Source organism: Cohnella lubricantis, assembly GCF_014212015.1.
GTDB lineage: Bacteria > Bacillota > Bacilli > Paenibacillales > Paenibacillaceae > Cohnella > Cohnella lubricantis.
Map to the genome: position 1 here is coordinate 1 of NZ_JACJVN010000019.1, position 57671 is coordinate 57671.

Below are 57671 nucleotides of genomic sequence, written 5' to 3' on the forward strand. Positions count from 1 at the left end.
AACCGTCCGCAAGGCCAAGGTCAAGGCGGCTACGGCGGCAACCGTCCGCAGGGCCAAGGCGGGGGCCGTCCGCAGGGCCAAGGCGGGGGCCGTCCGCAGGGCCAAGGCGGCTACGGCGGCGCGCCTCGCATTCCGGCTCCGCCGGTCACGGCAGGGGCGGCTCCGGCCAACCGCGGCGGCGCTCGTCCTGGCGGTCGCCCGGACGGCAAGCGCGACGACTTCAACCGGAACGGCAATGCAGCCGGGAAGGGACGCAAGGACGACTTCGGCAAGCGGTTCGAGGAAGGCCGCTTCGGCACCCGTCCCAAAGTGAGAGGCGGCAAGAACGCCAAAGGCAGAGGCAACCAGCCTCCGCGCGAGAAGATCGACAACACGCCGAAGAAGGTTATTGTCCGCGGCGAGATGACGGTCGGCGAATTGGCGAAGCTGCTTCATAAGGATGCTTCCGAAGTTATCAAGAAGCTGCTCATGATGGGCGTCATGGCCACGATTAACCAAGATCTCGACTTGGATACAGTTCTGCTCGTTGCCGGCGAATTCGGCGTCGAGACCGAAGTGAAGATCGTCGTGGAGGACACCAACTTCGAGACGGTCGAAGAGAACGACGATCCGGACGATCTGGTAACGCGTCCCGCAGTCGTTACGATCATGGGCCACGTTGACCACGGCAAGACGACGCTGCTGGACGCCATTCGCGAGACGCACGTCGCGAGCGGTGAGGCTGGCGGCATTACCCAGCACATCGGCGCTTACCAAGTGGAAGTCAACGGCAAGAAGATCACATTCCTGGACACCCCGGGCCACGAAGCGTTCACGACGATGCGCGCCCGCGGCGCCCAGGTGACCGATATTACGATTCTGGTCGTTGCGGCCGACGACGGCGTCATGCCTCAGACGGTCGAGGCGATCAACCACGCCAAAGCGGCGAACGTGCCGATTATCGTCGCGGTGAACAAGATCGACAAGCCAGGCGCGAATCCGGACAAAGTCAAGCAAGAGCTGACCGAATACGGCCTCGTTCAGGAGTCCTGGGGCGGCGATACGATCTTCGTCGAGCTATCGGCGAAGCAGCGCACCAACCTTGACGGCTTGCTTGAGATGATTCTGCTCGTTGCCGAAGTGAACGACTACAAGGCGAACCCGGACAAACGCGCTCGCGGTACGGTGATCGAAGCCGAACTCGACAAGGGCAAAGGCCCGATTGCCCGTGTACTCGTTCAGAACGGTACGCTCAAAGTGGGCGACGCCTTCGTCGCAGGCGACTGCTTCGGCCGCGTGCGCGCCATGACGAACGATCGCGGACGCCGCGTCAAGGAAGCCGGACCTTCAACGCCGGTTGAGATTACCGGTCTGACCGAAGTGCCGCAAGCCGGCGATCCGTTCATGGTGTTCGAGGACGAGCGCAAGGCTCGCGAGATTGCCGACAAGCGCTCGATCAAGTCGCGCCAAGACGCGATGAAGTCGAACCAGAAGGTCACGCTGGACGATCTGTTCAGCAAGATCAAGGAAGGCGAGATCAAGGATCTCAACGTCATCCTCAAAGCGGACGTTCAAGGTTCGCTCGAAGCGCTCAAAGGGTCGCTTGAGAAGATTGAGGTTGAAGGCGTTCGAGTCAAGACGATTCACAGCGGCGTCGGCGCCATTACCGAATCCGACATCTCGCTGGCGGTCGCATCCGGCGCCATCGTCATCGGCTTTAACGTTCGTCCGGAAGCGCGCGCGGCGGCGACGGCCGAACAGGAGAAGGTCGACGTTCGCCTGCACCGCATCATTTACAAGGTGATCGAAGAGATTGAACAGGCGATGAAGGGCATGCTGGATCCGGTATTCGCGGAGAAAGTGACCGGCCACGCCGAGGTACGCGAGACGTTCAAGGTCAGCAAGGTCGGCACGATCGCCGGCTGTATGGTGACGGACGGCAAAGTGACCCGCAACGCCGAAGCCCGCGTCATCCGCGCCGGAGTCGTCGTGTTCGAAGGCAAGATCGATTCGCTCAAGCGATTCAAGGATGATGCGAAGGAAGTATCGGAAGGCTATGAGTGCGGCATTACGCTCGAGAAGTTTAACGATCTTCAGATCGGCGACATCATCGAAGCATACGTGATGGAGTCCGTCGAGCGCTGATCCGCAATAGACAATGAGGTGAATACATGGCGAAATTTCGCGTCGGACGGGTTGGCGAACAGATCAAGAAAGAGATCAGTACGCTAATTCAGACGGAGCTCAAAGATCCCCGGATCGGATTCATTACGGTAACCGGCGTCGACGTAACCGGCGATCTGTCGGAAGCTCGCATCTACTTGAGCATTCTCGGCAACGAGGAGCAGAAGGAAGCGACACTGCATGCGCTCGGCCGAGCCAAGGGGTTCCTTCGCACCGAGCTCGGACGCCGGATGCGTCTGCGGCATACGCCGGAGATCGAATTCCGCTTTGACAGTTCGATTCAATACGGCAGCCACATCGAAGCGCTGCTGCAGGAGATCAATCGGGAGAGTCGGAACGTATGAGCTTAGAACGGCAGCTCGAGGAAGCGGCGAACTTCATCCGGGGACGAGACGAGTTCCTCATCGTCTCCCACGTGCAGCCGGACGGCGACGCCATCAGTTCGACGGCGGCCGTCGGCTGGCTGCTAGGTAAGTTGGGCAAGCAATACGCCATGTACAATGACGGGCCTGTGCCCTCCAGGCTGAGTTACCTATGGAACAGTGAAGAGATCGCAACGGCTGCGAGGCCGCCGCAGAAGAAATACCGGAATATTATTCTGGTCGACTGCGCTGACTTCGCTCGCTCCGGCGCGGCTAAGGAGCTGTTCGCGGATGAAGCGGAGCTGCTGAACATCGACCACCATCCGACCAACGATGCCTTTGGCCTCGTGAATCTGCTTCAATTCGATGCGGCGGCGACGGCGGAGATCTTGTTCGACCTGATCCAGGCGTTCAACCTTCCGCTGGACGCCGACGTCGCGACCGCCCTATATACCGGCCTTATGACCGATACCGGCGGGTTCCGTTACGCGAATACGAGCTCGCATGTCATGAACATCGCCTCCCGGCTGCTCGATGCCGGAGCTGACGGACCCGCACTGGCGGAGAAGTTGCTGGAGCGCATGACGATGGGACAGATGAGGATGATTCAGCGGGCGCTCGCCCGCTTGTCATTCAGCGAAGACGGCCGTATCGGCTGGCTATGGGTATCGAAGGATGATTTAAGCGAGACTGGTGCCAGCAACGAAGATTTGGAAGGGCTGGTTAACTATCCGCGCAACGTGGAGGGTGTGGAGGTCGGCCTCTTGTTCAAGCAGACAGAACCAAGCTCGGTTAAGATCAGCTTGCGTTCCGCCGGCCTCGTGAACGTAGCGGCAGTCGCGCAGCAATTCGGCGGCGGCGGCCACGTCCGAGCCGCGGGCTGCCGAGTGGCGGTTCCGCTGGACGAGGCGGTCGAGCAGGTGGTAGGCGCCATTCGGACGGCGCTGGAGGATGCGGGATGAGCCCGCAAGCTGCAGCGGCGATAGAAGGCGTTCTTGCAATCTGGAAGCCGGCTGGCTGGACGTCGCACGACGTGGTGGCCAAGGCGAGGCGGATCTTGCGAATCAAGCGCATTGGACACACCGGCACGCTCGATCCGGCTGTTACCGGGGTGCTTCCGATCTGCATCGGACGCGCGACGCGGATGGTGGAATACTTGCAGGAGATGCCGAAGACTTACGAAGCGCTGCTCCGCTTCGGCATCGCGACCGATACGGAGGATACCGGCGGCGAAGTGATTGAGAGGATGGATGCTTCCCATCTGACGGAAGAGCAGATTCGGGAAGCGGCGCTGTCGTTCATTGGGGATATCCTCCAGGTTCCGCCGATGGTATCAGCGGTGAAGGTCGACGGCAAGCGGTTGTATGAGCTCGCCCGCCAAGGCGTTACCGTCGAGCGCAAGGCGCGGCCGGTCACCATTCACCGTATCGATGTGGAACGGATCGACGCGTCCAGACCGCATCCGGAGCTTCGGTTCTCCGTGACGTGCTCCAAAGGAACGTATATCCGTACGCTGTGCGTGGACATCGGACGCAAGCTGGGCGTTCCCGCCGTCATGGCGGAGCTCATTCGGACGTCAAGCGCTGGGCTCACCCGGGAAGATTCCGTCACGCTCGAGGAGCTTGAAGAGCTGCAGAAGCGGGGCGAGACGACGGACAAGCTGCTGGCGGCCGACGAACTGCTGGATTACCTCCCGCGCACGTCGGCGGAAGCCCGGGAAGCCGAGCACGCGCTGCAAGGCAAAGCGATCCCGCGCAGCGCGCTCAAGCCGGCGCCGGGGGAGAGCGGCCTATGGCGGCTGTACCGGGAAGAAGACGGCGCCTTCCTTGGCTTGTTCGAGCCGGCGGCCGGGGAAGATACAGTTCGGCCGGTCAAAGTATTTCATCCTTCCGAGCAGCCGGAAGGATAGAAGAACCGGCAGAACGAAGTGCAGGAGGATTCAGGTGGAACGTTTCGAGATTACGTATTCGCAGGCGGAGCAATCGTTCGTTATTCCTCCCGGCGCCGTTCGGCCCGAAGGGATGGCGCTCGCTATCGGTTTCTTTGACGGGGTTCATCTCGGACATGCGGAAGTGATTCGCAAGGCGGTCGCAGCCGCCCGCGAGCGCAGCCAGATTCCCGCGGTGCTCACATTCGACCCGCATCCGCGCGTTGTGCTCGGCCAGGATCAGTACCATACGGTGCTGACTCCGCTGGCGGATAAGCTGGACTTATTCGCGAGTCTTGGCGTGGAAGCGGCGTTCGTCATGAAGTTCAACAAGGAGTTCTCGCAAGTCCCGGCCGACAAGTTCGTGAAGGAGTTGCTGCTGACGATGGGCGCGAAGACGGCGGTTGTCGGCTTCGACTTCCGCTTCGGCCATCGCGGTCAAGGCGATGCGTCTCTGCTTCGCATAGCGGCCGGAGGCGCCATCGACGTACAGGTCGTCGACCCGGTCTACCGGGAAGGCGTCAAAGTGAGCAGCACACGCATTCGCGAGCTGCTGGCCGAAGGCGATTGCGAGCAAGCGGCTGCGCTGATGAACCGCCCGTATGAAGTGACCGGCACGGTTGTTCACGGGAAGGCGCTTGGAAGACAGCTGGGATTTCCGACGGCGAACTTGGATGCAGCGGGCGCATACGTTCTTCCGCGTCACGGCGTCTACGCCGTGAAGGTGAGAGGGGCGGCCGGCGATTCAAGCGAGGCGTTAAACGGCGTCATCAACGTCGGCGTCCGTCCGACGGTCGACGAAGACGGTACGGTGCCGAAGCTGGAAGTGCACCTGCTGAACTTCTCGGGAGATCTCTACGGCCGAAGCTTGAAGGTGCAATTCAGGCATTACTTGCGGCCCGAGATGAAGTTCGGTTCGCTGGACGATCTCGTCGCCCAGATCAGAGAAGACGCGATAGCGGCGGAGGAATGGCTGAACGCCGCGAAATAAAGCACTTTTTCCAACCTTCTGATTGTGTTCGGCATCCTTCATATGTTATACTACTATTCGTTGCGTAGAACGGCGATAGCCTATACTCGCGGCATAACCTTAGCTTGGCTGTCCGCGCTCACCGGCGGCTGCGAGGCTAACGGCGATTATAAGATTAAGGAGGTGAATTAGGATGGCATTGACTCAAGAACGCAAGCAGGAACTGATCGAGCAATTCAAGACGCACCCGACGGACACGGGATCCCCGGAAGTCCAAGTCGCTATCCTGACGGAGAACGTCAATAACTTGACGACTCACTTGCGGGAACACAAGAAGGACCACCACTCCCGCCGCGGCCTGCTCAAGATGGTCGGCCAACGCCGCAAGCTGTTGGCATACCTGAAGAACAAGGACGTTCGTCGTTACAGCGCTCTGATCGAGAGACTCGGCTTGCGCCGTTAATTTCGTTATCGAGAGAAGCAACCTGGTCGTGTCGCACGGGAACGAACCCGCGGGCGCCGGGTTGCTTTTTACATGATTGCAGAGTTATTTGCGCCTTGGCGCGCTTGGCCTATTGCCTAAGATGCGCTTGGCAGGAAATAATAAAGACAGTGTCGAAAGTACATAAGTCTACATAGAGGAGGGATTCCCATGGAACAACGCGTTGAAATGCTGCTTGGCGGACGTCCGTTCGCACTGGAAACGGGACGTCTGGCTAAGCAGGCCAACGGCGCCGTCGTCGTCCGTTACGGGGACACCGTCGTATTGTCCACCGTCACGGCATCGCCAGGGCCGAAGGATCTCGATTTTTTCCCGCTTACCGTTAACTATGAAGAGAAGCTGTATGCCGTAGGCAAAATTCCCGGTGGATTCATCAAGCGGGAAGGACGTCCGAGCGAGAAGGCGATTCTCGCCAGCCGCCTGACGGACCGCCCGATTCGCCCGCTGTTCCCGGAAGGGTTCCGGAACGACGTGCAGATCGTCAACATGGTCATGAGCGTCGATCAAGATTGCTCGCCGGAGATTGCGGCCATGATCGGCACCTCCGCGGCCTTGTCGATCTCGAACGTGCCGTTTAACGGTCCGATCGGCGGCGTTATCGTCGGCCGTGTCGACGGCAAGTTCGTCATTAACCCGACGGTCGCCGAAGAAGAGAAGAGCGACATGTACGTCGTCGTCGCAGGCACGCGCGACGCCATCATGATGGTGGAAGCCGAAGCCGACGAAGTGCCGGAAGCGGACATGCTCGAAGCGATCATGTTCGGTCACGACGAGATCAAGAAGATCGTCGATACGATTGACAAGCTTGTCGCAGTCGCTGGACAGCCGAAGATGGAAGTGAAGCTGCATGCCGTTGATTCGGCCGTCGAAGCCGACGTCAACGCTTATGCGAAGGACCGTCTAGTTGAAGCGGTTCGCATCGCCGAGAAGCATGCCCGCCAAGAAGCGATCGACGCGATCAACGACGAGACGGTAGAGCACTTCGCCGCTGTCTATGCCGATACGCCAGAGAAGCTGGCTGACGTCAAGGAAGTGCTCTACGACATCGTTAAGAATGAAGTCCGCCGCCTGATTACGCATGACAAAGTGCGCCCGGACGGCCGGAAGCTAGAGGAGATCCGTCCGATCTCCGCCGATGTCTCGCTGCTGCCGCGTACGCACGGCTCCGGCTTGTTCACTCGCGGCCAGACGCAGGCACTTAGCATCTGTACGCTGGGTGCGCTCGGCGACGTGCAAATTCTCGACGGCATCGGCCTCGAAGAGTCGAAGCGCTTCATGCACCATTACAACTTCCCGCCGTTCTCCGTCGGCGAAGCCCGTCCGCTGCGCGCGCCAGGCCGCCGCGAGATCGGACACGGCGCATTGGGCGAACGCGCGCTGCTGAAAGTTATCCCTTCCGAGGAAGAGTTCCCGTACACGATTCGTCTCGTATCCGAAGTGCTGGAGTCGAACGGTTCGACTTCGCAGGCCAGCATCTGCGCGAGCACGCTCGCTCTGATGGACGCAGGCGTGCCGATCAAAGCTCCGGTTGCCGGCGTGGCGATGGGCCTGATCAAGGACGGCGAACACTTCTCGATCCTGACCGATATTCAAGGAATGGAAGACCATCTCGGGGATATGGACTTCAAGGTAGCCGGTACATCGGTCGGCGTAACGGCCATCCAGATGGACATCAAGATCGACGGCATCGACCGCGCGATTCTGAATCAGGCGCTTGATCAAGCCCGCGAAGGCCGCATGTTCATCCTCGGCAAGATGCTCGAGGTAATGAAGCAGCCGCGCGGCGAGCTCAGCAAATACGCGCCGAAGATCGTCACGATGCGCATTCATCCGGACAAGATCCGCGATGTCATCGGTTCCGGCGGCAAGGTTATCAACAAGATCATCGAAGAGACCGGCGTCAAGATTGACATCGAGCAGGACGGCATGGTGTATATCGCTTCTTCGGACGCTGCGGCGAACGAGAAGGCGCGTTCCATCATTGAAGGCATCGTGCGCGAAGTCGTCGTCGGCGAGATCTATCTCGGCACTGTGAAGAGGATCGAGAAGTTCGGCTGCTTCGTTGAGATTCTGCCGGGCAAGGACGGCCTCGTACACATCTCGCAGCTGGCGAACGAGCGGGTGGCGAAGGTGGAGGACGTCGTGAACATCGGAGACAAGATCCAGGTGAAGGTGACCGAGATCGATTCGATGGGACGGATCAATCTCTCCCGCAAAGTGCTGTTGAGCCCGGAAGAGTCCGTCAAGTAAGCCGCTCCATACCTAAATAGCAAGGGACAAAAGAGACCGATTTCGTCAGTCTCTTTTTTTATTTGCCTTCGGAGGAGGCTCTCTTCCCTTATGGGGGCTGCTGCGTTACTTTGGGGGGATAAGTTATGCCGCTTTGGCATAAGATGGAGACAAGGCAAATGACGGACATGCCGGATGATCGGCGATGCGATTGGCGAGATGTGACCGGAGGTGAGTGGAGCGATGAGAAAGGCGTCGCCTGCCCGGCTGGCGGCGATTGTAATAGTATTCGCAGCCCTGCTGGCGGCTGGCCGCTATGGCCCGCTGGAGGCGTACATACACACCGTCAAACAGCACGTGACCGCGTCGGCGAACGCGTTCCGGACAGGCTCCGGGCCCGAATTGCTGGAATGGATTCAATCCGAGGCGCCGAAGCGCCGGATTGAGCCGAAGAACGCGGTTATCGACCGAGTCTGGAAGGCGATCCCCGGCTATAACGGGCGCGAAGTCGACATCGAAGCCACCTATGCGCAAGCTCGCGCCATCGGCGCCAAGCCGGGGGCGGGGGACTCTTTTCCATGGGTATACAAGGAAGTGTCTCCGCGCATCGGGCTGGACGACCTGCCGGCGTCTCCAATTTACAGGGGCAACCCGGACAAGCCGATGGTGGGCCTCATGATCAATGTCGCGTGGGGCAACGAGCACTTGAAGCCGATCTTGGACACGCTCCGGGAAGAGAAGGTGTCGGCCACCTTCTTCTTCGACGGAAGCTGGTTGAACAAGAACGCCGATCTCGCGCAGGAGATCGTGCGGCAGGGTCATGAAGCGTCCAACCATGCGTACACGCATCCGAATATGAGCAGTCTTGGCGTTGCGCGGCAACGGCAAGAGATTGAACGGACGGAAGCGCTGCTTAAGACGAAGCTGGGCGTGACGAACCGGTGGTTCGCGCCGCCGTCGGGAGATTATAACGAGCAGACGATCCGCGCTGCTTCCGATTACGGGCTGAAGACCGTCATGTGGACGCTGGATACGGTTGATTGGAAGAACCCTCCCGCATCCTCTGTCATCACTAAAGTGAGAGCCCGAGTGCAAGCCGGAACGCTTATTCTGATGCATCCGACCCAAACGACGGAGGAATCGCTGGGAGAGATCATCCGCTTGATCCGTTCCAAGGGACTCGTCCCGGGAACCGTCTCGGAGACCCTGTCGGCCAAGCGTCTTGATTTGCCCGAGAAGCGCTAATGGACGCCCGCCGGCCTTCGTTCGCTGGTTGTTGCTTCCAGCTGCGCAGGTTGAGGCGGGTGTCGATATTTGGTATAGTGTTACTATTGATCTTTTAGGGGGAAATCGGGTGAATAAATATTATTTGAAGAACGGTCTTCGAGTGGTCATCGAGTCGATTCCGACCAGCCGGTCGGTGTCGTTCGGCATTTGGGTTAAGACCGGTTCCCGCTATGAGACGCCTGCTAACAACGGGATCTCCCATTTCATCGAACATATGCTGTTCAAGGGCACGAACCGCCATACGGCGAAGGACATTGCCGACAAATTCGATGGCATCGGCGGCAACGTCAATGCGTTCACATCGAAGGAATATACGTGCTATTTCGCCAAGGTGCTGGACCAGCATCTGCCGATAGCTGTCGATATTCTCTCCGACATGTTCTTCGAATCGCAGCTTGCGCAAGAAGAGCTTGCGAAGGAGAAGAACGTCATTCTCGAGGAGATCTCGATGTACGAAGATACGCCGGACGATACGGTTCACGATCTGGCGTCCCGCGCCTCGATGGGCGACCATCCGCTTGCTTATTCCATTCTCGGAACGGCCGAACGACTGAACGCGATGGGACCGGCGGACCTTAGGCAATATATGTCGGAGCGGTATTCGATCTCGAACACCGTCATTAGCCTCGCCGGCAACGTCGGCGAAGAAGCGCTCGAGCTGCTGGAGCGTCACTTCGGCCGGTTCGACGTCACGGGAAGCGAGATGAAGCTGTCGGCTCCTGCCTTCCGTTCCGACGCGCTGTTCCATCAGAAGAAGACGGAGCAGAATCACCTGTGCTTGACGTTCCCGGGCTGCTCGATCGAAGATCCGAAAATGTACGCGATGGTCCTCCTCAACAATACGATCGGAGGCGGCATGAGCTCTCGCTTGTTCCAAGAGATTCGAGAGAAGCGCGGTCTGGCTTACTCCGTCTATTCCTATCATACGTCCTATGCGGATAGCGGCTTGTTCACGGTATACGCCGGCACGGCGCCGAAGCAGACGAAGGACGTGTACGATCTGACGATGGAGATGCTGGGCGAGATCAAAGCGAATGGCTTGACTGAAGCCGAGATCGTTCGGGGCAAGGAACAGCTGAAGGGCAATTTGATCTTGAGCCTGGAGAGCACAAGCAGCCGGATGAATCGTCTAGGCAAGAACGAGCTGATGCTTGGACGCCACTATACATTGGATGAGATGCTGGATCGTATCGATTCGGTAACGGTGGAAGACGTGAACGGGATGATTGATCGGATCATGGCGGAGCCGTGCTCGATCGCCCTCGTAGGCTCGCAAGAGAAAGTGTTGTCCGGAATAGGGAGGGAGTTCGTTGTATCCAGTTCAACTGAAGCGTCTTCCGGGGAATGAAGACATCGCCCTGCCGAAGCGGATGTCCGAATGGGCAGCCGGCTTCGACCTTCATGCGGCGATCGAAGAACCGCTGACGCTCGCGCCGGGCGAGCGCGCGCTCGTGCCGACGGGCTTCGCGATGGCGATGCCTCGCGAGCTGGAGGCGCAAATCCGGCCGCGCAGCGGCTTGGCGTTGAAGCACGGCATTACGTGCTTGAACTCGCCGGGCACGATCGACGCCGACTACCGCGGTGAAGTGAAGGTGCTGCTGATCAACCTGGGGCAGCAGCCGTTCGTCATCGAGCGGGGAGAGCGCATCGCGCAGATGGTATTCCAAACCGTTCCGCAAGTAGAGCTGTCCGAAGTGTCCGAGCTATCCGAGACCGTCCGCGGCGAAGGCGGCTTCGGGCACACAGGCAAATAAGCTAATCGCAATAAGGATAAGACGCAGCAACTTATATCGCTTCTTCGACATCACGGGAGATCGCTTTCCAAAGTCGAGGAGGCGATTTTTGTGTTATCGAGCGGAATGGCGACAACGGCGGCTATCCCTTGCATTTTCCACTTATACTCTTATAGGCTTATCCCCTCAGCTCAGTGCTATTTTCGAAAAGGATATATGCACTTCAGCAACCAGCAGCCTACTATTAACGTTTCATATAAAAAACAGAAAAGAAAGGTGAATCGTCCATGGGTCCTGATTCGATGTTTGAAATGGGGAAAGTAATGTTCACGATTGTTCCGATCTTCTTCGTAATCGTTATCGGCCTGATCGTATTCAGCGTCGTTCGCAGCATCGGGCAATGGAGCCGCAACAACGGGCAGCCGGTGTTAAACGTTCACGCGCGCATCGTCAGCAAGCGGACTAATGTGTCCCATTATCACCATGACAACGATTCGATTCATGACAGCTCGCATACGACCTACTATGTGACGTTCGAGGTGGAGAGCGGCGATCGGATGGAGCTGAAGGTGAGCGGGACGGAATTCGGGATGCTGGCGGAAGAGGATATCGGTTCGCTGCAGTTTCAGGGGACGCGTTATCTTGGGTTCCAGCGGGAGCCGAACAGGATGAGGGCGTTCTGAAGTGATGGGATAAGGGGAAAATTAAAAAGAAGGCTTGCGGAGTTCATCCGCAGGCCTTCTTGGCGCTGAACGACAAATCATTAACCGCGCACGAGCTTCAGGCGATAAGCGTATTCGAACAGGAATTCGAACGCCTCGAGATGTTTTCTCGCTTCGAAGGCGTCGCGTCCCCAAGCATAGATGCCGTGCTTGCGAAGCAGGATGCCGGGGATGCGCGGGTTCAGCCGATCGGTCACCTCGGGCACGATGCGCGGGATGTCGGCGAAGTTGGAGACGATCGGCACGTCGATGACCGCTTCCTCGTCCCAGATGTTGAACGCTTTGATCAGCTCGACGCCTTCGATCGGAACGGCGCGGCGGTCCCAGTACAGCTCGGATACGAGACTATTGAAGACGGAATGGATGTGGAAGATCGCGCCGCAGCCCGTCAGCCGGTAAATCTCGCAGTGGATGAGCGTCTCCGCCGAAGGCTTGAGCGCGGTCGGCTCGCACGCTTTGCCGGTCTCGTCGACGAGCAGGAAGTCTTCCGGCGTGGAAGCCGCTTTGTCCTTGCCGCTGGCCGTCACCGCGAAGGTGAAGCTCTCGGGCGAGTAATCGCCGACGCGCATCGACAGGTTGCCGCTCGTGCCCGGGAACCAGCCTCGGGAGGCGAAGTCGGCTTTGACGGCGCTTAGCTCGCGGTAGATCCGCTGCTTCTCCTCTAGCAGAATCAGCTTACGTTGTAGTTCGCTCATGAGTTCCAGTCTCCTTGCTCCAGATGATGAACGACGTCGTGGAACGTCTCGAACGGAATGTGCGGCAGGCCAAGCTCGACGCATCTCTCGGTCAAGTGGGAGCGGGAGAAGACGAGGTCAACCAGCTTGGCGCCGGCGAAGTCGGTGACGCTGTCCCCGATGAGAATCCGCGTGTAGCGGTCCTGCGGGAACCGACGGATGACAGCCGTCTTGCACATGCCGCAGTCGTTGTCGCAATGCTCGTCGCACGAATGCGGCCAAGTGATGCGGATGCGCTCGCCGCTGAAGTCGCTGCCGTTGCAGTAGATGTGGTCCTTCGGAATGCCGAAGGGGGCGAGCAATGGATAGACGAAGAAATCAATGCCGCCGCTCGTCACGAAGAATTCGACGCCATTGGTCTTGCACCAGTCGAGCAGCTGCTGGAAGCCGGGGCGAATGCCAGCCGTCTTCAGAATGTAGGAGGTGATCTCCTCCTTCATGGACGACGGCAGCAGCTCGAACATCTCCCCGACGCCTTGGCGTACGGACTTGCGAAGCGCAATTATGTCTTCGACAATCGGCACCCAGCCCTCCGGATTGAAGTGCTTCATGACGGCGACGATGTTGTCGCTCAGCGTGATCGTTCCGTCGAAGTCGCAGAACAGGACGGGCGGTTTGCCGCTGCGAAGGATCGGATTAACGCTGGCGGTAAGCTTCGAATGGCTCGCTTTGCTATTGCCGCTCATGCTGCTCTTGTTGTCTATTGAAGTCATGCGTTGCGAACCCCCCAGCGTTCAATAGCCAGTCTCAGCTCTTCATGATCGGCTGCATAATCAGCCAGCTCCCGGCCGGCCATGACGGCGTCGATCGCTTGGCGGAACGCTCGCCCGCCGGCGGCAGCGCCTTGCGGATGGCCGTGCACGCCGCCGCCGGCGTTCACGACGACCTGCTCGCCGAAGTCGCGCAGAATAAGCGGTACCAGGCCGGGATGTATGCCGGCGGAAGGTACGGGGAACGTCTCGCGCAGCGGCAGGGACTTGTCCATCAGAGCGGCTTGAATGGCCAGGTTCTCTTCCTTCGGCATGACGACGGAGCCGTAGGGAGAAGGGAACAAGGACAGATCGGCGCCGGCGACACGGACGAGCTTGCCCAGCAGAAGGGACGCTGCGATGCCGTGATAGGGAGACGGATAATAGGCGCCTGCGAGCGCCGGGTGAGCGGCGATCGGCACGTTGATCGCCGAATCGTTCGCCAGCTCGGCGAGCGCGTCGAAGCCGTAGGAGAGCACGTTGAAGAGCAAGCCGTTCGCGCCCGCGTCGATCGCCCGTCTCGCGTTCTCGCGCAGCTTCGAAGTTGGGCCGGTCAGGTTGGTGTAGTAGATCAGCTTCTGGCCGGTCTCGCGCTCGGCTTGCCGGGCAGCATCGATACAAGCCTCGACTCGCTTCTCGAGAGGCGTCAACGGATTCTCGAACAGAATCTCGTCGTCCTTGATCAGATCGACGCCGCCGAGCGCTTGCTGCAGGAATTGCTCGCGCAGATTCGGCAGGTCGTAGCCGATGACGGATTTGAAGATGCTCATGAGCAGCGGCCGGTCATGAACGCCCAACCGGTCGCGGATACCCTTGATGCCGAAGCGGGGACCGCTGAATGCGCTCAAGAACTCGGCGGAAGGGCTCAGGTCGAGCAGTTTGATGCGTCCGTCCATGGACAGCTTGCCGAACGTCGTGACGAGCAGCGCGGGCAGATCGCGGCTGAAGTTCGCATCCGGATAGGCGACCGTAATGTCGGCGTACCGCTCGCCCGGCGAAGCGCCTTCAGGTTCGTGGACGTCGACGGAGACGACTTGCCCGAGATGCTTCTCCATCTTCTGCTTCGCAACCTCGGGAAGCTCGGTCCAGCTGCCGACCGTGAGACCGACAGCGATGCCTTCGGCCTTCTTGGCAAAGTCGGCTTTGTCGTCGAACAGCCGGTATGTCGCGGTGCTGTAAGTATTAGGGTTGAATAGGTTCTGATTACTCATCGCAGCAAGCCTTCTTTCGTCTTCTGTTCGTTAAGCGAGCCGTCAGCGGTCGAGCGCCTGCTCGGCGATCGCTTGTCCCATCTCTCTCGCTCTATCGGCGCAGCGAGCCATCGCTTGATGGACCGCCTCCGTGAACTGCTGCCGCTCAAGCGTCTCGATCGCCGCTTGCGTCGAGCCGTTCGGCGACGTCACCTTGCGGCGCAGGTCGGCCGGCTCCTCGCCGGTCTGCCGCACCATCTCGGCCGCGCCGAGCACCGTCTGCACGGTCAGCTCGCGCGCCGCTTCCTGCGTGAGGCCTTGGGCCACGCCGGCGGAGATCATCGCTTCCATCATGTAATAGATGTAAGCGGGACCGCTGCCGGAGACCGCAGTGACGGTCTCGAGCAACGGCTCTTCGACGACGGTCGTTAAGCCGACGGCGCCGAACATGGCGAGCGAGAGTTCGCGGCCTTGCGGCGAGACCGCTTCGGAGAAGCTGATGCCCGTCGCCCCGAGCCCGATCGTGCTCGAGGTGTTGGGCATCGTGCGCACGATCGGCTGCTTGCGGCCGATCAGCGTCTCCATCGTCTCGATCGACAATCCGGCGATCAGCGAGACGAGCATTTGGTCTTCGCGCAGCAGCGGCTTCAGCGAGAGCAGCGCTTCGGCTGCGTCCTTCGGCTTCATGCCGAGGACGATGATGTCTGCGCTGGACAGCGCGTCAATGCGCGATTCCGGGGTGATGGCCGGAACGACGCCGTAGCGGCCGTTCAGCTCGCGGAGCCGATCCGCATTTTGCCGATTCAGGACGGTGATCTTGCTTGGGGCAGCGACTTGCGTCTCTGTCAGCCCGCGGAGGATGGCTTCCGCCATGGAGCCCGCTCCGAAGAAGCAAATCTGCAGCTGCTGCAAAGGCGAGACGACGCTTTGAACTGCTTGGTTAGCCATAACGTATATCGCGCTCCGATCTGATAGTATCATGTAATCTCATTAGTTTGATTGTACAGGATCAGCCGCGAATTTGCCCGCTGCCGGTCACGACGTACTTCGTCGACGTCAGGGCGGGGAGGCCCATCGGGCCGCGCGCATGCAGCTTCTGCGTACTGATGCCGATCTCGGCGCCGAAGCCGAATTCGAAGCCGTCGGTGAAGCGGGTGGAGGCGTTGTGATAGACGGTCGCCGCGTCTACGTCCTGCAGGAACCGCTGCGCGTTCTCGCCGGATTCGGTGACGATGCATTCCGAATGCATCGTGCCGAAGCGTCGAATGTGCTGCAGAGCATCGGCAAGGCTGGCGACGACTTTGACGTTCAGAATATAATCGTTATATTCGGTCGCATAGTCCTCATCCGTCGCTTCCTTCGCCCATGGCACGAGCTCGCGCGTCCGCGCGCAGCCGCGCAGCTCCACGTTGGCGGAGCGGAAGCGGCCCGCGAGCGCCGCGAGATGGCGCTCCGCGAAGCTCTCGTGGACGAGCAGCGTCTCCATCGAGTTGCAGACGGAAGGGCGCTGGACCTTCGCGTTCAGCGAGATTGCCTCCGCCATGGCCGGATCGGCCGACGCGTCAAGGAATGTGTGGCAGATGCCCGCGCCGGTCTCGATAACGGGAACGGTCGCGTTCTCGACGACGTTGCGGATCAGCGAAGCGCCGCCGCGAGGGATGACGACGTCAAGCAAGCCGTTCAGCTTCAGCATCTCGTCGACGGAAGCGCGATTCGGATCCTCGATCATCTGCAGCGCATCGGCGGGAATGGCCGTCGTCGCCAGGGCGTCGCGCAGAATGCCGACGATTGTCCGGTTCGATTCGATCGCAGCCGAGCCGCCGCGCAACACGACCGCATTGCCGGTCTTGAGACACAAGCTGGCCGCATCGACCGTCACGTTAGGGCGCGCCTCGTAGATCATGCCGACGACGCCGAGCGGCACGCTGATCTTCTCGACGCGCAGCCCGTTCGGACGGTCGAACGCTTCGAGCAGCACGCCAACCGGATCGGGCAGCTCCACAATCTCGCGCACCCCTTGGGCGATATCTTCGATACGCGCCGTCGTCAGCTTGATCCGGTCCAGCAGGGAAGAGGACGTTCCGTTCTCCCGTCCGCGCGCGAGATCGCGCTCATTGCCTGCCAGAATCTCGTCCTGCCGGGCGAGCAGCGCATCGGCCATCGCCAGCAGCGCTTCATTCTTCTGCTCCGTCATCAGCCGGTTCAGCGTCGCTGCGGCTTCCCTGGCCAATGCGGCCTTCGTTCTCACTTCACTCATGAATCTCCGCCTCCTTCAATACATGGGTCGTGACCCATTCGTCACGGTGTATCACTTCGACTCGGTGAACATCGACGCGCCGGATCGCTTCTTCACTTGGCAATCCGGCAGCGGCAATGAGCTGCCACGAAGCATAATTGGTGACGCCTCTGCCAAGCGTGCTGCCGTCTGCGCCGACGACCTCTACCACGTCGCCGGGATGGAAGTCGCCTTCGGCTCCTGCGACGCCGGCCGGGAGCAAGCTCTTGCCGCCGTGCAGCAGCGCTCGCTCCGCGCCTTCATCGACGATGATGCGCCCTTGCGGGATGGAGAGGAAGCCGATCCATTGCTTCTTGGACGAGAGCGTATGGAGGGAGGTCGTGAAGTAAGTGCCTCGTCCGGATCCGCCGGCTGCCTGCGCCAGATCGCCGGGCTCGGTGACGCGGCCGATGAACGTCGCGACGCCCCCGCCCATGGCGATGCGGGCTGCTTCAATCTTGGAGCGCATGCCGCCGGTGCCGACGGCTGAGCCCGCGCCGCCAGCGATGCGATACAGATCCTCGGAGATAAAGTCGATCTGTCCGATCCGCTTGGCGTCCGGATCCTTGCGCGGGTCGGCGGTGTAGAGCCCTTCGATGTCGGTCAGGATGTATAGGCCGTCCGCCTTGACCAGATTGGCGACGAGAGCCGACAGCGTATCGTTCTCGCTGAACTTCAGCTCATCCGTCGCGACGGTGTCGTTCTCGTTGATGATCGGGACGACGCCATGCTTCAGCAGCTCCTCGATCGTTCGCATCGCATGCTGCGCTCGTACGCGATTGCTGAAGTCCGGGCGGGTCAGCAAGATCTGCGCGGCAGCAAGGCCATGCGCGGCGAACGCTTCTTGGTAAGCCTGCATGAGAAGCGCTTGCCCGACGGCCGCGGCGGCCTGCTTCTCGTGCACAAGCTTGGGCCGCGACGGGTAGCCGATCGGGCGGAAGCCCGCCGCGATGGCGCCGGAGGTGACGAGCAGCACCTGACGGCCCGAACGCTTCAGTTCGGCGAGTTCGCCCGCATAGAACCGGACTTTGTCGCGGCTGAGCCCGCCTTCTTCGGAGGTGAGGGAGCTGCTGCCTATCTTGACGACGATGCGTCCGTACATAACCGGTCACAACCTCTCCTAGTATGTATGCCAAATAAAAAGACTTCCGCCCTTCTGATCAAAGGACGAAAGTCACCTTCCGCGGTACCACCTTCATTGACGCCGCGCGCAGTCGCGCGGGCATCCGCTTGAGATCCTGGTAACAGCAGGAACTGTCCGGCTCGTCGCCGGCCGCTCGGGGGTGGGGGAAGCGGGAGCGAAGGCGAGCTCTCCCAGCCAAGGAGCTCGCTCTCTGATCTTGCCCGATCCGCTTCGTGGCCCGTCAAGGCGTTTGAACGTGTGAAGCCGTCCGTCTCAGACGGCATCGATTAATCCTTAGAATACCATGCGCATCAAGCGTTGTAAAGGAATTGAAGGGCATCCGATGACTCCCGAAGCGGCGATCGCGCGAACTCTGATCCTAGCGGAAAAGGTTCAGCTTGCCGATGCGCTGGATCGCTTCCCGCAGCCGTTCCTCCGGCGCGAGAAGGCCGAGCCGCACGTAGCCTTCGCCGTGCTCGCCGAAGCCGTTCCCCGGCGCGACGACGACATCCGCCTGCTCCAGCAGCAGATCGGCGAATGCCATCGACGTGAAGCCCTGCGGCACCGGCAGCCAGCAGAAGAAGGAGCCTTCCGGCTTCTTCGCCTGCCAGCCGATCTCATCCAGCGCCTCGAACAGCGTGTTGCGCCGCCGCTCATATGTGCCGACGAGCGAGGCGACCGAATCCTGCGGACCGGTCAGCGCTTCGGCGGCGGCTTCCTGGATGCCGCCGAACAGGCTGCAATAATAGTGATCCTGAATGAGGTTGATCATCTCGACGATCTGCGCGTTGCCGAGCGCGAAGCCGACGCGCCAGCCCGCCATGTTGTACGTCTTGGACAGCGTGTAGAACTCGACGCCGACCTCCTTCGAGCCGGGCGTCTCCAGGAAGCTGACCGGACGCTTACCGCCATAGCCGATCGCGCCGTAAGCGAAGTCGCTCGCCACGACGATGCTGTTCTCCTTCGCGAACCGAACCGTCTCCTCATAGAATTCGCGGGATGCGGTCGCTGCCGTCGGATTGTTCGGGTAGTTCAGGAACATCAGCTTGGCGCGCTTCACTGCGTCTTCGCCGAGCGCCGAGTAGTCGGGCAGGAAGCCGTTCCGCTCCAGCAGCGGCATGAACGCCATCTCCGCTTCGGCGAGGGCGACGCCGGACCAATAGTCCGGATAGCCGGGATCGGGCACAAGGCAGACGTCGCCCGGATTGAGCAGGCATTGGCTGATCTCGATGAGGCCGGTCTTGCCGCCGAACAGGATGGCGACTTCGGTCGCGGGGTCCAGCTCGACGCCGTAATCTTCTTTATATCGCTGCGCGACGGCTTCCTTCAGGAACGGATAGCCGCGGAACGGAGGGTACTTGTGGTACAGCGGGTTGTCCGCCGCGTTCTTCAGCTTCTCGACGATGGCGGGCGGCGTCGGCAGATCGGGATTGCCTTGGCCGAGGTTGATGATGTCGGCACCGGTCGCCGCGCGGGCGTTCGCCTTGCCGACGAGCTTCGCGAAAAATTGCTCGGGGAGCGTCTTCAGACGGTCCGCCGGTTGAATGTTGATAGCCATAAGTATCGTTCACACTCCAGCAAATAAGGCATTATCCAAACAAAGATAGGATGAATGTAGCATAACCGCACCTCATAGGCAATCGGAAAAGGCGGAATGCCCTCGCTTGCCGGCGCGGCGGGGAATGAAGTACGATAGCTTCAATAGACAGGTTCGAAGGAGAGAGGCGAGATGGCAGGCAAGTTGCGCTTGGCGCTGGTGCAGATGGATGTTCACGCAGGGGATCCTGAGGATAACTTCGCGCGATTGGAGCAGTTATTGGAGGAAGCAGTCGCGGCCGAGCCGAAGCCCGACGTCATCGTCGTGCCCGAGATGTGGAATACCGGCTACGCGCTGGACCGCATTCAGGAGCTCGCCGATCCGGCAGGAGTGCGGACGAAGGCGTTCGTGTCGGACTTCTGCCGCCGCCACAGGGTGAACGTGATGGCGGGCTCGATTGCCGAGAAGCGGGAGAGCGGGGATGTGACCAACACGGCGTACGGGTTCGACCGGGAAGGTCATGAGATCGCGGCCTATTCGAAAATCCACCTGTTCAAGCTGATGGACGAGCATCTTCACTTGGAAGCCGGCGGGCAGCTCGGACGGTTCGAGCTGGAAGGGGTGCAGGCCGGCGTCATGATCTGTTATGACATCCGGTTCCCCGAGCTTGCGCGCCGCCTCGCGCTTGACGGCGCGAAGGTGCTGTTCGTGCCGGCGGAGTGGCCGCATCCGCGGCTGCACCATTGGCGGACGCTGCTGCAGGCGCGCGCGATCGAGAACCAAATGTTCGTCGTCGCGTGCAACCGCTCCGGCGTGAGCGGCGATACGCATTTCTTCGGGCATTCGATGGTTGTCGACCCGTGGGGCGAGATCGTTGCCGAGGCAGGCGAAGAGGAGACCATCGTGCGGGCGGAGATCGACCTCGCGCTGACGGACGAGGTGCGCGGGCGCATCCCGGTGTTCGCGGACCGGCGGCCGCAGCTGTACGAGCAGCATTCGGTGGATTGAGGTGAACGTTCATGCCATAACGGAACGGCGTTCCGTTATCTCGCCGCCAATACTTGCTCGTAGACGCAATAGCGGAACACCGTTCCGTTATCCGCCGCATTCATTCGAGTAACCCTCTAAGAACGCGGAAATAACGGAACGCAGTTCCGTAACTTCGCGTACATCGTGCTTTGGCTCGCCAATAGCGGAACGCCATTCCGTTATTGGCGAGAATACCGTACGTCTTGGTACGAGACGTACGGTATTCTCGATAATCTAACCGCCTCTAGAGGTGCGGTTTGCTTGTGCGCCCGCTGTCAGTTATCCGCCGTCGCTTGCGTAGAGCTTGTTCATTGTCTCGCGGAACGTGTCGATGAACGCTTCGGCGGCGCGGGAGAGATAGCGTCCCTTGCGGTAGGCGATGACGAGCGTTCGGGCCGGCGCGCCTTCGAGCCGGACGTAGACCGGGGTGAGCCCGTTCGTCGGCTTGCGCGCCATCATCCGCGGCACGAAGGCGATGCCCATGCCCGCGGCGACGAGCGACTGCACCGTCTCGATGTTGTTACTCTCGAATGCGACGCGCGGGCTGAAGCCCGCCTCCGCGCACAGGTTATGCGCGATCGCGCGGAAGCCTTGACCTTTCTTCAGAAGGACGAAGGGCTCGTCCTTCAGATCGGCGACGGGAACCGCGCGTTTGCCTGCGGCGCTTGCCAGCCGGTGGTCCGGAGGCACCGTGAGGTAGATCTCTTCTTCGATGATCGACTCGTATGCTAGAGACGGCTCGATCATCGGCAGCGAGAGCAGGCAGACGTCGATGCCGCCGCTGGCCGTCAGCTGCTCGAGCTGCGACGTCGTCTCTTCGACGAGCGCGAGCTCGATGTCCGGGTAGGAGGCGCGGAACGCCGTCAGCACGTGGGGGAGCAAGTGCGACCCGGTCATCGGCAGGCTGCCGATGATGATGCGGCCTTTGCGCAGATCGGCAATGTCTTCCATCTCTCGCCGCAGCTGCTCGGTCATGTCGACGATGCGCTGGGCCTTCTCCACGAACACGGAGCCCGCATGCGTCAGCTCCACGGAATTGGTGCTGCGCTTGAACAGCAGCACGCCGAGCTCCTTTTCGAGCTTGGATAGCTGTTGGCTTAAGGAAGGCTGCGCGATGTGCAGCTTCTCGGCGGCGCGAGAGAAGTTGCGTTCCGCGGCGATTTGAATGACGTATTGAAGCAATCGGATTTCCATAACGGTTCTTCCTTTCGACCGAAGGCTAAAGTTGATTCTTGTATCCCATTATAGCATGAACCTATCAAGCTTATAGATATGATATCTTGGAGCAATTAATCATACGGTGCTATGATAGAGGCAAGAAGGAAGCTGGACAGTTGAACAAGAGGTGAATATGGATGAGCAAGAAGACTATGTTCGAGAAGATTTGGGACAATCACGTTATTCATTCGGAAGCAGGCAAGCCAAGCATTCTGTATATCGACCTTCATCTGGTGCATGAGGTCACTTCTCCGCAGGCGTTCGAGGGGCTTCGCCTGAACGGCCGCAAGGTGCGCCGTCCGGATCTGACGTTCGCGACGATGGACCATAACGTGCCGACGAAGGATCGCTTCAACATCTCCGATCCGATCTCCAAGCAGCAGGTCGACACGCTGACGAAGAACTGCCGGGACTTCGGCGTGAAGCTGTATGACCTGAATACGCTTGACCAAGGCGTCGTGCACGTCATGGGACCGGAGCTGGGACTAACCCATCCGGGCAAAACGATCGTCTGCGGCGACAGCCACACGTCTACGCACGGCGCGTTCGGCGCCCTGGCATTCGGCATCGGCACAAGCGAAGTAGAGCACGTGCTTGCCACGCAATGCCTGCAGCAATCGAAGCCGAAGACGATGGAAGTGCGCTTCGTAGGCAAGCGCCCGGCCGGCATTACGGCGAAGGACCTCATCCTCGGCCTGATCGCCAAGTACGGCACCGACTTCGCGACCGGCTACGTCATCGAGTATACCGGCGAAGCGATCCGCGGCCTGTCGATGGAAGAGCGCATGACCGTCTGCAACATGTCCATCGAAGGCGGCGCGCGCGCCGGCTTGATCGCACCGGACGATACGACGTTTAACTATCTGCGCGGCCGCGAATACGCGCCGCAGGGCGCGGACTTCGACCGTGCGGTCGAGCAATGGAAGGCGCTGACCACCGACGAGGGAGCCGAATACGACCGCGTCGTCGAGCTGGATGTCGCATCTCTGATTCCGCAAGTGACCTGGGGCACGAGCCCGGGCATGGGCACCGATATTACGTCGGCTGTTCCGGATCCGGCGAAGATGAGCACCGAGAACGAGCGCAAAGCAGCCGAGAAGGCGCTGGAATACATGGATTTGAAGCCGGGCATGCCGATGTCGGAGATCCCGATCGACTATGTGTTTATCGGTTCCTGCACGAACGGCCGGATCGAAGACCTGCGCGCCGCGGCTAAGGTCGCCAACGGCCACAAGGTGAGCCCGAACGTCACGGCGATCGTCGTGCCGGGCTCCGGACGCGTCAAGCTGCAGGCGGAGAAGGAAGGACTCGACAAGATCTTCACCGCAGCCGGCTTCGAATGGCGCGAAGCGGGATGCTCCATGTGTCTCGCGATGAACCCTGACGTGCTGCAGCCGGGACAGCGCTGCGCGTCCACGTCGAACCGCAACTTCGAAGGCCGTCAAGGCCGCGGCGGACGCACGCATCTCGTCTCGCCGGAGATGGCTGCGGCAGCGGCGATCAAGGGCAAGTTCACCGACGTTCGCAACTGGGAATTCAAGTCCGAAGTGACGGCATAAGAAGGGAGCTGCGATACTATGCAACCATTTACGACATTGACGGGGCTCGTCGCGCCGGTTGACCGCGTGAACGTAGACACCGATGCAATTATCCCGAAGCAATTCCTCAAACGAATCGAGCGGAGCGGCTTCGGCCAATTCCTGTTCTTCGAATGGCGCTGGGACGAGTTGGGCAACGAGATTCCGGAGTTCAGCCTGAACCAGCCGCGTTATCAAGGCGCGTCCGTTCTGATCTCGCGCGCCAACTTCGGCTGCGGATCTTCCCGCGAGCACGCGCCATGGGCGATTCTCGACTATGGCTTCCGCGTCGTGATCGCGCCGTCGTTCGCCGACATCTTCTACAACAACTGCTTCAAGAACGGCATTCTGCCGATCAAGCTTAGCGAAGAGCAGGTTGAGGAGCTGTTCCAGCGGACGGAAGCCAATGTCGGCTATCAGCTGACAATCGATCTGGAGAACATGACGATCTCGGACGGCGCCGGCTTCGACATCAAGTTCGAGCTGGATGAGCATCGCCGCCAATTCTTGCTGCAAGGACTTGACGATATTGGCTTGACGCTGAAGCAAGCGGATGCGATCGATGCTTATGAAGCGAAGCATGCGGCTCGCCTAGCCAATTCTTTCTAAGATTTATAGCTTCTGAGACCTATTGCATGCAAGAATCGACAAGAACGAATGGTCCTTTGTGCCCGAATCGGCAATATTCGGGTCAAAGGGCCTTTTTTTCCTCGAAATCTCGCAACTTTTGCCTACTACCGGCGTCTAATGTTTCGTAGACAAGCCCGGTCGGCAGACGCCCGGCCGGTACGTTCGCAAGACATTGACACCGAGGTGAAGCATGAAGAAGTGGACGTTCCTGTTGATTGTCGCTGCCGTCATGCTGTTCCTGTCAGCGAATATGGCGTCCGCGGAGACGGTGACGCCAAAGCTGATTCTGGACGGCAAAGTATTGAATCCCGCCCAGCCCCCTGAACTGATCGGCCAATATACGATGGTTCCGATCCGGACGGCTTCGGAGAACTTGGGTTATAACGTCGATTTCGACAACGACAAGAAGATGGTGACGGTCACCGGCGGTTCGAATGTCATTACGATGGTTGTCAATCAGGGCAACGCGTCGGTGAACGGCGATACGACCGCACTGCAAGCGCCTCCCGTCATTAAGTCGGGCACTACGCTCGTGCCGCTCCGGTTCGTTGGCGAAGCGTTAGGGGTGCAGGTGTACTGGGACAACATTAGCAAATCTGCGTTCATGTACAGCGCATCCTCTGCCGGCGGCTCGTCATCCGGATCGGATTCGCAAACCCCTTCCGGACCGGTTTCCGGCGCCGATTCGAACACCGGGTCGAACTCGGGTTCTAGCTCCGGCTCGAACGAGGCTCCAAGCGCTTCAGCGCCCCCGGAGGGCGGTCTGATCGGGGTCGTGCCGCCGGAGGATAATCTGGAAGGCGGCGTGACAGACAGTTCGAACGGCGTGCCGGACAGCGCGCTGGCTCAGGTTCATTCCGTCAGCTTCGAGAACAATTCAGTCGTGCTCAAATACAGCGACGGCTCGCTTCAGCCAGCCGTGACGGTATTGACAGGGCCGGATCGAATCGTTGTCGATCTGCCCGGCGCCGACTTCGCGGCGGACTTCATGCCGACGCTGGAGGCGAATGCCGACGGCAGCTTGAAGAAGATCGGGGAGATAGCTGTCACCGGGCACGAAGCTTTGACGAAGATTCGCTACTCGATGTATTCGGATAATCCGAGAACGATTCGGATCGTTCTTGATCTCAGCCAGCGATGGGGCTATTCAATCACGAATGACGCTTTGACAGGCGAATTGCGAATCGGAATGCAGCAGCCTACCTTGCTTAATAACGGCAAGTATACAGTCGTCCTAGACGCCGGCCACGGCGGCAGCGATCCGGGAGCGCCGAGCATTACCGGCAAGTGGGAGAAGGACTTCACGCTGTCCGTCATTCTGAAGCTTCAAGCGATACTCGTTCAAGACAGTCGGTTAAACGTAGTGCTGACGAGATCAGGCGATACCTATCCGACGTTGGCGGACCGATATAATTTAGCGAACTCTCTGAATGCCAATCTGTTCTTGTCGGTACATGGCAACAGCAATACCAACCGATCGATTGCCGGTACGGAGGTTTATTACACAAGGGCGGACAGCTTGGACTTCGCTAAGGTCGTTCAGCAGTACGCTGTTCCGGCAGGAGGACTTCGGGATCGAGGCATCCGCCAGCAGAGCCTCGCGGTAACCCGCGAGACGATGATGCCTGCGGTGCTCTATGAAGCCGGGTACCTGTCCAACGCCGACGACGAGAAGATCTTGTACACGGATAGCTTCCAGAATAATGTCGCACAAGGTTTAGCGACGGCCATCCTGAAATATTTGAAGTTGGCTTAACGCCGCGGCCATCCGCGCGCGTACAAACGGATCGAACAGGGGAGAAGGACAAATGACGCTGGTGTCTCGCGGTAAATCGTGGGTAAGCATGATCGTGTTATTGACTTTGATATGGGCCGGTGCAGTTCTGCCGGCTTCCTCCGCTTCGGCGGCGAATGCGACGCCGTTCAGCGACGTCGCTTCCGGCCATTGGGCAGAGAAATGGATCTCAAAGCTGGCTGCTCAAGGGCTGCTGATTGGCAACAACGGATTGTTCAGCCCGAACGATTCGCTCAGCCGCGAACAGGCGGTTCTGATCGCGATTCGATTCATGGGTCTGGAAGATAAGGTGGATGTGAACGGAATTGTCGCGCTTCCGGGCACGATTGATGTGGACAACTATTACAAGCCCTACATAAACTATGCTTTTCAACAGAAGCTATTGAATGTCACGGAAGAAGCGAATCTAGCGAACAATGAGCAGGGTAAGAAATGGGGCAGCGCTCCCGCAACCCGCGAATGGATGGCGAAGCTGCTCGTGCGCGCGGTCGGCAAGGAAGCGGATGCGACTGCGCAAGCAGGCGTGGCGACGACTTTCGCCGATAACTCATTCATCGATACGAGCTTGCTAGGATTCGTGAACGCGGCGGTGTCGAACAAGCTGATGAACGGCGTGGACGGCAATCGCTTCGATCCGAAGTCCAGCTTGACCCGCGCCATGGCGGCAACGGTGTTCGGCCGAGCGGAGACGCTCGCGCCGGTTGCTTACGACGGGCAAGTGACGGGAACCCTCATGTCGTTCGACGTTAACCATCTGACCGTGCTGCCGGACAACGGACAGCAAGTATCTTATCTGTTGAACGAGAATACCGTGTACAGCCATCTTGATTCGGAGAAGATCGCCGGACAGGAAGTGCTGAAGCAATATGGCAAAGTAACGGTGATCGGCTCCGGCGGGGCTGCCCAATATGTGGAGCAGATCGACGATAACGCGGCGGTCAGAACCGTGTCGGGCAAAATCGTATTGATCAAGCCGGGCGAGCTGACTCTTCGCGTCAACGATAGCTTGGAGACGTACCCGTATGACATATCGACGCCGCCAGTCGTGAAGGATGCGGCCGGCACCGCGCTGACGACCGCAAGCCTGACCGAGGGCTCGACTGTGTCGCTGAAGGTCGACACGATTCCGAGCTCGGGCAAGATCATCTCGATCGACGTGGCGAAGGCTTCGATCGTCGGCACGCTGGAATCGGTCAACAAGACCGACAAGACGCTGAAGCTGACGATCGGCGGCAAGGTTGAGGCGAAGGTTCTGGCGAACACGGTTGCGGTGACGATTCCCGGAGTCACGGCCGCTACGCTCGACGATCTGTACGCCGGCGACAGCGTCAGCTTGGAGCTGGACGCGAGCGGTTATGTAAGTGCCGTTACGGTCAGCAACCGCAACATTCAAACGTTGAATTCGGCTGTTATTCTTAAGTATGACGAAGAGTACAAGCTGCTTCTTGTACAGGATTCGGCCAAGAACTCGAAGCCGCTCTTCATTAAGGATACGACGAGATTTAACCTCGACGGCGAGAAGATTACGGCAGAAGCCGGCGTCGAATTGCTGAATACAATCGGCAAGGTAAATATTGCTTATTCGGGCGACACCGTCGTATCCGCCGCGTTCATAACGAAGGCGATTGGTACGGTTACGAGCATCGATACGGATGGCGGCAAGATGAAAGTCAAGGACGCGAGCGGCAATTCGATCTCGCTGACGTTCAGCGCCCCGGACGTCTTCATGTATGGCGAGATGTCTCCAACCATCGAAGACGTCGAAGTCGGCGATGTCGTGACGGCCTATCTCGATACGACGCTTGACGGCGTCGTCGATATGGTGGACGTTCACCGCACGATCGACTACATCGTGCTCGGCGTCAAAGCTTCGAGCGACGAGTTGACGGTGACGAAGACTGGTTCTTCCGGTACGGAGACGTGGAACATTGCAGCGGACGTGAAGCTGCTGGATGCAGCGGGCAATACGGTGAAGCTGTCGGCGTTCGCCACCGGCAATAGCATCAAAGTCACGTATCAAGGCTTGCAGATGGTATCGATTCAGAAAGCATATTAAGCAGATTTGAAGGTTTAGAGGGCTGTCGGCGAGGAATCGCCGGCAGCCCTTTTGCTGTTGCCGGAGCGGTCAAGTTTCGGTACACTTGTAAGGTAAATTTTCAACATGGAGACGGAACGAGGAGAAGGGGCGGCCGGATGAACGCGGTGAGAATGAGGCATATACTGGATACGATCGCAGAGATGTTCCCGGACGCGCATTGCGAGTTGAATCACAGCAATCCGTTCGAGCTGACGATTGCGGTGCTGCTGTCCGCACAATGCACGGACGAGACGGTGAATAGGGTAACGGTGTCTCTATTTGATAAATATAAGACGCCGCAAGACTACTTGAGCGTGCCGCTGGAAGAGCTGGAGAACGACATCCGGCGAATCGGGCTGTTCCGCAACAAGGCGGCCAACATCCAGAAGCTGTGCCGCATGCTGCTGGACCGCTACGACGGCGAAGTGCCGCATGAGCATGCAGCGCTCACCGAGCTGCCCGGCGTCGGGCGCAAGACGGCGAACGTCGTCGTCTCGAACGCCTTCGGCGTGCCGGCGATTGCCGTCGACACGCATGTGGAGCGCGTCTCGAAGCGGCTCGCCATCGCCAAGGCGGATGACAGCGTACTTGAGGTCGAGAAGAAGCTGATGAAGCTGGTGCCGCGCGAGGAATGGACGCTGACGCATCACCGGCTCATCTTCTTCGGGCGCTACCATTGCAAGGCGCAGAATCCGCAATGCGAGATTTGTCCGCTGCTGGACGTCTGCCCGGAGGGCAAGAAGCGGATGAAGCCGTCGGCGAAGCCCGCCGCTCGCAAGAGTGCAGCAGCGGGGAAGGCGAAGAAGACGAAGGCCGAAGCGGCTCCTGTGAAGAGAGAGAACGCGAAGGCTGGCGCAAGTACGCGAGGTGCGGCTGGCGGAGCCAAGGCCGCAGCCAGCGTGAAGCGCAAGGGGGACTAAAGCGATGACGCAGCAAGAGATCCGCGAATCGGCGGTTAGAGAGAGGAAGCAGGATGTGAGCCTGTACCGCGAAGCGCTGCGGGCAATGGCGGAGCGGGCTGGGGCTGCCGGCGACGATACGCAAGCCGGCAAATTGGTCGAGCTGGCGGAGAAGCTGGAGCAAGGCGATCTGACGATCGCCTTCTGCGGGCATTTCTCCGCAGGCAAGTCGACGCTCGTGAACGCGCTCATCGGCGCGCCGCTGCTGCCGTCGTCGCCGATTCCGACGACGGCGAACGTCGTGACGGTGCGCAGCGGGGAGCCCTTGGCGCAGGTGACGTTCCGTCCGAAGGACGGCAGCGAGGCGAAGACCGAGGAATTGCCGGTCGAACGGCTAAGCGATCTTGCGATAGACGGCGAAGGCGTGGCCGCGATCGATGTGTCGTATCCGGTGCCGCTGCTGGAGGGCCGGACGGCGCTTGTCGATACGCCGGGAGTCGACTCCACCGACGGCGCCCACCGTGCGGCGACCGAATCGGCGCTGCACTTGGCTGACGTTGTTTTCTACGTGACGGATTATAACCATGTGCTGTCGGAAGTGAACTTCCGCTTCCTGCGGACGCTGCACCGCTGGGGGAAGCCGACGTATGTGATCGTCAATATGATCGACAAGCACCGCGAGCAAGAGGTATCGTTTGCGAAGTTCAAGGAGGGGCTCCGCCAGGCGATGGCCAACTGGCGCATTGAGCCGGCGGGGCTGTTGTTCTTGTCGCTGAGAGAGCCGGATCATCCTCTATCGCAGATGGAGGATCTGATCGGCGTCATCGAGGCGTTGAAGCCGCTGCGAGAGGAGCTGCTGCTCCGAAGCGCAGAGCGCTCTGCCCGGTACTTGGCGGAGCAGTACCGCGAGTTCTGGCGGCAGCGGCACGCGGCGCAGCGGGAGGAGCTGGCCGAGGCGGCGGGCGGCCCGGAAGAGGCTGGGAGGCTCGCCGAAGAGCGGGAACGGCTCGAAGGCGAGCTGGAGGCGGCGCGAAGCGAAGGCGTTCGCCGCCTGGAGGCTTTCCGCGGGCGAGTGGACCACCTGCTCGCGAACGCGGGAGTTACGCCGGCCGAGACCCGGGAACGGGTAAGGGCGGTGCTGGAGAGCCTGCAGCCGAACTTCAAGGCGGGAGGCTGGTTTGGCGGCGCGGCCAAGACGGAGGCCGAGCGCGAACGGCGAATCGCGGAGCTGGAGCGCGATTTGAACGAGCAGTTGGCGGCGCATGTGCGAAGCCATGTGCTGACGATGCTGCGCGAGGAAGCGAAGGAAGCCGGCCTGGAGGGCCAGGCGCTGGAAGCGGAGCTGGAGCAGGCGTTCCCTAGCGTCACGGCCGAGTGGATTCGCCAGCGCGTTAAGCCCGGCACCGGAGCCGACGGCCAAGCGACGCTGCACTTCGCTGCGGAGCTCGCCGCCGAGATGAAGTCGGCGGTCCGCCGCGAAGCGCTGCGTCTGGCCGAGGCTTACGAGGCTCGACTGGCACCGGAGCGGCAGGCGAGCGTCGAGGCGGCGGGAGCCGCGCTGCAGGCGCTCGAGGCCCGCGAAGCCGCTGCGCGCGGACTGGCGGCGCTGGATGCGATGGAGCTGGCCGAGGAGCAGCGGCTGCTCGAGCTGCTGCCGCAAACGGCCTCTTGGCGTCAAGAAGCGCCGCTGCCGGCGCCGCACGAGCGAGCGCTCGGTGCCGCCGAAGCAGGCTTGGCCGAGCCGCACTCGCAGCGGCATGGCGGCGTGACAGCGGCGCCTGCGGGCGGTGCTGCTCATACGGTCAGCACCGCCGCTAACACTACCTCCCTGGCTGCTGGCCATCATGCTGCTGCCAGTGCGGGTACTGTTGCTGCCGCAACAAACGGTATCGCCGGTGCCAGCAACACAGCTGCTGCCGCCAACACGGCCGCGACCGAGACGGCCGCATTCACCGCAGCCGAGGGCTCAGCAGCCAGCACCTCCGCGGGTATCTCGCCGCTCGGCGCGCAGACGCGGGCCGCCGAGCGGCTCGAGCGCGCGGCCGAGCTGCTGCAGCCGATCGCGCCGCTGCGCAAGCAGACGGACGGCCTGCTCGCCAAGGCGGCGCGGCTGCGCGAGAGCCGCTTCACGATCGCGCTGTTCGGCGCGTTCAGCGCGGGCAAATCATCGTTCGCCAACTCGCTCGTTGGGCTTCCGGCTCTGCCGGTGTCCCCGAATCCGACGACGGCGACGATCAATCGGATCGTCGCGCCGACGGAGCAGTGCCGCCATGGATCAGCGCTTATTCGAATGAAAACTCGAGAAGAGCTGCGAGAAGACGTCAAACTGTCGCTCGGCAGGCTCGGCGTTCCTGCAGAATCGGTTCAGCGGGCAGGCGAGGATATTGCAGCGCTTCTGAGACTTGCGGAATCCATGTCGCCTGACGAGCTGCATCCGAAGGGAAGGCCGCATCTGGCCTTCATTCAGGCAGCAGCGGCAGGCTGGCCTCGCTACGGCGAGCTGCTCGGCCGCGAGCTGATCGCGGACAAGGCCGACTATCGTCGCTACGTTGCCGAAGAAGAGGCTTCCTGCTTCGTCGCTTCGGCCGACCTGCACATCGATTCGCCGCTAACGCGCGCTGGCGCGGTGCTCGTCGATACGCCGGGAGCGGATTCGATCAACGCCCGGCATACCGGCGTCGCCTTCCAGTACATCAAAGATGCGGACGCCGTGCTATTCGTTACGTACTACAACCATGCGTTCACAGAGGCCGATCGACGATTCCTGAATCAGTTGGGCAGCGTCAAAGACGTCTTCGAGCTCGACAAAATGTTCTTTGTCATCAATGCCGCCGACCTCGCTTCCTCGGAAGAGGAGCTCGCGTCGGTCGTCACGCACGTCGAGACGCAGCTGCTGAAGCACGGCATTCGTCGTCCGCGGCTGTTCCCGGTATCCAGTCTGCGAGGGCTGGAGGCCAAGCTTGCCGCGGCAGCCGGCCATCAAGCAGAGGCGTCCGTCAAGCTGGGAGCCTCTGGTTTAATGGCGTTCGAGAAGGCGTTCCGCTCCTTCTCGGAAGGCGAGCTCGGGAGTCTTGCCGTCGCTGCCGCGAACAGAGAGCTTGAGCGAATCGAGGCGCAGCTTCACCATATGCTCCAAGCGGCGAATGAAGATGCGGCGACGCGGCAGGAGCGGAAGAAGCGGATGCTGGAGTCCGCCGCAGCGCTGCGCGACCGGCTGAGCTCCTCGCTGAATGACACAGCGGTGCAGCCGTTGCTTCAGGAGCTCGGAGAGCAGTTCTATCATTCACGCCAACGGGTCCGTTATCGGTTCAACGAGCTCTTCATGCTCGCGTTCCATCCTTCGGTGCTGCAGGACGACGGCAGGGATCTGAAGAAGCTGCTGCAAGCGTGTTGGCAAGATTTAAGGCGAAGCGTGGGAGAAGACCTGCAGCAGGAGCTGCGGGCAGCCAGCCTGCGGATGGAGCATGCGCTGCACCGTCTCGTCGAAGGACGATTGGCGGATGAGATATCCGGTGCGTGGCTGGAGGGCTTCGAGCCCGAGCCGCAGCAGAAGCCAGAACTGCCGCTTCCGGTTGGCGAGCCGTTTGACCGGGGGCCGGAGGTCGAGACGAGGAAGCTGTGGAGCGCGTTCCGAAGTCCGAAGCACTTTTTTGAACGAGACGGCAAGAATGCTTTGCGAGACGAATTGGAGACGGAGTTGTTCCATGCGGCTGACGACTGGTTAGCGGTGATTCGAGCAGAGTGGAGCCAGGCGATTGCCGATGCGTTCCGTTCGGAACTGAACCGGGCGGGAGAGTCGCTCGCAAGCGAGCTTGCCGCCTATGCGGCGGGCTTGGAAGAGACGATCTATCAGCCGGGAGAAGAGCATCTGATCGAGCAATTGGCCGGGCAGCTGACGAATTTGCGGAATGGGATCAATTCCTGATCATTTCAACGATTGTATGGAGCAGAATAAGGCTTTCTTATGTCATTTTTGTGACATAAGAAAGCCTTTTCACTTATTCCCTCCGCTATACACGTGAATAGACCTGAATAGGGGGATGAGTGGCAGAATTTGCGATGATTCGAGAGAATAGGAGGGTTCTCCCTAAGCTGAAGTATCGTCTTCCCTCCTGAGGTCGCGTAATCCTTGCTTACGGCGTTTGAAGGGGGGAGAGGATCCTGTTATGCTTCCGTCGTATTCGATCGACTGGGAGGGCTGACATCATTTGGACGTGTTCCGGGGGTTAAGGGCATTTTTCTGGCAAGACAAGGGATTTCTCTTGGGGTCCGTACTCGGCTTAGCCGCCGCAACCGCGCTTGGATTGGTGTATCCGATGCTGCTTCGAATCCTCATCGATGACATGATCGTGCCAGGGGAGTACGGCGGATTACTAGGCTTAGCGCTGCTCGCGGTTGGCATCGTTGTGCTCAAAGCCGGATGCCAATACGTTCACGGCTTCTGCGGAGGGAGGCTTGGCAACCGCACGGCGACGAGACTGCGCATGACCAGCTACGAGAAGCTGCAGGTGCTGCCGTTCTCGTTCTACGATACCGCGCGCACTGGCGACTTGATGTCGCGTCTCACCGCGGATATCGAAGGCATTCGCAACTTCATCGGCTTCGGCTTCGCGCAGCTGCTCAACACCGGCTTCCTCGTTCTGTTCGGCTTCACCATGATGGCAATGATCGATTGGCAGCTCATGCTGATGACGCTTGTCGTCATACCCGTGCTGGCGTTCGTCGCGATCCGCTTCGAGCTGAACATTCATCCGGTGTTCCGCTCGATCCGCGTCGCGGTCGGCCGATTAACCGTCAGCGTGCAGGAGAACATTAGCGGCGTCCGGACGGTCAAATCATTCCCGAGCGAGCAGCACGAGATGAAGAAGTTCCGGTCGGGCAACGAGAATTACCGCGACAACAACCTGAATCTCGCGGCTGGTTGGGCGAAGTATTTCCCGATTATCGAGTTCATAGCGAACCTCAGCATCGTGCTGCTTCTGCTCGCGGGAGGCCTTCGGGTCATTAATGGTTCCCTTACGCTAGGCGCCTTGGTGTCCTTAAACGCCATGCTGGGCATGATCGTCGCTCCGCTGTGGACACTCGGGTTCCAGATCAATAACTATACGCAATCCAAAGCCGGCGGAGAGCGGCTGCTCGAGCTGCTTCATCAGCCGGTAACCATTCATAGCGATCAGGATGCGATCGTCCTGGATGACAGCCAAGTAAGAGGTCATGTTCAATACGATCGCGTCAGCTTCCGCTATCCGAATCATGAGCATCAACCTTCCGCGCTGATTGGCTTCAATCTCGACGCGAAGCCAGGCTCTGTCATCGGCATGCTAGGCGGCACCGGTTCGGGCAAATCAACTGTCGTGCAGCTGCTGCTTCGCGCCTACGACGTCAGCGAAGGGGCTATCAAGCTGGACGGCATCGATATTCGAAGCTTAGAGTTAGAGAGCCTGCGCAGGCAGATTGCGGTCGTGTTCCAAGAGACCTTCCTGTTCTCGACGACTATTCATGAGAATATCGCATACGGCTGTGCAGACGCCAGTATGGGCGACGTCGTCGAAGCCGCGAAGCTGGCGCAAGCCCACGACTTCATCATGGAGCTGCCGGACGGCTACGAGACGATCATCGGCGAGCGCGGCATGGGCTTGTCCGGCGGCCAGAAGCAACGGATCGCCATCGCGCGGGCGTTGCTGCTCAAGCCGAAGGTGCTTATTCTCGACGACTCGACGAGCGCGCTCGACATGGAGACGGAGCATGCGATCCAGCGATCTCTCCGTCAAGTAATGGCAGGACGTACGACGTTCATTATCGCACACCGCATCTCTTCGCTGCGTCAAGCCGATGAGATCGTCGTGCTCGAGAAGGGCCGCGTCGTTCAGCGGGGCAAGCACGATCAATTGATCCGGCAGCCCGGCCTCTACAGGGAGACCTACCAAACCCAATACGCAGACCGGCCGGACGATCTGGACTCGGCATCCGATTGCGAGAGGCAGGTGATTGGATGAGCCGCCAGTTTAAATACCAGGATGACGTCTTAATCGAGAAAGACTTCAACTGGAAGCAGATGGCTAGACTGCTCACTTACGTTAAACCATATCGATCCGATGTCAGCAAAGTTGTATTCGTCATGACCGTATTCGGCATGCTCACGAAGCTCGCCATTCCATTTCTTATCAGTCTAGCGATCGACCGTGCGATTGATCCGAAGGAGGGCGCGCCGAGCTCTGGCATGCTCATCGGAATTACAGCCGTCATGCTGGTGCTTTACGGACTGCGCTGGTGGGCGCAGCATTACACCATTCTTCAAACGAACGCCATCGGTCAGAAGGTCATTTTCGACTTGAGAACCGCGCTGTTCAAGCATATTCAACGGCTGTCGTTCCGATTCTTCGACAAGCGTTCAGCCGGCTCCGTTCTCGTCCGGGTCACTAATGACGTCAACTCGCTTCAGGATCTGTTCACGAACGGCGTCGTCAACTCGGTCATCGACATCGCCCAATTGCTGGGCATCATTGTGATCTTGCTCCTGCTGCAGTTCAAACTCGGTCTGGCAGTCATGATCACGGTGCCGCTCATGTTCATCGTCTCGTCCTCGCTGCGCAAACGGATTCGTTACGCTTGGCAGACGGTGCGGATCAAGCAGTCGCGGATTAACTCTCACTTGAACGAGAGCATTCAAGGCATTCGCGTAACCCAAGCGTTCGCGCAGGAGAAGGAGAACACGAACTACTTCCATGGGATGAACCGCAGCAACTTGCGCTCATGGAACTTCGCATCCGCCTTGAATCAGACGTTCGGACCGGTCATTGAGATCACGTCCGCAGCCGGCACTCTCATTCTCCTTCTGTACGGCTCTCATCTGATCCGATCAGAGGGGATGACCGTCGGCGTTCTCGTTGCCTTCATTACTTATGTCGGTTATTTCTGGGAACCGATCACCCGCTTGGGACAATTGTATTCCCAGCTGCTCATCTCGATGTCGTCGGCTGAGCGAATCTTTGAATATTTGGACGAGAAGCCGACGGTCGCCGAGAAGGCAGATGCGAAGGAATTGCCGGAAGCAGCCGGACATATACGCTTCGAAAAGGTAGAGTTCGGTTATGAGGCGGACCGCCCCGCGTTAAAGGGCATCAATCTCGACATTAAGCCGGGCATGTCCGTGGCGTTGGTCGGGCATACGGGTTCAGGCAAGAGCACGATCGTAAACCTGCTCTGCCGCTTCTACGATACGGTGCAAGGGCGGGTCACGATCGACGGCGTAGACGTACGCGATGCGACTCTTAATAGCCTGCGTTCGCAGATCGGCATTGTGCTGCAGGACACCTTTATCTTCTCCGGTACGATTCGAGATAACATTCGGTACGGCCGCCCGGACGCCAGCAATCTCGAAGTGGAAGCGGCTGCTCGCGCGGTGCGGGCCCACGACTTCATCGTGCAATTGCCGGATGGCTACGACACCGAGGTGCAGGAGCGCGGCAGCGCGTTGTCAATGGGCCAGCGGCAGCTGTTGTCATTCGCCCGTGCGCTGCTAGCCGACCCGCGCATCTTAATTCTCGATGAAGCGACCGCCAGCATTGACACCGAGACCGAGCTTCGTATCCAAGAAGCGTTAAATACGCTGCTTGCCGGCCGAACCTCCTTCATCGTCGCGCACCGACTATCGACCATCCGCAACGCAGATCTGATCATCGTACTCGATCATGGCGTCATAGTCGAGCAAGGCAGCCACGAGGAGCTAATGCAGAAACCCGATGGCCATTACCGCGGCCTCATCGAAGCGCAGTACCGCTTCCTGTCCGCCTAATCGCACGTCCGCGCCAGCCGTCCCGAATCGGGCGGCTGGTTTTTGTTCGTTGCGAGCCGTAGCGGGTGCGGGTGCGGGATGTATCGGGCTCGCATACTCTCTTTTCCAAGAAGTGTGCCACTATCCCATTCGTTCAGAAGCAGGACTGATATCGGGTAAGGGATGAACACGGATAGCACACATATAGCACACATATAGTACACGTATAGCAGACGTATAGCACACGGATAGTAAACTGATAGTAAACGGATAGTACACGGGTAGAACACGGACAACACACGGATAGTACACGGCTCCTTCGGGGACGTAGATAAACAAGTGCAGATGCGGAATGTGGTGCGACCTCCTAAGAATAACGGGGGAGACGGCGAGAGAGGGCCCAGAACCCGCAACTAGTGTAATGGAAGGACAGAGCAGAAGTTCGTTGAGATCCGAAAAGGGTCCTTAAAATACAGCTAAGCCATCCAGAGGGCGAGCTGCCGGGCTCTCCATTTCGCGCGGCTGCCGTAGGCGCGCCACGGCTCGGGCAGGACAAGCTTGTCGCGGATCAGCATCTTATATTGAAGGGCCGCGGTCTTCGCGCACCACGCGAGCAGGCAGGCGAAAGAGGACATTTTGCGCAGCTTCATGTTGATTCGGAAAGAGAACTCATCTAAATACGCCTGCAGATGCTTGGCCCCGATCCCGTTAAACGTATCGTTCAGCCAGTCGCACACGTATCGCTTGAGGTACAGGAAGTCCGAGATGGAGTTGTTAATTAGCGGATGGACCGTGACGTTGCGTTCGTTCGTATGCGTGCGCACAAACGTATGGATGCCGATCGGGTTGATCACTCGAAGCTCGTTGTTCACGTGGCGGGGATCGGGCTGTTTGATTTTCACATAAGCTGCGTTAGCCTTCTCGTCCAGCGATGCTCCGATCAGCAGCGGCTGCTTGGCGTCGGGGAAGAAGGCCGATCCGTACGTGAACGGCTCCACGCGGACTTGCCCGGTCAGCTGTTCGGCTAAGTCCGCTTGCTGCATGGCATGGCGGAGCTTGTGGCTGATGAGCCAGGCGGTCTTGTAGGTGACTGCCATTACTTTGGACAAGCGGTTCGAGCTGATGCCGCCCGGCTGGGAGAGCAGATAGAGCGCCTGGAACCAGCGAGTGAGCGGCGTTGAGGAGCCTTCCATGACGGTGCCGGCGATGATGGACGTCTGACGGCGGCAGGAGGCGCACTCATATAAAGGAAGCCTGCGGGTCGAGGTGAGATAGTAACGGGTATGAGAGCAAGAGGGGCAGCGGAAGCCGTCCGGCCACCGGGCCGCAAAGAGCGCATCGGCGCAGGCTTGCTCGGAGTGGAACTGCTGGCAGAACGAATCGAACGACGGCGGCATTTCGCGGGTCACGGCAACCCCTCCATTTTCCGAATAGAACATGTGTTCCTATAAAGATAATACCAAACAAATGTTCTTATATCAATACCAATTGGATTAAAAATGGATAAATAGAACACGCTGAATCGAAAGTCGGCTCCTTCACTGACGCAAGGGGATAGTGGCACACTTCGTAAAAAAGGGATATGCGCCCCGCCGCCGCCCCCTAAGGCTGACGAGCAGACCTACTTGATCATTCGGCGGTAAAGCGATATGTTGAGTAAGCGAAATTCGCTTCCAGAGGGGCTTGCTTATTGGCAGGAATCGCCTCCTCCGATCGATAGAGCGCTGCTCTGATTTTCCCTTATAGAGCTTGGCGTCCGGGGCATAACGTGGATCGGCGTTGCTATTGCAGGCTTTACGAAGCGAGATATAATGAATTAAAATAAGCGGAAGTGAGTTTGTCAGGACTGCATTCGACAAACCCGAGAGACGTAAAGCAAGGAGGACCCTTCGTGGCCGAACAAATCGATCTGTTCGCTTCACCAGCGACACAGGCGCAGGCAGAATACGGCGCCGACGACATCCAGGTGCTGGAAGGGCTGACGGCCGTTCGCAAACGGCCGGGTATGTATATCGGGAGCACGACTTCGGCCGGATTGCATCACTTGGTGTGGGAGATCGTCGACAATTCCGTGGACGAGCATCTGGCCAATTATTGCAGCCGCATCGACGTCACTGTCCATTCGGACAATTCCGTTACGGTGCAGGACAACGGGCGGGGCATCCCGACCGGCATGCACAAGACAGGCATCCCGACCCCGCAGGTCGTGTACACGATTCTACATGCCGGAGGCAAGTTTGGCGGCGGCGGATATAAGAAGTCAGGCGGCTTGCACGGCGTCGGCGCATCGGTAACGAACGCGCTGTCGGAATGGCTCGAGGTTGAGATTTATCGAGACGGCAAGATACATAAGATGCGTTTCGAGACGTGGACGGATACGAATGGCAAGGAGCATGTCGGAGAACCGGTGACCGGCTTGGAAGTGCTGGGCAATACGAACCGGACCGGAACGAAGGTTACGTTCAAGCCGGATGCGAAAGTGTTCCACGGCAACGTCAGCTTGAATTACGATACGCTGGCGGAACGGTTGCAGGAGATCGCGTTCCTGAATTCCGGTCTCAAGATCGTGCTGAAGGACCAGCGGTCCGGCGGTCAGGAGGACACATTCTACTACGAGGGCGGAGCAAGCCAGTTCGTCCAGTTCCTGAACGAGGAGAAGACGGTGCTGCACGACGTCGTCCACTTCTCGGCGGAGAAGGACGATATTGAAGTCGAGATTGCGCTGCAATATAACGACGGCTACACCGAGACGATCGCATCGTTCGTCAACTCGATTCCGACGCGCGGCGGCGGTACGCACGAGACCGGCTTCAAGACGGCGTACACCCGGGTCATGAACGAGTATGCGCGCAAGACGGGCCAGCTCAAGGAGAAGGACAAGAACCTGGAGGGCAACGACCTGCGCGAAGGGATGATGGCCGTCATCAACATTAAGATGGCGGATGTCGAATTCGTCGGCCAGACGAAGGATCAGCTCGGCAGCGCATCCGCTCGCAGCGCGACAGACGCGGTCGTGGCGGAGAAGATGGCCATCTTCCTAGAGGAGAATCCGCAGGTTGGCCAGATGCTCATCCGCAAGTCGATCCAAGCGTCCAAAGCGCGCGAGGCGGCGCGGAAGGCGCGCGACGAGATTCGCAGCGGCAAGAAGCGCAGCGACAGTCCGAGCCTCGGCGGCAAGCTGTCGCCGGCGCAGTCAAAGGACAGCTCTCGCAACGAGCTGTTCATCGTCGAAGGCGATTCGGCCGGCGGCTCTGCGAAGCAAGGGCGGGATTCGAAATATCAGGCGATCCTGCCGCTGAAGGGCAAGCCGATGAACCCGGAGAAGGCGAAGCTGGCCGACATACTCAAGAACGACGAATACAAGGCGATCATTGCCACGATCGGGGCGGGCATCGGCTCCGAGTTCGACGTAGAGGAGAGCAACTACGCCAAGATCATCATCATGACCGACGCCGATACGGACGGCGCGCACATTCAAGTGCTGCTGCTGACGTTCTTCTACCGGTATATGAAGTCGCTCATTGAAGCGGGCAAGGTGTTCATCGCCCAACCGCCGCTGTACAAGATTACGCGCAAGTCCGGCAAGCTGGAGACGGTGCGATATGCCTGGACGGACGAGCAGCTTCAGAACTACTTGAAGGAATTCGGTAAGAATGCTGAGCTGCAGCGTTACAAAGGACTAGGCGAGATGAACCCCGAGCAGCTGTGGGAGACGACGATGAACCCCGAGACGCGCACGCTGCTGCAAGTGCAGATCGAGGACGCCGCCAAAGCAGAGCGCCGCGTGACGACGTTGATGGGCGACAAGGTTGATCCGCGCAAACGGTGGATTATCGACAACGTCGATTTTACCGAATACGAGGAGTAATCCGGTGCTGGAGTGTCCGGGCATAGAGGAAAGGGGCGCTTGCATTTGAGCTTGCTGGAGAACTTTTTGCCGGCTTATCTGGAGGAGGTCGTAGGCGACCGCTTCGGACGTTATTCCAAATATATTATCCAAGACCGCGCTATTCCTGACGTCCGCGACGGGCTCAAGCCTGTGCAGCGGCGTATTCTGTACGCGATGTACGATTCGAACAATACACCGGACAAGCCGTACCGCAAATCGGCGAAGACGGTCGGCGACGTCATGGGCAATTACCACCCTCACGGCGACTCGTCGATTTACGATGGCATGGTACGTATGGCGCAGCCGTGGAAGATGGGCCACCCGCTCGTCGACGGCCATGGCAACTGGGGCTCGATGGACGATGATCCGGCCGCGGCGATGCGTTATACCGAAGCGCGGCTGGCGCCGATCGCGATGGAGCTGCTGCGCGACATCGAGAAGCGTACGGTGCTGTTCAAGGACAACTTCGACAACACGGCGAAGGAGCCGGTCGTGTTGCCGTCCCGTTATCCGAACCTGCTGGTCAACGGCGTCAGCGGCATCTCATCCGGCTTCGCGACGGAGATTCCGCCGCACAACCTGCGGGAAGTGATCAGCGCCTGCGTGGCGTTGATGGACAATCCGGAGATGACCGTTGCCGACCTGATGGGCGTGCTGCGCGGTCCCGACTTCCCGACGGGCGGCATCATCATGGGCGAGGATGGCATTCGCGACGCTTATGAGACGGGCAAGGGGCGAATCTACATTCGTTCCAAGACGGCCATCGAAGATCTTCGCGGCGGCAAGCAGCAGATCGTCGTCACCGAGATTCCGTACCAGGTCGTCAAGTCGAAGCTCGTGAACGCCATCGATAACCTGCGCGCCGAGAAGAAGGTCGAAGGCATCGCCGAAGTGCGCGACGAGAGCGGCCGGAACGGCATGCGTATCGTCGTCGAGCTGAAGAAGGACGCGGATGCGGAAGGCATTCTGGCCTATCTGTTGAAAAAGACGGATCTCCAGGTTGCCTACAGCTTCAACATGGTGGCTATCGTCAACAAGGCGCCGCGCCAGCTTGGCGTGAAGGCGATGCTCGAGGCGTATATCGCTCACCAGAAAGAAGTGGTGACGCATCGGACGCAATTCGACCTCGAGAAAGCGGAAGACCGAGCGCACGTCCTCGAAGGACTCGTCAAAGCGCTCAATCTGCTTGATGCCGTTATCGAGACGATCAAAGCGTCGAAGAACCGCCAGGACGCGCAGAACAACCTCGTCGCCAAGTTCGGCTTCTCCGAACGGCAGGCCGACGCGATTCTGACGCTGCAGCTGTATCGCTTGACCAACCTCGAGATCACTTCTCTCGAGAAGGAGCATGCCGATACACTGAAGAAGATGCAGCAGTTGCGCTCCATTCTCGACAATCCGAAGAAGCTGCTCGGCGTCATCAAGGACGAGCTTGGCGAGATTCGGGATAAATACGGCATCGACCGCCGCTCGGAGCTTCAGGGTGAGGTTGAAGAGCTGAAGGTTAACCTCGAAGTGACGGTTCCGTCCGAAGAAGTCGTCGTGACGCTGAGCCGCCAAGGCTATGTGAAGCGGACGAGCCTGCTGTCGTTCACCCGTTCGGGCGGTGATCTCGGCAGCTCCGGCGTGAAGGAAGGCGACGTCATTCGCTGGAGCCTGCAGCCGAACACGCTGGATTCGTTGCTGCTGTTCACCCAGAAAGGGCAATACTTCCTGCTTCCGGTTCACCAGATTCCGGAGTTCAAGTGGAAGGACGCCGGTACGGCCATTGTCAACGTGCTGCCGCTGTCCAAGGATGATCGAATCATCTCCGTCATCCCGACGAAGCCGGGCGATTGGAATTCAGCGGCGACGGATAGCAACAGCGCGCCGGGTACGGGCGCAGCATCGGCTAGTTCTGAGACTGCGCTCGTATTCGTGTCGCGGCGCGGACAAGTGAAGCGCACGCTGTTATCCGAATACGCGACGAGCCGAAACATCGCGATCGCGGCTGTCAAAGTGGCCGACGGCGACGAAGTGGTGACCGTGTATCGCAGCAACGATCCGCAGGAGGTTATGCTCGTCACGGAGCAAGGCATGAGCATTCGGTTCCAGGAGAGCGAAGTGAGCTTGCAAGGCCGCGTCGCGGGCGGCGTGAGAGGCATCTCGTTGAAGGACGGGGACGCGGTCGCCGCGGGCTTCCCGGTGTTCGGGGACGAAGGCGAAGTGCTTGTCCTCACCGATCTCGGTTACGCGAAGCGCTCGCTGCTGTTTGATTATCCGCAGCAAGGGCGCGGGGGCAAAGGCATTCAAACGCTCGAGTTCAAGGAAGGCAAACGAATGAAGCCGAACGGCAATCGCATCGTGGCGGCTTATCACGTGAAGGAAGCCGTCACGCTGAGCGGCGTCACGGCGGGAGGGGCGCATCTCGAGTTCTCGTCGGAAGACGCGCCGATCGACGACCGCCGCACGTTTGGCAAGTCTGTCGCCGCCGTTGGCCGGGAAGATCCTCTCGCAGAGGCATTCCTTATGCCAGTGTTGTCTATCACGGAGTAAGGCGTGCAGGGCATACCGGCTTTTCGATAAGTGTGCCACTATCCCGTCGCTTCAGAATAGTTCGCCGCAGCTCTAGCGTTCAATCGAAGGGGCCAGCCTCTCGTTCGGTACGGTCAATCCATCTCAGCATCATATCTAACACGACCCACAGCGGCACTGGCTCATCGAGCCTTTCCAGCCATTGTGGGTCTTCTAGTATCCCGGCGTCCTTCGCCATCTGGCCAATCATTCGCTTGCGTTCATCAGCTGAATTCAATCTCAAGCGCCTCCAAACAAGACGACTTGTACTTCCTAGCTTCAGCAGCTTCTGACTCCAGTGTATGTCGCTGATTGTCGCATTGTACCTGATTGTGAGGATTCAGGTCGTAAATTATTAACTTCATTAAACTATCATTCGACATGAGCGACGGGTATAATAAAAGAGAAGGCACTGTTCGGGTTAATGGGAGGGGATGGAATGGAGATAGCGGCGGAATTTGTGAAAAGCTGGATGAAGCTCACGAAAGAATGGCATACGCAATTGGAAGCGGAGCTCGCGCCGCAGCTGACCGAAGGACAGCTGCAGGTGCTGGAGCTGATGATGGCATTCGAGCCGATGAAGCCTTCCGATCTGCTTCCTCATCTAGAGACGACGCCTGCGGCAGTCACAACCCTGTTAGACCGGATGGAACGCAACGGGCTCGTTCGGAGGGAAAGGGACGCACACGACCGGCGCATCGTGTGGGTGAGCATGACCGAGCTGGGACGTTCAGAGGCTGAACGCGGCTTGAAGGTTCGCAGCAGTATCGTCGGCCGGTCGCTGGAACGTCTGTCGCTCCATAATCGCCAGCTTCTCATGTACTTGATCGGCAAAGTGGCGGGAACGCGAGAGGCTGCGCCGAGCGGTGAACGAGCCGGCGGAGCGGGGGAGCGGGCTGCCAGCTCTTCTGATGGGGAGCGGGCTGCAGCCGAATCTGCTGTGCAGGCGAGCGCAGAAGCGGCTAACGGGTAGCAGCGCAGGCGGTTATCATCCAGGCATGACGCTAGTAGAAGAGGCTTTCTCACAAGGGGTGACACCCAGGTGAGAAAGCCTCCTTGTATTTGCGATATTTACCCGCGCGTTGCCAATTCTGTGACGGTCCGGAGCTGGGCTGCGAGGAGCATCGTATTTCGCTCTGAGCCGATGGGATAACGATTGAAGTGCGTGTGAAGTTGGTTAGTCAGCGCTAATGTCACCGGCCAGACTCTGCAGATGATGTGTGATGCCTTCCAGCAACTCGTTCATTTTCGAATATTCGGCTTCGGTCCACGTCTTGCTGCTTCGATTGGCAAGCGCCACAGACAGGGGAACTATTGTGTAATGCTTGTTCTTGGCGATCATTCGGGTGATCACATAGGTAGGCGTTGTTTGGACGTCGCTCCATTCGGTCCATGACTTGCCGTTCGAATCGGTCGTCTTGGTCAGCTTGAGCTGAAGGATCACGCCGACATCCTTCCAATCGTCCTTCTGGTTCGAGATGAAGTTGCCGAGCGAATAGATGACGAACCCTCGGCGAACGCCGTCTGGACGCAGAGGATCTTGCACCTCGATGGTCTCGTAAGGCTGCACGACGTGCGGGTGAGAGCCGAGAATAATATCTGCGCCAGCTTCGATCAATTGTTTGGCAACGCTGCGCTGTGAGTCGTTCGGCATCCGTTGGTACTCGATCCCGTCATGAACCGATACTACGATAGCATCCGCGCCGGCCTGACGGAGCTTGGCGATGTCTTCCGTCATAGCGGGGACGTCTATCATATTCACCGCGTAAGGATGATCCTTAGGGATCGGAATGCCGTTCGTGCTATACGTATACGCGAGGAAGCCGAGCTTGATGCCGTTGCGCTCTTCGATGACGAGACGCTTGGCGTCTGTCGTGGATTCGTTCGTCCCGACAGGCACAAGCCCATTGTCGCGCAGATTGTGCAGCGTTCGAGTCAAGCCGACGAAGCCGCGGTCCAGCGTGTGGTTATTGGCGGTCGATAGGATTTGAAATCCGGTGTCTTGGAGCGTGCCGGCTAATTCGGTCGGCGCGTTGAAGCGCGGGTAACCGGAATATTTCAGGTCTTCACCCGCGAGCGGCGTCTCCAGGTTACCAAACACCCAATCCCCTTGCTTCAGAATCGGCTTTACTAACTTGAACCACGGTGAGAAATCGTAGGTGTCCGCGGATGCGTCGTAATAGCCTGGCAATTGCGGCGAATGAACCATAATGTCGCCGACGGCAACAAGAGAAGCCTCCGTCTGAATCGGAGGCTTCTCTTGATCGTTGTTGGAGGGAATCATGTTGTCGGCAGAGGAACCGGACGACTGAGCGGATGGGATAACCGACGAACTTCCCGGCGTCTGAGCCGGCGGGATAGAGGCACCATCTGCAGCGTTGGTACCAGTAGACTGAGCAGAGGGGATAGTGGCACCATCAGCCGGCGACACCATACCTGCCCGCTCGGGCAGAGAAGCGGGGGCAACTCCGGCATCCCCGCTGCAAGCCGTCAGCAGCAAGCTGAGCAGCAGCAGGGCGTACGTCGTACTGCCCCATTTAGGACTTGCTAACCGCATCGCGATAACTCCCTCCCAGGGGTTACGTGCTAACGTTACGACTGGCGCTGGCGCCACATAGGTGCGAACTTAGGCTTAGCGGGCCGTTGCACCACGCGCGTAACGCGCCTTACTCTCCGCTCTCCCAGCGGCCATAAATGCCGCAAGGAAGCGTCATGCCGCTCGCCGTAATGGGCAAGCCGATCTCCCCGCAGTCGATCTGGCCGCCGAACTTGCGGCCGATCGACATCTTCAGCAGATTATTCAGGACGGTCGGCGACAGGCCCGTTGTGTAGGAGTTGATAAGAACGAACAACGGGCGATCCGACAAGATCGACGCGCAGCTCTCGAGGAACGGGAAGAGGTTCTCCTCCAGCTTCCACATCTCGCCGTTCGGTCCGCGTCCGTAGGAAGGCGGGTCCATAATAATCGCCTCATACTGGCGTCCGCGCCGCTGCTCGCGCTGCACGAACTTGAACACGTCGTCGGTAATGTATCGGATCGGCGCCGACTCCAGTCCGGACAACTGGGCGTTCTCCTTCGCCCATTGCACCATGCCCTTGGCGGCGTCGACATGGCACACGTCCGCGCCGGCCGCTGCGGAGGCGACGGTCGCTCCGCCCGTATAGGCGAACAAGTTAAGCACGCGGATCGGACGGTTGGCGCTGCGGATGCGTTCCATCATCCAGCTCCAATTCACCGCCTGCTCCGGGAACAAGCCTGTATGCTTGAAGTTGGTCGGCTTGATATGGAACTTGAGGGGGCCGTAGCCGATCGTCCAGCGCTCGGGCATATCCTTGCGGAAATCCCATTGTCCGCCGCCGGACGAGCTGCGATGATAGTGGCCGTGAACGTTCTTCCAATTTGGCGTCTCTTGCGTAAGCGGCCAAATAATTTGCGGATCGGGGCGGCGAAGGATAACGCTGCCCCAGCGTTCGAGCTTCTCGCCGTTGCCCGTGTCGATTAATTCGTAATCTTGCCAGTCGGTTGCCATTCTCATCTTGTTAGGTTACTTCCTTTTTCCCGTCTAATTGACGTTGCTGTCGGTGCTGTGTCGGACGCTAAGCTTCCGACCGGAGATCGCTTGCTTCATACGACAACCGGTATCCGAAGCCGCGCACCGTCTGAATATACATCGGTTTGGCCGGATCGGGTTCGATTTTCTTGCGGAGATTGCTAACGTGAACCATCAGCGTGCGCGTGTCGCCCATGCTGTCGGTATGCCATACGAGCCTGTACAGCTCGTTCATCGAGAACACTCGATTCGGCTGGCGTGCCATAGCTGTCAGCAGATCAAACTCTTTAACGGAGAGGCCGATCAGCTCGCCGCCGCGTCTCACCTCGCAGCGGTCCGTATCGATCTCAAGATCGCCATAACGAAGGATTCTCCGCGACTCGTCCGGAAGACGCTCCCGCGTACGGCGCCGGCGAATATGTGCATGGACTCGCGCTACCAATTGGCTTGGACTGAACGGCTTGGTTATGTAGTCATCGCCGCCTTCCGACAGGCCTAGAATAATATCGGCATCCTCGCTCTTGCAGCTGAGGAACAGGATCGGCACACTCGCGCAGCAGCCCTGACGCAGCAGTCGGCACACTTCGATGCCGTCCGGCTGACCGAGCGACACGTCCAGTATGATCAAATCAGGCGCGGAAGCCTCCGCCTGACGGATCGCATCGTCGCCGTTGTCAGCAATCAGTACGGCGAAGCCTTCTCTCTCTAAATACAGCTTGATAAGTTCCGTGATCTCTCGTTCGTCGTCTGCAACAAGAACGGAGGTTATCGGACGGTTCAACTCTTCATCCCCCGACTACCGAATTCGGTGTACATATGTACCATATTATACTTAAATCGTTGACGGGGAATCAATGCACGTTTACGATGAGGTTGTCAGTTTTTAGGAGAGCGGGAGCGATTAGAATGAACGGGCTAGGTAGCAAGTGCGGCTGCAATCGCAACGGCAGGCGGCTATGGGCGCTGCTGGCTGGGGTACTGCTGCTGTCGCTGTTCGGCTGCGCAGGCGCGGGGCAATCGCCGGAAGCCTCGGCGGAGAAGGGGATTCTCGACCTGAGGGACCGCTCTTTCCAGACGGAAGGCGTCCTGCCGCTATCAGGCGAATGGTCCTTCGTATGGTACGCCCAAGGGCACACGGAGCCGATCTATTCGACCATTGACGTGCCGAAGCTGTGGAGCGGCGTCCGGCTGGAAGACGGAACGAAGCTAAGCAGCCAAGGGAGAGGCGTGTATCGGCTTACGATTCTACACGAGCGGTATGACGGCATGCTGGCGATCCGTCTGCCGAACATATCGACCGCCTATACGCTATATGTGAACGGAGTACATAAGCTGTCGCTCGGCCAAGCCGGCAGCGGGCCGGATTCGACAAGGCCGTATCAGCTTCCGTCAACGGTCTATTTCGATGGGAGCACGGGCCGGACAGAGCTGGAGCTGATCGTGTCCAATTTCGACCACCGCAACGGCGGGGTGCGAACGGACCTAATCGTAGGAACCGACCGGCAGATTGAGAACCTCGACTTCTCTCGCCAATCGCAGGAGATGGTCGTGTTCGGCTGTCTCACTATGATTGGCTTCTATCATTTGGGACTGTTCGCGCTTCGGCGCCGAGAGACGGCGAATCTCTACTTCGCCTTGATGTGCTTCTTCGTCTCTAGCCGGATGGGTGTCATCGGAGATGGTTTGTTCTTCCACTGGATTCCTTCCCTCACGTGGACGGCAGGCACGCGAATCGAATATACGTCATTCGCGCTTAGCGCGTTATTCGGCTTCGCCTATTATAGCCGAACGTTCTTCCAAGAGATCGGCAAGCGCTGGGTCTGGCTGTCCCGTATCGCAGGCATCGTGCTTGTTGCCTGTTGCTGGACAGTGCCGGTCCTGCAAGTAAGCGCAATGATTGTCATCTATCAAATTTATGTTCTCCTCCTTAGCGCAAGAACGCTAGCGGGGCTTGTGCTGGCATTGTACCGGAAGCGGGAAGGAGCTCGTCTTGCGCTGTTTGGCGTAGCGGGGCTCGTTGTGACGATCGTGAATGATATTTTCTTCTACAACGGTTGGTGGAGATCCCTCGATCTGGCCGCGTTCGGCTTGTTGTTCTTGATCCTGTTGAATTCGTTCTCCATCTCGCTTCGGTTCTCGAGAACGTTCGTGCGATCGGAGCAGATGTCCAGTGAGCTGAAGGAATGGAACAATCTATTGGAGGAGAAAATCGCGGAGCGCACCGAGCAGTTGACCCGGTCATATGCGGAACTGGAAGAGTCGAAGGGCCGTTTGGAACGGATGGAATTGTCCCGGCGGCAGCTGGTAAGCAATATCTCGCATGATCTCCGAACGCCGATCACTTTGCTGCAGGGATATTTGGAAGCCATTCGGGACGGCGTTATTCACGACCCGAACAAGCTCGATTCGGCGATTCGGCTCATGCTGACGAAGGTCCAAGGCTTGAACAGCCTCATTCAGGATCTGTTCGATCTGTCGCTGCTGGAAGCACGCCGCGCGCCGATGGCGTTCGCGCCGATTCGGCTGGCGGATTGGCTCCGCCGGCTGGCCGAGGAATACGAGCCGGAGCTCAAGGAGAAGGGGATTGCTTTCTCTGCTAGCGGGGGAGGAGATCATCTCGAGACAAGCTTCGTCCGCATCGACGAGCATCAGATGGACCGCGTGTTAGCGAATTTGATCTACAATTCGCTCAAGCATACGCCGAGGGGGGGCAGCATCGCGCTGACGGTGACGGCAGAAGCGGGATTGCAGTCGGCGAAGGTTCAGGTCGCCGATACGGGATCGGGCATCCATCCGGACGATCTACCTCACATTTTCGAACGATTCTACCCGAATGACACAACCCGCCGTGCCTCATCGGGAGGCAGCGGGCTAGGCTTGTCCATCGCCAAAGAGATTGTGGAGATGCATGGGGGGAGATTAACGGCAGAGAACGCCGATGCCGGCGGCAGCGTTCTCACAATTCAATTGCCGCTGCTGCCGGATGGTCGCTAGGAAGGCTAATTGAAGCCGTCTTTGCTTTAGGAGCCTCTCTCCTTCAAAATGATGTTGTGCAGAAGCCCGATCGATTGCTTGCGCTGCTCCTGGCTCATATCCTGGATCAGCTTCAGAATCTCCTTGGAGTCGCGAGCTTCCTCCGACGTCTCTTGCGCTCCGTGCGTCTGATCCGGAGCGTTCCCGCCGATAATGTAATCCAGGGAGACATGGAAGAAGGAAGCTAGCTTAATAAGCGTGTCGTAGACTGGCTGTCGATTGTTAATCTCGTAATGGCTGTAAGCGGATCGCGTAATGCCGATATGGCGGGCGACTTCTTCCTGCGACAGGTTGCGCTTCAGCCGTAACTCGCGTAGGCGATCTCCCATGGTCATAGTAACGCTCTCCTTGCCACGATGGAATAATAGGAAATGCGAAAATAATCGTACGTCCGCATAAAGGCTCGCTTTTTACCTAATGTTACTTTATGATACAAAACGTATCGTTGTCAAGCGTATGTCAAGCGAATGTCAACAGAATTAATTGGAGCGATCAAACAAATGAAATACACAAACATGACGCTGCACACGGATAAGTATCAGATCAATATGATGTACGCCCATTGGCTGAACGGCTCGGACCGCGAGAAAGCGGTGTTCGAGGCTTACTTCCGCAAGCTGCCGTTCGGCAACGGCTTCGCGGTGTTCGCCGGATTGGAGCGGTTCATCCATTACGTTCAGCATTTGAAGTTCGATGAAGAGATCCTTCAATATTTGGCCGCCCAGGAGGAAGGCTACGATGCCGGCTTCCTGGAGCGGCTGCGTACATTCCGCTTCACCGGCCGCATCTGGTCGATGGAGGAAGGCGCGATCGTCTTCGCGAACGAGCCGCTGGTACGCGTAGAAGCGAACGTCTTCGAAGCGCACCTGCTCGAGACCGCGCTTCTCAACTTCGTCAATTACCAGACGCTCATCGCGACGAAGGCAGCCCGGATCCGGCTTGTCGCTCCGGACGAGACGCTTCTCGAGTTCGGCACGCGGCGAGCGCAAGAGGCCGACGCCGCAGTGTGGGGGGCGCGAGCTTCTTATATTGCGGGCTTCGACGCCACCTCCAACCTGCGCGCCGGCATGCTGTTCGGCATCCCGACCTCGGGCACGCATGCCCATGCCTGGGTGCAGCATCATGAGACAGAGCTGGAATCCTTCGAGAGATTTGCGAAGGCGCTCCCGAATCAAGTAACGCTGCTCGTGGACACATACGATACGTTGCGGAGCGGCGTGCCCAATGCGATTAAAGTCGCGAAGCGGATGGAGGCGGCAGGCAATCGAATGAGGGCGATCCGGCTGGACAGCGGCGATCTCGCCTACTTGTCCAAGCAGGCGCGCCGGATGCTCGACGAGGCGGGGCTTGATTATGTGAAGATCGTCGCCTCGAACGATCTCGACGAGAACATTATTATGAACCTGAAGGCGGAAGGCGCGCGCATTGACAGCTGGGGCGTCGGCACGCAGCTGATCACAGCGGCCGACCAGCCGGCGCTTGGCGGCGTGTACAAGCTGGTCGCCCGCGAGCAGAACGGCAAGTGGGAGCCGGTCATCAAGATCTCCGCTAATCCGGAGAAGGTGTCGACGCCGGGGGCGAAGGACGTCTACCGCATCGTCGATCGTAAGAGCGGCAGGGCTAAGGCAGACTACGTCGCGCTGACCGGGGAGGAAGAGGTGAAGGCGGGAGAGCCGATCGAGCTGTTCGATCCGGTGCATCCGTACATCCACGAGATGGCCGAGGATTACGACGCCATCCCCATGCTGAAGCCGATCTTCCGGGAAGGCGAGCTGATCTACGAGTTGCCGGATCTGGATGCGATGCGTGAGCTCCACCGCAAGCAGCTGGGACTGTTCTGGCCGGAGCATCTCCGCAAGCTGAACCCCGAGCGCTATCCCGTCGATCTTAGCGTTCAGGCATGGCAGCAGAAGATGGACCTGATTCGCAAATACAAATTCAAATAAGCGGTATTCGACTCGCATAAAACGCTCGCCGCGTGGCAAACTTCCATCAGATTCCAATTCAATTGGCAAATGCGGGAGGACCTATGAGCGAATCCGAGTCGAAGCAAGACCATACGTTAACGAACCGGCAAGGGCATCCGATTACCGACAACCAAAGCATACGGACGGTGGGCAGCCGCGGACCGTCGACGCTGGAGAACTATGATTTCTTGGAGAAAATCACGCACTTCGACCGCGAGCGGACGCCGGAGCGTGTCGTTCATGCGCGAGGCGCCGGCGCGCACGGTGTATTTGAAGCCTACGGCAAAGTTGGCGGCGAACCGGTATCCAAGTATACTCGCGCGAAGCTCTTCCAAGAGAAGGGCAAGACGACGCCGGTGTTCGTCCGCTTCTCGACTGTCATCGGCGGTACCGGCTCCCCGGAGACGCTGCGCGATCCGCGCGGCTTCGCGGTCAAGTTCTATACGGAGGATGGCAACTGGGACCTCGTCGGTAACAACCTGAAGATCTTCTTCATCCGCGATGCGATGAAGTTCCCGGACATGGTCCATGCGTTCAAGAACGATCCGGTGACGAACCTCCCGGATATGGAGCGGTTCTTCGACTTCGTCTCCAATTCCCCCGAGGCGCTGCACATGATCACGTTCATCTTCTCTCCGTGGGGCATTCCGGCGAACTATCGGCAGATGCAGGGCTCCGGCGTCAACACGTACAAGTGGGTGAATGACAAAGGCGAAGGCGTGCTCGTCAAGTACCACTGGGAGCCGCTGAAGCAGGGGATCAAGAACTTGACGCAGCGCGAAGCGGATGAGATTCAGGCCACGAACTTCAACCATGCGACGCAGGATTTGTACGAGGCGATCGAACGGGGCGATTATCCGGAGTGGGAGCTGTGCGTGCAAATTATGAGCGACGACGACCATCCGGAGCTCGACTTTGACCCGCTCGATGCGACGAAGCTGTGGCCTACGGACAAGTTTCCCTTTCTCCCTGTCGGGAAAATGACGCTGAATCGCAATCCGACGAATTATTTCGCGGAAGTGGAACAATCGGCGTTCGGCACCGGTGTGCTCGTCGACGGGCTCGACTTCTCCGACGACAAACTGCTCCAGGGCCGCACATTCTCGTATTCCGACACGCAGCGTTACCGCGTCGGCGCGAACTACTTGCAGCTGCCGATCAACGCGCCGAATACGCCGGTCGCGACGAATCAAGAAGGCGGACAGATGCTGTACAAGGTCGACCGTCCCGACCCTCACGTGAACTATGAGCCTTCGACGATCGGCGGGCTCGATGAAGCGCCGAAGAAGGCGAAGGACCATGAGCCGTATGTGCAAGGCAACGTCGTTCGGCAGAAGATTGAGCGGCAGAACGATTACAAGCAGGCCGGCGAGCGGTACCGGCTGTTCGAGGATTGGGAGCGGGAGGAACTGATCTCGAACCTTGTGGGCAACCTGAGCACCTGTCGCAAGAAGATCCAGGATGACATGGTGAGCCACCTGACACAGTGCGACCCCGATTACGGCGAACGGGTGCGCAAGGGGCTGGAGGCGGCGATGGCTGGCATGAAGGCGGGCGGGAAGGATGGCATGGAAGCCGGCGGCGAGCTCGGCGTCATGCACCCTGGCGCTGCGGATGTTGCTGCGCAGAAGGGGCATCCGGCCGAGCCTTATTGAGCTGTATGGGCGCGAGCGAGCGCTGCATTGAGGCTTGAGGAACGAGAGTGAAGGCTGATTAGCGGCATCAAATGCGAACCGCCGGGCGGCGGAACGCATGCTCTTGCTGTTGAGGAGTTGCTTCAAAAGTGTGCCGGCACGATCGCGCTGATGTCGACAAAGGAAGTAACCGATGTCACCGATCAGATCACCTTCGTCGTCCACGACTCGCAGTTCCACACTTCCGTCGCCACGTCGCGGTAGAATTCAGGCTCGTGGCTGATGAGCAGGACGCTGCCCTTATACGCCTGCAGCGCGCGCTTCAGCTCATCCTTCGCATCGACGTCCAAATGGTTCGTCGGTTCGTCGAGAACGAGCAGGTTCGTCTCGCGATTGATGAGCTTGCACAGGCGGACCTTCGCCTTCTCGCCGCCGCTCAGCACCGCGATCTTGCTCTCGATATGCTTCGTCGTCAAGCCGCACTTGGCGAGCGCGGCGCGCACTTCGAACTGGGTAAGCCCAGGGAATTCGTTCCAGACGGCTTCGATGCAAGTGAGGTCGTTCTGCGCATTCGACTCCTGCTCGAAGTAGCCGACGAACTGGTTGTCGCCGCGCTCGATCTCGCCGGCAAGCGCCGGGATCTCGCCTAAGATGCTGCGCAGCAGGGTCGTCTTGCCGATGCCGTTCGCGCCGACGAGCGCGATCTTCTGCCCGCGCTCCATCTTCAGATCGAGAGGGCGGGAGAGCGGCTCCTCGTATCCGATGACGAGACCGCGCGTCTCGAAGATGAGCCGGCTGGAGGTGCGGGCTTCCTTGAACCGGAACTCCGGCTTCGGCTTCTCCTTCGCCAGCTCGATCAGCTCCATGCTGTCGAGCTTCTTCTGGCGCGACATCGCCATGTTGCGGGTCGAGACGCGCGCCTTGTTGCGGGCGACGAAGTCCTTCAAGTCGGCGATCTCCTGCTGCTGCCGCTTGTAGGCGGATTCAAGCTGCGACTGCTTCGCTTCGAATTGCTGAACGAACGTATCGTAATCGCCGACATAACGCGTCAACTGCTGGTTGTGCATGTGGTAGATCAGGTTGACGACGCTGTTCAGGAACGGAATGTCGTGGGAGACAAGGATAAACGCGTTCTCGTACCCCTGCAGATAACGCTTGAGCCACTCGATATGCGATTCGTCGAGATAGTTCGTCGGCTCGTCGAGCAGCAGAATGTCCGGCTTCTCCAGCAGCAGCTTGGCGAGCAGAATCTTCGTCCGCTGGCCGCCGCTCAGGTCGTTGACGTCGCGGTCAAGCCCGATGTCCGCCAGCCCGAGACCGCGGGCGATCTCATCGACTTTGGCGTCGATCAGGTAGAAGTCGTTCGCATTCAGCAAATCTTGTATTGTGCCGACCTCCTCCAGCAACTGCTCCAGCTCCTCAGGCGACACCTCGCCCATACGCCCATACATCTCGTTCATCTCGGCTTCCGCGTCCATCAAATATTGGAACGCGCCCTTCAGCACATCGCGAATCGTCATGCCCTTCTGCAGCGCCGAATGCTGGTCGAGATAGCCGACACGCACCTTGCGCGCCCATTCAACCTTGCCGGCGTCCGGCTCCAGCTTGCCCATGATGATGTTCATGAACGTCGACTTGCCTTCGCCGTTCGCGCCGACAAGACCGACGTGCTCGCCCTTCAGCAGGCGGAACGATACATCGTTCATGATCGCCCGATCGCCGAAGCCGTGACTCAAATTCGTAACCGTCATTATGCTCATTGTGCAGACACCTTTTCAACTTTATTTTCGAAAATCGACATTCTTACATTATAGTGCGGGCAGGCCGCCTAGCTCAATGGGCAAAAGGCAAAACAGCCTTACGTTTCGCGCCGCAAGGATGTATAATCGTGGGAGTATCGCCATCCGTTGGCGTCAGCATTGGAACAAGAGAGGAACACGGCATGAGATGGATCGACTTGTCACGGCCTATCTATAGTGGAATGCCGGCCTATCCCGGCGATCCGGAAGTGTCGATCGAAGTCGCGCATACGTACGCGGAGCATACATGGGAGCTGCGGCGGATGACGCTCGGCACGCATGCCGGCACGCACGTGGACGCGCCGTCTCATATGCACCCGGGCGCCGCGTCGCTGGATGAGCTGCCGGTGGAGCGCTTCTGCGGCAAAGCGAGAGTCGTGCGTGCCGACGCGCCGGATGAATGGCCGCCGAACAGAGGGCTGTTCTTCGCGGAGACAGCCGGCATAGAGTGCGCGGCCCGGCTGAAGGAGCTTGCGCCGCCGTTCGTCGGAGGCGGGCTGTCGGAGGAGCTGGAGCGTGCGCTGCTTGGTCATGGCATCATCACATTTACGGATTTGGTTGAATTGGAGCGGATTCCGCCAGGTGTTGACTTTATGTTCTTCGGATTTCCGCTTCGGATCGCGGGAGGAGACGGCTCGCCGGTGCGGGCGGTGGCTCTGCTGGAGGAGGAAGGAGAGAGGTGATCTGTTGTGAAGATGGCAGGTGTTACGCTGCTTGCAAGCGATCTGACAATCTTAAAGCGGTTCTACCGAGATCGACTGGAGCTGCCGGTCTTGTCGGAAGAGGAGCATGCCTTCACGATCACGGCGGGGGCGACCAAGCTGACGTTTAGCCAGGCGGAAGCCGGCGCGCAGCCTTATTATCACTTCGCGTTTAACGTATCGACATCGCGGATGGACAGCGCTGTCCGCTGGCTGGGGGCGCAGGGAATCGAGGTCTTTACCGAGGAAGGAAGCGCGGTCGTGCATTCCGAACGCTGGAATTCGGACCAAGTCTATTTCCACGATCCAGCGGGCAATATCGTGGAGTTGATCGTTCGCCATACGCTGCCCGGCGAGACGGAGGAAGACTATCATCCGCGGCATGTGCTAAACGTCAGCGAAGTCGGCCTTCCGGCTGACGACGTGCCTGAGCTGGCGGGGCTGCTGACGGGAAGACTAGAGGAAGGCGTCTATCTAAGCGGGACCGATACGTTCACGCCGATCGGTGACGAGGAAGGCTTGCTGATCCTGGTGAGAACGGGGCGGATCTGGTTCGGATCGGACCGGCAAGCGGCGGTTTATCCGGTTCGAATCGAGTTGGAGCGGGAAGGAATGGCCGAGCTGCAGCTTCTGTCTTATCCCTATTATCTGAGAACCGGCACAGTGAATTCTTAAGGTAATATTTTGGAGGAATATCCACTCATGAACGAACAGCGCGTCATTTTGAGAAGCTCGCGGCCCGTCACGGTCGGCAGCTTAATAGAAGATTTGCGGCGATTGGGCGTTCAAGCCGGCGACTCGCTGATCGTTCATTCGTCGCTCAGCAAGCTCGGCTGGGTGTGCGGAGGACCGGTCGCGGTCGTCCAAGCGTTGATGGAGACGGTCACGCCGGAAGGCAATCTGGTCATGCCGACGCATTCCGGCGATTATTCGGAGCCGTCTAAGTGGATGATGCCGCCGGTGCCGGAATCGTGGTGGGACGCCATCCGGGAGACGATGCCGGCGTTTGACCCGAAGACGACGCCGAGCCGCGGCATGGGGGCGATTCCGGAATGCTTCCGCACGTTCGAAGGCGTGCGGCGGAGCAGCCACCCCGCATTGTCGTTCGCGGCGTGGGGGAAGGATGCCGAATGGATCGTCAGCGGCCATTCGCTCGAATACGGCCTCGGCGAACAGTCGCCGCTCGCGCGGCTGTACGATCTGGACGGCAAAGTGCTGCTGCTCGGCGTCGCTTATGACAGCAACACGTCGTTCCACTTGGCCGAGAACCGCGTGCCGAACCCGCCGCACACTTGGGAGGGCGCGCCGATCCTCGAGAACGGCAAGCGGGAGTGGCGCAAGTATCGGGAAGTCGCCTTCGATACCGATCGGTTCGACGAGCTCGGCGAAGATTTCGAAGCGGCTTGCGAAGTAACGAAGGGCGCTGTCGGCGTGGCGGAATCCCGCTTGTTCCGGCAGCGGGCCGCCGTCGATTACGCGGCGGACTGGCTTGCCAAGCATCCTCCCGGGCGGGAAGAATATTAATCTGCGTTCTCTAAGGAGAGGTAAACCATGAAGGATAGAGGCTACTACAATACGCTCATTCTTGTATCGGCCGATTGCCCCGTAGAGCGCGGCATCGTGCCGACAAGCGGCAAAGCCGGCAAGTCTGCTCATCTGATTCAATACGAGCTGCTGACGGAGCGGCCTTACTTCTACACGTACGATGAATTGCTGTATGAGGTGCATGTGCGGCATAAGGGCATTCCGGATGACGAGCTGAAGGCGCGCGGGGTCGAGATCCGCAGCGAGCTGTTCGCGAAGCCGCATCCATGCATGCGCGCCTCGATGCTGCCGAAGAAGTACGGCTGGGGCGCGCACTTCGATGCGCAAGGGCGGATCGCCCTGTATGGCAAGGAGTCGCCGGAATACCAGACTTGGATCGAAGCTTCCGGATCGGATGCTCCAGCGCTCATTCCTGCGATGCGGAACAAGCGGGGGTAGGCCGCTGGCTGGGGCCTTCTAAATACGTTCCCAACACCAATAACCTCTCTGTGATGCGG

General features: G+C 59.2%; 44 protein-coding genes and 1 pseudogene. 30 read left to right on the forward strand and 15 right to left on the reverse strand.

Translation table 11 applies throughout. The annotated features are described in order from the left end of the window. The 11 genes from infB to H4Q31_RS04340 form a co-directional block, all read left to right on the forward strand. A partial coding sequence (infB, locus tag H4Q31_RS04290) for a translation initiation factor IF-2 (RefSeq protein WP_260440100.1) occupies positions 1-2124 on the forward strand: 2124 nt, incomplete at its 5' end. A 26-nt stretch (positions 2125-2150) separates the two neighbouring features. Beyond that, a complete protein-coding gene (rbfA, locus tag H4Q31_RS04295; RefSeq protein WP_185177837.1) occupies positions 2151-2507 on the forward strand; it encodes a 30S ribosome-binding factor RbfA in 357 nt (118 codons plus the stop codon). Further along, a complete protein-coding gene (locus tag H4Q31_RS04300) occupies positions 2504-3487 on the forward strand; it encodes a DHH family phosphoesterase (RefSeq protein ID WP_185177838.1) in 984 nt (327 codons plus the stop codon). Before rbfA ends, H4Q31_RS04300 begins: the two co-directional genes overlap by 4 nt. Beyond that, a complete protein-coding gene (gene truB, locus H4Q31_RS04305; protein WP_185177839.1) occupies positions 3484-4434 on the forward strand; it encodes a tRNA pseudouridine(55) synthase TruB in 951 nt (316 codons plus the stop codon). The genes H4Q31_RS04300 and truB overlap by 4 nt, the downstream gene beginning before the upstream one ends. Before the next feature lie 34 nt (positions 4435-4468). Further along, the gene (locus H4Q31_RS04310; protein ID WP_185177840.1) at positions 4469-5443 is read left to right on the forward strand and encodes a bifunctional riboflavin kinase/FAD synthetase; all 975 of its coding nucleotides are present in this window, start codon (positions 4469-4471) and stop codon (positions 5441-5443) included. Positions 5444-5615: 172 nt separating this feature from the next. Next, positions 5616-5885: a 30S ribosomal protein S15 gene (gene rpsO / locus H4Q31_RS04315; protein WP_185177841.1), complete on the forward strand. Its 270-nt coding sequence runs from the start codon at positions 5616-5618 to the stop codon at positions 5883-5885. A gap of 189 nt (positions 5886-6074) precedes the next feature. Next, positions 6075-8174 (forward strand): polyribonucleotide nucleotidyltransferase, encoded by a 2100-nt coding sequence (gene pnp, locus H4Q31_RS04320; protein WP_185177842.1) that lies wholly within the window; start codon positions 6075-6077, stop codon positions 8172-8174. Positions 8175-8396: 222 nt separating this feature from the next. Beyond that, a complete protein-coding gene (locus H4Q31_RS04325) occupies positions 8397-9398 on the forward strand; it encodes a polysaccharide deacetylase family protein (RefSeq protein WP_185177843.1) in 1002 nt (333 codons plus the stop codon). Positions 9399-9507: 109 nt separating this feature from the next. Beyond that, a complete protein-coding gene (locus H4Q31_RS04330) occupies positions 9508-10788 on the forward strand; it encodes a M16 family metallopeptidase (RefSeq protein WP_185177844.1) in 1281 nt (426 codons plus the stop codon). Next, positions 10751-11194 carry a dUTP diphosphatase gene (dut, locus tag H4Q31_RS04335; RefSeq protein WP_185177845.1) on the forward strand — a complete coding sequence of 148 codons (444 nt, stop codon included), beginning with the start codon at positions 10751-10753 and terminating at the stop codon, positions 11192-11194. The genes H4Q31_RS04330 and dut overlap by 38 nt, the downstream gene beginning before the upstream one ends. A gap of 290 nt (positions 11195-11484) precedes the next feature. Continuing rightward, positions 11485-11856 (forward strand): DUF2500 domain-containing protein, encoded by a 372-nt coding sequence (locus H4Q31_RS04340; RefSeq protein ID WP_446483085.1) that lies wholly within the window; start codon positions 11485-11487, stop codon positions 11854-11856. 80 nt (positions 11857-11936) lie between these two features. Here H4Q31_RS04340 and mtnB read toward each other — a convergent pair whose 3' ends face one another. The 7 genes from mtnB to H4Q31_RS04375 form a co-directional block, all read right to left on the reverse strand. Further along, the gene (mtnB, locus tag H4Q31_RS04345) at positions 11937-12590 is read right to left on the reverse strand and encodes a methylthioribulose 1-phosphate dehydratase (RefSeq protein WP_185177846.1); all 654 of its coding nucleotides are present in this window, start codon (positions 12588-12590) and stop codon (positions 11937-11939) included. Further along, a complete protein-coding gene (locus tag H4Q31_RS04350) occupies positions 12587-13315 on the reverse strand; it encodes a 2-hydroxy-3-keto-5-methylthiopentenyl-1-phosphate phosphatase (RefSeq protein ID WP_185177955.1) in 729 nt (242 codons plus the stop codon). The genes mtnB and H4Q31_RS04350 overlap by 4 nt, the downstream gene beginning before the upstream one ends. A gap of 23 nt (positions 13316-13338) precedes the next feature. Continuing rightward, a complete protein-coding gene (locus tag H4Q31_RS04355) occupies positions 13339-14589 on the reverse strand; it encodes a 2,3-diketo-5-methylthiopentyl-1-phosphate enolase (RefSeq protein WP_185177847.1) in 1251 nt (416 codons plus the stop codon). 42 nt (positions 14590-14631) lie between these two features. Beyond that, entirely contained in the window at positions 14632-15516 is an 885-nt protein-coding gene (gene proC, locus H4Q31_RS04360; RefSeq protein ID WP_185177848.1) for a pyrroline-5-carboxylate reductase, read from the reverse strand. Positions 15517-15577: 61 nt separating this feature from the next. Next, positions 15578-16825: a glutamate-5-semialdehyde dehydrogenase gene (locus H4Q31_RS04365; RefSeq protein WP_185177849.1), complete on the reverse strand. Its 1248-nt coding sequence runs from the start codon at positions 16823-16825 to the stop codon at positions 15578-15580. Further along, positions 16818-17945 (reverse strand): glutamate 5-kinase, encoded by a 1128-nt coding sequence (gene proB, locus H4Q31_RS04370; protein WP_185177850.1) that lies wholly within the window; start codon positions 17943-17945, stop codon positions 16818-16820. Before proB ends, H4Q31_RS04365 begins: the two co-directional genes overlap by 8 nt. Before the next feature lie 400 nt (positions 17946-18345). Beyond that, positions 18346-19524, reverse strand: a complete 1179-nt coding sequence (locus tag H4Q31_RS04375) for a pyridoxal phosphate-dependent aminotransferase (protein ID WP_185177851.1) — start codon at positions 19522-19524, stop codon at positions 18346-18348. 171 nt (positions 19525-19695) lie between these two features. Here H4Q31_RS04375 and H4Q31_RS04380 point away from each other — a divergent pair, with 171 nt between their 5' ends. Then, complete coding sequence (locus H4Q31_RS04380) at positions 19696-20511, forward strand: carbon-nitrogen family hydrolase (RefSeq protein ID WP_185177852.1); 816 nt, start codon at positions 19696-19698, stop codon at positions 20509-20511. A 300-nt stretch (positions 20512-20811) separates the two neighbouring features. Here H4Q31_RS04380 and H4Q31_RS04385 read toward each other — a convergent pair whose 3' ends face one another. Beyond that, positions 20812-21726 (reverse strand): LysR family transcriptional regulator, encoded by a 915-nt coding sequence (locus H4Q31_RS04385; RefSeq protein WP_185177853.1) that lies wholly within the window; start codon positions 21724-21726, stop codon positions 20812-20814. A 161-nt stretch (positions 21727-21887) separates the two neighbouring features. On the opposite strand from H4Q31_RS04385, the gene leuC reads away from it, so the two are divergent. From leuC to H4Q31_RS04425, 8 genes are all read left to right on the forward strand, one after another. Beyond that, complete coding sequence (leuC, locus tag H4Q31_RS04390) at positions 21888-23309, forward strand: 3-isopropylmalate dehydratase large subunit (RefSeq protein ID WP_185177854.1); 1422 nt, start codon at positions 21888-21890, stop codon at positions 23307-23309. Between the two features lie 18 nt (positions 23310-23327). After that, positions 23328-23936 (forward strand): 3-isopropylmalate dehydratase small subunit, encoded by a 609-nt coding sequence (leuD, locus tag H4Q31_RS04395; RefSeq protein ID WP_185177855.1) that lies wholly within the window; start codon positions 23328-23330, stop codon positions 23934-23936. Between the two features lie 211 nt (positions 23937-24147). Further along, complete coding sequence (locus H4Q31_RS04400) at positions 24148-25713, forward strand: N-acetylmuramoyl-L-alanine amidase family protein (RefSeq protein ID WP_185177856.1); 1566 nt, start codon at positions 24148-24150, stop codon at positions 25711-25713. 52 nt (positions 25714-25765) lie between these two features. After that, complete coding sequence (locus H4Q31_RS04405) at positions 25766-27808, forward strand: S-layer homology domain-containing protein (RefSeq protein ID WP_185177857.1); 2043 nt, start codon at positions 25766-25768, stop codon at positions 27806-27808. A gap of 137 nt (positions 27809-27945) precedes the next feature. Further along, complete coding sequence (gene nth / locus H4Q31_RS04410) at positions 27946-28749, forward strand: endonuclease III (protein WP_185177858.1); 804 nt, start codon at positions 27946-27948, stop codon at positions 28747-28749. A gap of 4 nt (positions 28750-28753) precedes the next feature. Further along, on the forward strand, positions 28754-32653 hold the full coding sequence (locus H4Q31_RS04415; protein WP_185177859.1) for a dynamin family protein: 3900 nt from the start codon (positions 28754-28756) through the stop codon (positions 32651-32653). 283 nt (positions 32654-32936) lie between these two features. After that, positions 32937-34724 carry an ABC transporter ATP-binding protein gene (locus tag H4Q31_RS04420; protein WP_185177860.1) on the forward strand — a complete coding sequence of 596 codons (1788 nt, stop codon included), beginning with the start codon at positions 32937-32939 and terminating at the stop codon, positions 34722-34724. Further along, positions 34721-36523: an ABC transporter ATP-binding protein gene (locus H4Q31_RS04425; protein WP_185177861.1), complete on the forward strand. Its 1803-nt coding sequence runs from the start codon at positions 34721-34723 to the stop codon at positions 36521-36523. Before H4Q31_RS04420 ends, H4Q31_RS04425 begins: the two co-directional genes overlap by 4 nt. A 455-nt stretch (positions 36524-36978) precedes the next feature. On the opposite strand, the gene H4Q31_RS04430 is transcribed toward H4Q31_RS04425, so the two are convergent. Then, complete coding sequence (locus H4Q31_RS04430; protein ID WP_185177862.1) at positions 36979-37911, reverse strand: transposase; 933 nt, start codon at positions 37909-37911, stop codon at positions 36979-36981. Positions 37912-38393: 482 nt separating this feature from the next. Between H4Q31_RS04430 and parE the strand changes: the two genes are divergently transcribed. After that, positions 38394-40370: a DNA topoisomerase IV subunit B gene (parE, locus tag H4Q31_RS04435; RefSeq protein WP_185177863.1), complete on the forward strand. Its 1977-nt coding sequence runs from the start codon at positions 38394-38396 to the stop codon at positions 40368-40370. A 45-nt stretch (positions 40371-40415) separates the two neighbouring features. Further along, positions 40416-42926: a DNA gyrase subunit A gene (gene gyrA / locus H4Q31_RS04440; protein ID WP_185177864.1), complete on the forward strand. Its 2511-nt coding sequence runs from the start codon at positions 40416-40418 to the stop codon at positions 42924-42926. 79 nt (positions 42927-43005) lie between these two features. On the opposite strand, the gene H4Q31_RS04445 is transcribed toward gyrA, so the two are convergent. Next, the gene (locus H4Q31_RS04445) at positions 43006-43182 is read right to left on the reverse strand and encodes a hypothetical protein (RefSeq protein WP_185177966.1); all 177 of its coding nucleotides are present in this window, start codon (positions 43180-43182) and stop codon (positions 43006-43008) included. Positions 43183-43383: 201 nt separating this feature from the next. Here H4Q31_RS04445 and H4Q31_RS04450 point away from each other — a divergent pair, with 201 nt between their 5' ends. Further along, on the forward strand, positions 43384-43917 hold the full coding sequence (locus H4Q31_RS04450; RefSeq protein WP_185177865.1) for a MarR family winged helix-turn-helix transcriptional regulator: 534 nt from the start codon (positions 43384-43386) through the stop codon (positions 43915-43917). A gap of 204 nt (positions 43918-44121) precedes the next feature. Here the strand turns inward: H4Q31_RS04450 and H4Q31_RS04455 are convergent, their stop codons facing one another. The 3 genes from H4Q31_RS04455 to H4Q31_RS04465 all read right to left on the reverse strand — a co-directional run bounded on the left by H4Q31_RS04455 (position 44122) and on the right by H4Q31_RS04465 (position 47276). Further along, complete coding sequence (locus H4Q31_RS04455) at positions 44122-45501, reverse strand: CapA family protein (RefSeq protein ID WP_185177866.1); 1380 nt, start codon at positions 45499-45501, stop codon at positions 44122-44124. 109 nt (positions 45502-45610) lie between these two features. After that, complete coding sequence (locus tag H4Q31_RS04460; protein ID WP_185177867.1) at positions 45611-46480, reverse strand: class I SAM-dependent methyltransferase; 870 nt, start codon at positions 46478-46480, stop codon at positions 45611-45613. Between the two features lie 61 nt (positions 46481-46541). Continuing rightward, positions 46542-47276, reverse strand: coding sequence for a response regulator (locus tag H4Q31_RS04465; protein ID WP_185177868.1), 735 nt, complete (start codon positions 47274-47276; stop codon positions 46542-46544). A 125-nt stretch (positions 47277-47401) separates the two neighbouring features. Between H4Q31_RS04465 and H4Q31_RS04470 the strand changes: the two genes are divergently transcribed. Then, the gene (locus H4Q31_RS04470) at positions 47402-49489 is read left to right on the forward strand and encodes a sensor histidine kinase (RefSeq protein WP_185177869.1); all 2088 of its coding nucleotides are present in this window, start codon (positions 47402-47404) and stop codon (positions 49487-49489) included. A gap of 26 nt (positions 49490-49515) precedes the next feature. Here H4Q31_RS04470 and H4Q31_RS04475 read toward each other — a convergent pair whose 3' ends face one another. Then, positions 49516-49863: a helix-turn-helix domain-containing protein gene (locus H4Q31_RS04475; protein ID WP_185177870.1), complete on the reverse strand. Its 348-nt coding sequence runs from the start codon at positions 49861-49863 to the stop codon at positions 49516-49518. A gap of 165 nt (positions 49864-50028) precedes the next feature. Between H4Q31_RS04475 and H4Q31_RS04480 the strand changes: the two genes are divergently transcribed. Beyond that, a complete protein-coding gene (locus H4Q31_RS04480) occupies positions 50029-51474 on the forward strand; it encodes a nicotinate phosphoribosyltransferase (protein WP_185177871.1) in 1446 nt (481 codons plus the stop codon). Positions 51475-51557: 83 nt separating this feature from the next. Beyond that, positions 51558-53024: pseudogene (locus H4Q31_RS04485) on the forward strand (catalase); the annotation flags it as partial. Positions 53025-53332: 308 nt separating this feature from the next. On the opposite strand, the gene H4Q31_RS04490 reads toward H4Q31_RS04485, so the two are convergent. Then, the gene (locus H4Q31_RS04490) at positions 53333-54889 is read right to left on the reverse strand and encodes an ABC-F family ATP-binding cassette domain-containing protein (protein WP_185177873.1); all 1557 of its coding nucleotides are present in this window, start codon (positions 54887-54889) and stop codon (positions 53333-53335) included. A gap of 128 nt (positions 54890-55017) precedes the next feature. Between H4Q31_RS04490 and H4Q31_RS04495 the strand changes: the two genes are divergently transcribed. The 4 genes from H4Q31_RS04495 to H4Q31_RS04510 are packed head-to-tail and all read left to right on the forward strand — an operon-like array spanning position 55018 to position 57612. Beyond that, complete coding sequence (locus H4Q31_RS04495; RefSeq protein WP_311771684.1) at positions 55018-55611, forward strand: cyclase family protein; 594 nt, start codon at positions 55018-55020, stop codon at positions 55609-55611. Positions 55612-55623: 12 nt separating this feature from the next. Further along, positions 55624-56304 (forward strand): VOC family protein, encoded by a 681-nt coding sequence (locus H4Q31_RS04500; protein WP_245347231.1) that lies wholly within the window; start codon positions 55624-55626, stop codon positions 56302-56304. Between the two features lie 27 nt (positions 56305-56331). After that, on the forward strand, positions 56332-57153 hold the full coding sequence (locus H4Q31_RS04505) for an AAC(3) family N-acetyltransferase (protein ID WP_185177875.1): 822 nt from the start codon (positions 56332-56334) through the stop codon (positions 57151-57153). A gap of 27 nt (positions 57154-57180) precedes the next feature. Beyond that, positions 57181-57612 carry a DUF6157 family protein gene (locus H4Q31_RS04510; protein ID WP_185177876.1) on the forward strand — a complete coding sequence of 144 codons (432 nt, stop codon included), beginning with the start codon at positions 57181-57183 and terminating at the stop codon, positions 57610-57612. Positions 57613-57671: the final 59 nt, after the last annotated feature.

What these genes read in the sequence shown, in the direction of transcription:
- rbfA (WP_185177837.1), top strand. Translation starts at nt 2,151, where the DNA reads ATGGCGAAATTTCGCGTCGGACGGGTTGGCGAACAGATCAAGAAAGAG.
- H4Q31_RS04300 (WP_185177838.1), top strand. Translation starts at nt 2,504, where the DNA reads ATGAGCTTAGAACGGCAGCTCGAGGAAGCGGCGAACTTCATCCGGGGA.
- truB (WP_185177839.1), top strand. Translation starts at nt 3,484, where the DNA reads ATGAGCCCGCAAGCTGCAGCGGCGATAGAAGGCGTTCTTGCAATCTGG.
- rpsO (WP_185177841.1), top strand. Translation starts at nt 5,616, where the DNA reads ATGGCATTGACTCAAGAACGCAAGCAGGAACTGATCGAGCAATTCAAG.
- pnp (WP_185177842.1), top strand. Translation starts at nt 6,075, where the DNA reads ATGGAACAACGCGTTGAAATGCTGCTTGGCGGACGTCCGTTCGCACTG.
- H4Q31_RS04325 (WP_185177843.1), top strand. Translation starts at nt 8,397, where the DNA reads ATGAGAAAGGCGTCGCCTGCCCGGCTGGCGGCGATTGTAATAGTATTC.
- H4Q31_RS04340 (WP_446483085.1), top strand. Translation starts at nt 11,485, where the DNA reads ATGGGGAAAGTAATGTTCACGATTGTTCCGATCTTCTTCGTAATCGTT.
- mtnB (WP_185177846.1), bottom strand. Translation starts at nt 12,590, where the DNA reads ATGAGCGAACTACAACGTAAGCTGATTCTGCTAGAGGAGAAGCAGCGG.
- H4Q31_RS04350 (WP_185177955.1), bottom strand. Translation starts at nt 13,315, where the DNA reads ATGAGCGGCAATAGCAAAGCGAGCCATTCGAAGCTTACCGCCAGCGTT.
- H4Q31_RS04355 (WP_185177847.1), bottom strand. Translation starts at nt 14,589, where the DNA reads ATGAGTAATCAGAACCTATTCAACCCTAATACTTACAGCACCGCGACA.
- proC (WP_185177848.1), bottom strand. Translation starts at nt 15,516, where the DNA reads ATGGCTAACCAAGCAGTTCAAAGCGTCGTCTCGCCTTTGCAGCAGCTG.
- H4Q31_RS04365 (WP_185177849.1), bottom strand. Translation starts at nt 16,825, where the DNA reads ATGAGTGAAGTGAGAACGAAGGCCGCATTGGCCAGGGAAGCCGCAGCG.
- proB (WP_185177850.1), bottom strand. Translation starts at nt 17,945, where the DNA reads ATGTACGGACGCATCGTCGTCAAGATAGGCAGCAGCTCCCTCACCTCC.
- H4Q31_RS04375 (WP_185177851.1), bottom strand. Translation starts at nt 19,524, where the DNA reads ATGGCTATCAACATTCAACCGGCGGACCGTCTGAAGACGCTCCCCGAG.
- H4Q31_RS04380 (WP_185177852.1), top strand. Translation starts at nt 19,696, where the DNA reads ATGGCAGGCAAGTTGCGCTTGGCGCTGGTGCAGATGGATGTTCACGCA.
- H4Q31_RS04385 (WP_185177853.1), bottom strand. Translation starts at nt 21,726, where the DNA reads ATGGAAATCCGATTGCTTCAATACGTCATTCAAATCGCCGCGGAACGC.
- leuC (WP_185177854.1), top strand. Translation starts at nt 21,888, where the DNA reads ATGAGCAAGAAGACTATGTTCGAGAAGATTTGGGACAATCACGTTATT.
- leuD (WP_185177855.1), top strand. Translation starts at nt 23,328, where the DNA reads ATGCAACCATTTACGACATTGACGGGGCTCGTCGCGCCGGTTGACCGC.
- H4Q31_RS04400 (WP_185177856.1), top strand. Translation starts at nt 24,148, where the DNA reads ATGAAGAAGTGGACGTTCCTGTTGATTGTCGCTGCCGTCATGCTGTTC.
- H4Q31_RS04405 (WP_185177857.1), top strand. Translation starts at nt 25,766, where the DNA reads ATGACGCTGGTGTCTCGCGGTAAATCGTGGGTAAGCATGATCGTGTTA.
- nth (WP_185177858.1), top strand. Translation starts at nt 27,946, where the DNA reads ATGAACGCGGTGAGAATGAGGCATATACTGGATACGATCGCAGAGATG.
- H4Q31_RS04415 (WP_185177859.1), top strand. Translation starts at nt 28,754, where the DNA reads ATGACGCAGCAAGAGATCCGCGAATCGGCGGTTAGAGAGAGGAAGCAG.
- H4Q31_RS04425 (WP_185177861.1), top strand. Translation starts at nt 34,721, where the DNA reads ATGAGCCGCCAGTTTAAATACCAGGATGACGTCTTAATCGAGAAAGAC.
- H4Q31_RS04450 (WP_185177865.1), top strand. Translation starts at nt 43,384, where the DNA reads ATGGAGATAGCGGCGGAATTTGTGAAAAGCTGGATGAAGCTCACGAAA.
- H4Q31_RS04455 (WP_185177866.1), bottom strand. Translation starts at nt 45,501, where the DNA reads ATGCGGTTAGCAAGTCCTAAATGGGGCAGTACGACGTACGCCCTGCTG.
- H4Q31_RS04460 (WP_185177867.1), bottom strand. Translation starts at nt 46,480, where the DNA reads ATGAGAATGGCAACCGACTGGCAAGATTACGAATTAATCGACACGGGC.
- H4Q31_RS04470 (WP_185177869.1), top strand. Translation starts at nt 47,402, where the DNA reads ATGAACGGGCTAGGTAGCAAGTGCGGCTGCAATCGCAACGGCAGGCGG.
- H4Q31_RS04475 (WP_185177870.1), bottom strand. Translation starts at nt 49,863, where the DNA reads ATGACCATGGGAGATCGCCTACGCGAGTTACGGCTGAAGCGCAACCTG.
- H4Q31_RS04480 (WP_185177871.1), top strand. Translation starts at nt 50,029, where the DNA reads ATGAAATACACAAACATGACGCTGCACACGGATAAGTATCAGATCAAT.
- H4Q31_RS04490 (WP_185177873.1), bottom strand. Translation starts at nt 54,889, where the DNA reads ATGAGCATAATGACGGTTACGAATTTGAGTCACGGCTTCGGCGATCGG.
- H4Q31_RS04500 (WP_245347231.1), top strand. Translation starts at nt 55,624, where the DNA reads ATGGCAGGTGTTACGCTGCTTGCAAGCGATCTGACAATCTTAAAGCGG.
- H4Q31_RS04505 (WP_185177875.1), top strand. Translation starts at nt 56,332, where the DNA reads ATGAACGAACAGCGCGTCATTTTGAGAAGCTCGCGGCCCGTCACGGTC.
- H4Q31_RS04510 (WP_185177876.1), top strand. Translation starts at nt 57,181, where the DNA reads ATGAAGGATAGAGGCTACTACAATACGCTCATTCTTGTATCGGCCGAT.